At 72.5% G+C, this 56,102-nt stretch carries 49 protein-coding genes, 1 tRNA gene and 3 pseudogenes (1 of these 53 cut by a window edge); 28 read left to right on the forward strand and 25 right to left on the reverse strand.

Annotated features, from left to right (window positions below; genetic code table 11):
• Positions 1 to 214, forward strand: partial view of a hypothetical protein gene (locus tag ACIRYZ_RS08445; RefSeq protein ID WP_402941454.1) — the 3' portion only. Its footprint begins 557 nt before the window's first position; 214 of the gene's 771 nt are visible here — the last part of the coding sequence; the start codon falls outside the window, past its left edge; the stop codon is at positions 212 to 214.
• Between the two features lie 58 nt (positions 215 to 272).
• On the opposite strand, the gene ACIRYZ_RS08450 is transcribed toward ACIRYZ_RS08445, so the two are convergent.
• Positions 273 to 467: a DUF397 domain-containing protein gene (locus tag ACIRYZ_RS08450; protein ID WP_402941292.1), complete on the reverse strand. Its 195-nt coding sequence runs from the start codon at positions 465 to 467 to the stop codon at positions 273 to 275.
• A complete protein-coding gene (locus tag ACIRYZ_RS08455) occupies positions 460 to 1,140 on the reverse strand; it encodes a DUF5753 domain-containing protein (protein WP_402941456.1) in 681 nt (226 codons plus the stop codon). The genes ACIRYZ_RS08450 and ACIRYZ_RS08455 overlap by 8 nt, the downstream gene beginning before the upstream one ends.
• On the opposite strand from ACIRYZ_RS08455, the gene ACIRYZ_RS08460 reads away from it, so the two are divergent.
• The 6 genes and pseudogenes from ACIRYZ_RS08460 to ACIRYZ_RS08485 form a co-directional block, all read left to right on the forward strand.
• On the forward strand, positions 1,067 to 1,318 hold the full coding sequence (locus ACIRYZ_RS08460; RefSeq protein ID WP_402941477.1) for a hypothetical protein: 252 nt from the start codon (positions 1,067 to 1,069) through the stop codon (positions 1,316 to 1,318). The two genes, ACIRYZ_RS08455 and ACIRYZ_RS08460, sit on opposite strands and share 74 nt — an antisense overlap.
• Positions 1,315 to 1,488, forward strand: a complete 174-nt coding sequence (locus ACIRYZ_RS08465) for a hypothetical protein (RefSeq protein ID WP_402941295.1) — start codon at positions 1,315 to 1,317, stop codon at positions 1,486 to 1,488. Before ACIRYZ_RS08460 ends, ACIRYZ_RS08465 begins: the two co-directional genes overlap by 4 nt.
• Before the next feature lie 164 nt (positions 1,489 to 1,652).
• A complete protein-coding gene (locus ACIRYZ_RS08470; RefSeq protein ID WP_402941298.1) occupies positions 1,653 to 2,306 on the forward strand; it encodes a LysE family translocator in 654 nt (217 codons plus the stop codon).
• 160 nt (positions 2,307 to 2,466) lie between these two features.
• Positions 2,467 to 2,796, forward strand: coding sequence for a DHCW motif cupin fold protein (locus tag ACIRYZ_RS08475; RefSeq protein ID WP_402941301.1), 330 nt, complete (start codon positions 2,467 to 2,469; stop codon positions 2,794 to 2,796).
• Positions 2,797 to 2,873: 77 nt separating this feature from the next.
• The gene (locus ACIRYZ_RS08480) at positions 2,874 to 3,488 is read left to right on the forward strand and encodes a hypothetical protein (RefSeq protein ID WP_402941304.1); all 615 of its coding nucleotides are present in this window, start codon (positions 2,874 to 2,876) and stop codon (positions 3,486 to 3,488) included.
• Positions 3,489 to 3,578: 90 nt separating this feature from the next.
• Positions 3,579 to 4,001: pseudogene (locus ACIRYZ_RS08485) on the forward strand (class I SAM-dependent methyltransferase); the annotation flags it as partial.
• A gap of 118 nt (positions 4,002 to 4,119) precedes the next feature.
• Here the strand turns inward: ACIRYZ_RS08485 and ACIRYZ_RS08490 are convergent.
• The 6 genes from ACIRYZ_RS08490 to ACIRYZ_RS08515 form a co-directional block, all read right to left on the reverse strand.
• Positions 4,120 to 4,653, reverse strand: coding sequence for a CbrC family protein (locus ACIRYZ_RS08490; RefSeq protein WP_402941307.1), 534 nt, complete (start codon positions 4,651 to 4,653; stop codon positions 4,120 to 4,122).
• A 214-nt stretch (positions 4,654 to 4,867) separates the two neighbouring features.
• Positions 4,868 to 5,473 (reverse strand): SGNH/GDSL hydrolase family protein, encoded by a 606-nt coding sequence (locus tag ACIRYZ_RS08495; protein WP_402941310.1) that lies wholly within the window; start codon positions 5,471 to 5,473, stop codon positions 4,868 to 4,870.
• A 280-nt stretch (positions 5,474 to 5,753) separates the two neighbouring features.
• A complete protein-coding gene (locus ACIRYZ_RS08500) occupies positions 5,754 to 6,656 on the reverse strand; it encodes a hypothetical protein (protein WP_402941313.1) in 903 nt (300 codons plus the stop codon).
• Positions 6,657 to 6,663: 7 nt separating this feature from the next.
• Entirely contained in the window at positions 6,664 to 7,032 is a 369-nt protein-coding gene (locus ACIRYZ_RS08505; RefSeq protein WP_402941316.1) for a peptidase inhibitor family I36 protein, read from the reverse strand.
• Between the two features lie 264 nt (positions 7,033 to 7,296).
• On the reverse strand, positions 7,297 to 7,818 hold the full coding sequence (locus ACIRYZ_RS08510) for a carboxymuconolactone decarboxylase family protein (protein WP_402941318.1): 522 nt from the start codon (positions 7,816 to 7,818) through the stop codon (positions 7,297 to 7,299).
• A 94-nt stretch (positions 7,819 to 7,912) separates the two neighbouring features.
• Positions 7,913 to 9,154: a cytochrome P450 gene (locus tag ACIRYZ_RS08515; RefSeq protein WP_402941459.1), complete on the reverse strand. Its 1,242-nt coding sequence runs from the start codon at positions 9,152 to 9,154 to the stop codon at positions 7,913 to 7,915.
• 663 nt (positions 9,155 to 9,817) lie between these two features.
• On the opposite strand from ACIRYZ_RS08515, the gene ACIRYZ_RS08520 reads away from it, so the two are divergent.
• From ACIRYZ_RS08520 to ACIRYZ_RS08550, 7 genes are all read left to right on the forward strand, one after another.
• Positions 9,818 to 19,060, forward strand: a complete 9,243-nt coding sequence (locus ACIRYZ_RS08520; protein WP_402941321.1) for an amino acid adenylation domain-containing protein — start codon at positions 9,818 to 9,820, stop codon at positions 19,058 to 19,060.
• Positions 19,047 to 20,741: a phytoene desaturase family protein gene (locus ACIRYZ_RS08525; RefSeq protein WP_402941323.1), complete on the forward strand. Its 1,695-nt coding sequence runs from the start codon at positions 19,047 to 19,049 to the stop codon at positions 20,739 to 20,741. Before ACIRYZ_RS08520 ends, ACIRYZ_RS08525 begins: the two co-directional genes overlap by 14 nt.
• Before the next feature lie 26 nt (positions 20,742 to 20,767).
• Positions 20,768 to 22,432: a phytoene desaturase family protein gene (locus ACIRYZ_RS08530; RefSeq protein WP_402941462.1), complete on the forward strand. Its 1,665-nt coding sequence runs from the start codon at positions 20,768 to 20,770 to the stop codon at positions 22,430 to 22,432.
• Positions 22,429 to 23,484 carry a zinc-binding dehydrogenase gene (locus ACIRYZ_RS08535; RefSeq protein WP_402941326.1) on the forward strand — a complete coding sequence of 352 codons (1,056 nt, stop codon included), beginning with the start codon at positions 22,429 to 22,431 and terminating at the stop codon, positions 23,482 to 23,484. The genes ACIRYZ_RS08530 and ACIRYZ_RS08535 overlap by 4 nt, the downstream gene beginning before the upstream one ends.
• Before the next feature lie 102 nt (positions 23,485 to 23,586).
• Positions 23,587 to 24,045 (forward strand): GntR family transcriptional regulator, encoded by a 459-nt coding sequence (locus ACIRYZ_RS08540; protein ID WP_402941328.1) that lies wholly within the window; start codon positions 23,587 to 23,589, stop codon positions 24,043 to 24,045.
• On the forward strand, positions 24,042 to 24,893 hold the full coding sequence (locus ACIRYZ_RS08545) for an ABC transporter ATP-binding protein (protein WP_402941330.1): 852 nt from the start codon (positions 24,042 to 24,044) through the stop codon (positions 24,891 to 24,893). Before ACIRYZ_RS08540 ends, ACIRYZ_RS08545 begins: the two co-directional genes overlap by 4 nt.
• 73 nt (positions 24,894 to 24,966) lie before the next feature.
• Positions 24,967 to 26,013, forward strand: a complete 1,047-nt coding sequence (locus tag ACIRYZ_RS08550; protein ID WP_402941333.1) for a hypothetical protein — start codon at positions 24,967 to 24,969, stop codon at positions 26,011 to 26,013.
• 76 nt (positions 26,014 to 26,089) lie between these two features.
• Here the strand turns inward: ACIRYZ_RS08550 and ACIRYZ_RS08555 are convergent, their stop codons facing one another.
• Positions 26,090 to 26,557 (reverse strand): winged helix-turn-helix transcriptional regulator, encoded by a 468-nt coding sequence (locus ACIRYZ_RS08555; protein WP_402941465.1) that lies wholly within the window; start codon positions 26,555 to 26,557, stop codon positions 26,090 to 26,092.
• 262 nt (positions 26,558 to 26,819) lie between these two features.
• The gene (locus tag ACIRYZ_RS08560) at positions 26,820 to 28,037 is read right to left on the reverse strand and encodes a pyridoxal-phosphate dependent enzyme (protein ID WP_402941335.1); all 1,218 of its coding nucleotides are present in this window, start codon (positions 28,035 to 28,037) and stop codon (positions 26,820 to 26,822) included.
• Between the two features lie 108 nt (positions 28,038 to 28,145).
• Between ACIRYZ_RS08560 and ACIRYZ_RS08565 the strand changes: the two genes are divergently transcribed.
• Positions 28,146 to 28,445 (forward strand): hypothetical protein, encoded by a 300-nt coding sequence (locus ACIRYZ_RS08565; RefSeq protein ID WP_402941337.1) that lies wholly within the window; start codon positions 28,146 to 28,148, stop codon positions 28,443 to 28,445.
• Positions 28,446 to 28,494: 49 nt separating this feature from the next.
• On the opposite strand, the gene ACIRYZ_RS08570 is transcribed toward ACIRYZ_RS08565, so the two are convergent.
• Entirely contained in the window at positions 28,495 to 31,299 is a 2,805-nt protein-coding gene (locus ACIRYZ_RS08570; protein ID WP_402941340.1) for a penicillin acylase family protein, read from the reverse strand.
• 207 nt (positions 31,300 to 31,506) lie between these two features.
• Between ACIRYZ_RS08570 and ACIRYZ_RS08575 the strand changes: the two genes are divergently transcribed.
• Positions 31,507 to 31,662 (forward strand): hypothetical protein, encoded by a 156-nt coding sequence (locus ACIRYZ_RS08575; RefSeq protein ID WP_402941343.1) that lies wholly within the window; start codon positions 31,507 to 31,509, stop codon positions 31,660 to 31,662.
• Between the two features lie 22 nt (positions 31,663 to 31,684).
• A complete protein-coding gene (locus ACIRYZ_RS08580) occupies positions 31,685 to 32,410 on the forward strand; it encodes a hypothetical protein (protein WP_402941345.1) in 726 nt (241 codons plus the stop codon).
• A gap of 37 nt (positions 32,411 to 32,447) precedes the next feature.
• Here ACIRYZ_RS08580 and ACIRYZ_RS08585 read toward each other — a convergent pair whose 3' ends face one another.
• A complete protein-coding gene (locus ACIRYZ_RS08585) occupies positions 32,448 to 32,603 on the reverse strand; it encodes a hypothetical protein (RefSeq protein ID WP_402941348.1) in 156 nt (51 codons plus the stop codon).
• Positions 32,604 to 32,682: 79 nt separating this feature from the next.
• Positions 32,683 to 33,696 (reverse strand): zinc-binding dehydrogenase, encoded by a 1,014-nt coding sequence (locus ACIRYZ_RS08590; protein ID WP_402941350.1) that lies wholly within the window; start codon positions 33,694 to 33,696, stop codon positions 32,683 to 32,685.
• 100 nt (positions 33,697 to 33,796) lie between these two features.
• Here ACIRYZ_RS08590 and ACIRYZ_RS08595 point away from each other — a divergent pair, with 100 nt between their 5' ends.
• The gene (locus ACIRYZ_RS08595) at positions 33,797 to 34,501 is read left to right on the forward strand and encodes a TetR/AcrR family transcriptional regulator (RefSeq protein WP_402941353.1); all 705 of its coding nucleotides are present in this window, start codon (positions 33,797 to 33,799) and stop codon (positions 34,499 to 34,501) included.
• 181 nt (positions 34,502 to 34,682) lie between these two features.
• Here the strand turns inward: ACIRYZ_RS08595 and ACIRYZ_RS08600 are convergent, their stop codons facing one another.
• Positions 34,683 to 35,594 (reverse strand): LysR substrate-binding domain-containing protein, encoded by a 912-nt coding sequence (locus ACIRYZ_RS08600; protein WP_402941356.1) that lies wholly within the window; start codon positions 35,592 to 35,594, stop codon positions 34,683 to 34,685.
• A 72-nt stretch (positions 35,595 to 35,666) separates the two neighbouring features.
• Between ACIRYZ_RS08600 and ACIRYZ_RS08605 the strand changes: the two genes are divergently transcribed.
• Entirely contained in the window at positions 35,667 to 36,053 is a 387-nt protein-coding gene (locus ACIRYZ_RS08605) for a RidA family protein (protein WP_380610317.1), read from the forward strand.
• Positions 36,054 to 36,129: 76 nt separating this feature from the next.
• Here ACIRYZ_RS08605 and ACIRYZ_RS08610 read toward each other — a convergent pair.
• Positions 36,130 to 36,438: pseudogene (locus tag ACIRYZ_RS08610) on the reverse strand (DUF4180 domain-containing protein); the annotation flags it as partial.
• A gap of 60 nt (positions 36,439 to 36,498) precedes the next feature.
• Positions 36,499 to 37,179 (reverse strand): macro domain-containing protein, encoded by a 681-nt coding sequence (locus tag ACIRYZ_RS08615; protein ID WP_393037351.1) that lies wholly within the window; start codon positions 37,177 to 37,179, stop codon positions 36,499 to 36,501.
• Between the two features lie 331 nt (positions 37,180 to 37,510).
• Here ACIRYZ_RS08615 and ACIRYZ_RS08620 point away from each other — a divergent pair, with 331 nt between their 5' ends.
• The gene (locus ACIRYZ_RS08620; protein WP_402941363.1) at positions 37,511 to 39,142 is read left to right on the forward strand and encodes an ADP-ribosyltransferase domain-containing protein; all 1,632 of its coding nucleotides are present in this window, start codon (positions 37,511 to 37,513) and stop codon (positions 39,140 to 39,142) included.
• Between the two features lie 330 nt (positions 39,143 to 39,472).
• Here the strand turns inward: ACIRYZ_RS08620 and ACIRYZ_RS08625 are convergent, their stop codons facing one another.
• From ACIRYZ_RS08625 to ACIRYZ_RS08635, 3 genes are all read right to left on the reverse strand, one after another.
• Positions 39,473 to 41,170, reverse strand: a complete 1,698-nt coding sequence (locus tag ACIRYZ_RS08625) for an urease subunit alpha (RefSeq protein ID WP_402941468.1) — start codon at positions 41,168 to 41,170, stop codon at positions 39,473 to 39,475.
• An 8-nt stretch (positions 41,171 to 41,178) separates the two neighbouring features.
• The gene (gene ureA / locus ACIRYZ_RS08630; protein ID WP_402941366.1) at positions 41,179 to 41,892 is read right to left on the reverse strand and encodes an urease subunit gamma; all 714 of its coding nucleotides are present in this window, start codon (positions 41,890 to 41,892) and stop codon (positions 41,179 to 41,181) included.
• Positions 41,893 to 41,963: 71 nt separating this feature from the next.
• Positions 41,964 to 43,154, reverse strand: coding sequence for an agmatine/peptidylarginine deiminase (locus tag ACIRYZ_RS08635; protein ID WP_402941369.1), 1,191 nt, complete (start codon positions 43,152 to 43,154; stop codon positions 41,964 to 41,966).
• Positions 43,155 to 43,264: 110 nt separating this feature from the next.
• Here ACIRYZ_RS08635 and ACIRYZ_RS08640 point away from each other — a divergent pair, with 110 nt between their 5' ends.
• The 7 genes and pseudogenes from ACIRYZ_RS08640 to ACIRYZ_RS08670 all read left to right on the forward strand — a co-directional run.
• Entirely contained in the window at positions 43,265 to 43,996 is a 732-nt protein-coding gene (locus ACIRYZ_RS08640) for an ABC transporter substrate-binding protein (protein ID WP_402941371.1), read from the forward strand.
• A complete protein-coding gene (locus ACIRYZ_RS08645) occupies positions 43,993 to 44,970 on the forward strand; it encodes an ABC transporter permease (protein WP_402941373.1) in 978 nt (325 codons plus the stop codon). The genes ACIRYZ_RS08640 and ACIRYZ_RS08645 overlap by 4 nt, the downstream gene beginning before the upstream one ends.
• Positions 44,967 to 45,821, forward strand: coding sequence for an ABC transporter permease (locus tag ACIRYZ_RS08650; RefSeq protein ID WP_402941376.1), 855 nt, complete (start codon positions 44,967 to 44,969; stop codon positions 45,819 to 45,821). Before ACIRYZ_RS08645 ends, ACIRYZ_RS08650 begins: the two co-directional genes overlap by 4 nt.
• A 43-nt stretch (positions 45,822 to 45,864) precedes the next feature.
• Entirely contained in the window at positions 45,865 to 46,821 is a 957-nt protein-coding gene (locus tag ACIRYZ_RS08655; RefSeq protein WP_402941379.1) for an ABC transporter ATP-binding protein, read from the forward strand.
• Positions 46,814 to 47,611 carry an ABC transporter ATP-binding protein gene (locus tag ACIRYZ_RS08660; protein ID WP_402941382.1) on the forward strand — a complete coding sequence of 266 codons (798 nt, stop codon included), beginning with the start codon at positions 46,814 to 46,816 and terminating at the stop codon, positions 47,609 to 47,611. The genes ACIRYZ_RS08655 and ACIRYZ_RS08660 overlap by 8 nt, the downstream gene beginning before the upstream one ends.
• Before the next feature lie 368 nt (positions 47,612 to 47,979).
• Positions 47,980 to 49,167 carry an agmatine deiminase family protein gene (locus ACIRYZ_RS08665; protein WP_402941384.1) on the forward strand — a complete coding sequence of 396 codons (1,188 nt, stop codon included), beginning with the start codon at positions 47,980 to 47,982 and terminating at the stop codon, positions 49,165 to 49,167.
• A gap of 68 nt (positions 49,168 to 49,235) precedes the next feature.
• A pseudogene (locus ACIRYZ_RS08670) lies at positions 49,236 to 49,340 on the forward strand (DUF4436 domain-containing protein); the annotation flags it as partial.
• On the opposite strand, the gene ACIRYZ_RS08675 reads toward ACIRYZ_RS08670, so the two are convergent.
• The 6 genes from ACIRYZ_RS08675 to ACIRYZ_RS08700 form a co-directional block, all read right to left on the reverse strand.
• Positions 49,292 to 49,699, reverse strand: coding sequence for an agmatine deiminase family protein (locus ACIRYZ_RS08675; protein WP_402941471.1), 408 nt, complete (start codon positions 49,697 to 49,699; stop codon positions 49,292 to 49,294). The pseudogene ACIRYZ_RS08670 and the gene ACIRYZ_RS08675 sit on opposite strands and share 49 nt — an antisense overlap.
• 258 nt (positions 49,700 to 49,957) lie before the next feature.
• The gene (locus ACIRYZ_RS08680; protein WP_402941387.1) at positions 49,958 to 50,995 is read right to left on the reverse strand and encodes an agmatine/peptidylarginine deiminase; all 1,038 of its coding nucleotides are present in this window, start codon (positions 50,993 to 50,995) and stop codon (positions 49,958 to 49,960) included.
• Positions 50,996 to 51,235: 240 nt separating this feature from the next.
• Positions 51,236 to 51,814 (reverse strand): TetR/AcrR family transcriptional regulator, encoded by a 579-nt coding sequence (locus ACIRYZ_RS08685; RefSeq protein WP_402941390.1) that lies wholly within the window; start codon positions 51,812 to 51,814, stop codon positions 51,236 to 51,238.
• Positions 51,815 to 52,173: 359 nt separating this feature from the next.
• Positions 52,174 to 53,568, reverse strand: coding sequence for an MFS transporter (locus tag ACIRYZ_RS08690; protein ID WP_402941393.1), 1,395 nt, complete (start codon positions 53,566 to 53,568; stop codon positions 52,174 to 52,176).
• A 6-nt stretch (positions 53,569 to 53,574) separates the two neighbouring features.
• The gene (locus ACIRYZ_RS08695; protein ID WP_402941396.1) at positions 53,575 to 54,387 is read right to left on the reverse strand and encodes a glycerophosphodiester phosphodiesterase; all 813 of its coding nucleotides are present in this window, start codon (positions 54,385 to 54,387) and stop codon (positions 53,575 to 53,577) included.
• Positions 54,388 to 54,574: 187 nt separating this feature from the next.
• The gene (locus tag ACIRYZ_RS08700; protein WP_402941401.1) at positions 54,575 to 55,732 is read right to left on the reverse strand and encodes an alkaline phosphatase family protein; all 1,158 of its coding nucleotides are present in this window, start codon (positions 55,730 to 55,732) and stop codon (positions 54,575 to 54,577) included.
• A 183-nt stretch (positions 55,733 to 55,915) separates the two neighbouring features.
• Between ACIRYZ_RS08700 and ACIRYZ_RS08705 the strand changes: the two genes are divergently transcribed.
• Positions 55,916 to 55,989, forward strand: a tRNA-Met gene (locus tag ACIRYZ_RS08705).
• The last annotated feature ends 113 nt before the right edge of the window (positions 55,990 to 56,102 follow it).

Consider the following 56,102-nt stretch of genomic DNA (forward strand, 5'->3'; position numbering starts at 1 on the left):
GTGGTTGGGCGTGACCTTTCGAACGTCAAAGACCTTCGTTCGGTTTCGCGACGGGCATGCATACCTCCCGCAGGGTGCGCGCCTCGTGTCGGCCGACGATGAGCAGAGGCGCGAGTTCTACCAACTACGGCGCCGTGAGAACAATGAGACGGACTTCGTCTACCCCCTGCTGACGTACACCATCAGCGAGAGCGATCTGATGCCGCCCGTCTGACCTTGACGGATCGCGCCTTGCATCGGCCCTTCGCTCCGTGGAGCGAAGGGCCGATGGGTCAGTTGGCGTGGTGGTCGAACTCACCGGCCTTGGCGGTTTGGAGGAGCCTGGCGAAGTTGGAGGCGGTGGTACGGACGACTATGTCGGCGTCGTCGGACTCACGGACTTCCACCAGCCCGTCGACCGTGCGGACTTCGACGCAGTTGTCCGTTGCGCCGGAGTAGCTGGACTTCTGCCATTCGGAGCTAGCCATGCTTGTGTTCCATCTCTTCCTTGGCGGACCTGATCAACTCTCGTGAATCCTGCTCGGAGAGGGCTGTGGTGTCCATCTGTGAAATCAAGGCGCGGAACCTCGCGAGATGGGCTGGCGCATCGAAGAGATGGATGCCGTGGCCAGTGTCCATCTGCGCGGTGTCCAGCTCGGTGATCGACCCCTCCGCGTAGGTGAAGTTCTCGCTGGGGCTCGGGACGACACCAGCACTGAACGGCACCACTCGAATGGAGATGCTCGGATGTTCCGAGTCTACGCTGAGTGCCTTGAGCTGGTCAGTGAGCACCTTCGGTCCGCCGAACTGCATGTGCAGGGCTGCCTGATGGATGAACGCCGTGTAGGGCGCGGCCCCGGAGCGGACCACTCGCTGCCGCTGCATGCGGAAGGCCGTTCTGAGGTCGATCTCATGGTGAGGCAGCGGCGGGTAGGTCTGTGCGAACAGGGCTGATGCGTAGGCGCCGGTCTGGAGCAGGCCTGGAATGAAGGAAGTTGAGTACGTCGTCAGCCGCCGTGCACCACTCTCAAGCTCCGCAACCTCAAGGAAGTCCGCAGCCAGGCTGTCCCTGTACTCCTCCCACCTCGTGAGCCCCCGCCGCACACCCGTCGCGCCCACCGACCCCCGGCTGCGCGACCACACCGAGCCGCAGGTCGCCACTCTCCTGCGCGAACTGCACGAGCGCGGACGTCCCTTCGGCCTGCGCTGGGGCTCCGCCACCGTCACCGAGACGACCCTCGACGGCCGCATCCTGGTCGACTTCGGCAACGCGCCCGTGAGCACTCTGCTCAACCTCCTCGACCTCCTCCGTGTCCTCGAAGGGAGTGCGCTGGGATGAGACCGAGTACCGCCACCTTCCTGATCGGCGCCGCCTTCGCCGTGCTCCTCGCGCTCGCGTTCGCCACCGTCGCCCTGGGCGTGATCACGGCGCTCCGGCTGCCCAAGGCCGACGACCGCACCGACCCCGAGCGCCAGGACCAGAACCCGAAGCGAGGCATACCCGCCTGACCGCGCCGCCGCGCGGCGGCGCGGCCGAGCCGAGTGCCCCGACTCGGCTCGGCGGCAGGGAACCGTGCCCGTCCTGCCGCACGAGCAGCGGCATCACTCCTGCTGATGCGCGGTGAAGCAGACCGCATTGGACGTGATCGCGGCCGCGACTTCAGGATGGCCGCATGACCGTTTCCTCTGCTATCGCCTCTTTCGCCGTCGTGGCAGGCATGCTGACCATCATGCCGGGGCTGGACACTGCTCTGGTGCTACGCTCCGCCATCACCCTGGGCAGGCGCCGGGCCTTCGCGACGGCGCTGGGGATCCTCTGCGGGGTGCTCGTGTGGGGCGTGGCCGCCGCGGTCGGTGCCTCGGCGGTGCTCACGGCATCCCACCTGCTGTACGACGCGCTGCGCGTGGCCGGTGCCGGGTACCTGGCGTGGCTGGGGATCGGCATGATCCGTCGGACGCTCAAGGAGCGCGGCCGGCCCGCGTCGGGGGATGCGGCGGACGGAGCGGGAGCCGCGACCGCGGAGGCGACGTGGGTACGGTCCTGGGCGCGCGGGCTGGGCACCAGCCTGCTGAACCCGAAGAACGGCGTCTTCTACATGGCGATGCTGCCCCAGTTCATCCCCAGCGGCGCCCCGCATCTGCTGATGGGGGTCGTCCTGGCGACCGTGCATGACCTGGAGGGGCTGGTCTGGTTCAGCGCGCTGATATTCGGCACCCAGCTCGTCCGCCGGTGGCTGAACCGCGGCTCGGTGCAGCGGGTCATCGACGCGATCACCGGTACGGTACTCGTCGGCTTCGGCATCAAGCTGGCACTCGGGGACAGCTGACCACCGAGACCGACCGGTCGTGGACGGCACGGGCTCACCTGGACGCCCGCCCGCCGCGCCCGAGCACTCGGGCGCGGCGGAAGGAATGCCTTGCCGTCAACTCGCCGGGCAGCAACACAACTTGGATGTCGGGCCGTGTCGAGCGAGGTAGTGTGACCATATGAATCTCAGTGGCTTCCCCTTCACCGCCACCGACTGGAGCCAGGTCTGCGAGGAGCGCAAACCGGGTGAGAGCGGGGAGGTGACCAGCCGCGTGCAGCACTTCGGCGAGGTCCGGGTCCGCAGGGTGGACTACAGTCCCGGGTACGTCGCAGATCACTGGTGCCGCAAGGGGCACGTCCTGTACGTCCTGGAGGGCGAGCTCGTCACCACGCTCGACGACGGCCGCGTCGTGGTCACCGGCCGGGGCGGCAGCTACCAGGTGGCCGACGATGCCGAGGCGCACCGCTCCAGCGCGCCGAACGGGGCCAGCCTGCTGATCGTCGACTGACGAACGGGCAGCCTTCTCAAACAGCCGTGCGGGCATCCGCAGCTCCGCGTGGGCGTGGCAGCGGTACCGTCGACCGCATGACTGAACTCAGCGACTGGACGTACGTGGTGACCGACATCGAGGTCGACGGTCCGTGGGCGGGCCCGAACTCGATGCGGTCCTTTGCATCCGTTGCCGCGACGATGGACGGGCGGACGTTCGGCGAGTTCGAGGCCGTCCTCGAACCGCTCCCCGGGTCGGCGCCGAACCCGCGCACGAAGGAATGGTTCGATTCCGAGCCGGGCACGTGGGAGGCCGCGACCGCGAACCCGGAGCCCGTCGTCGACGTGATGAGCAGGTACGTGGAGTGGATCCGGTCGCTGCCCGGCCAACGGGCATTCGCAGCGGCGCCATTGTCGTTCGACGGCACATGGATCGACTACTACCTGCGCCGGTTCACCCCGTACGGGCTGCACCAGGGCCCGTACGAGCGGGATCGCCTCTTCCACGGACCGGCGCTGTGTCTGCGCTCGTACACGGCGGCACTGACCGGGCGGCCGGCCGCTGACCTTCCGGCGCCGAAGCTGCCCCCGCACTGGCTCGGCGATGTGGAACACACCCACAAGGCGATCGACGACGCGCGCGGCTTCGCCAACCTGCTGCATTTCCTCACCCGGAACGCCGGGACACCCGTGATCACGTTCGACGCGTGAGCAGGCATGCTGCACGACTGGTTCCAAGGGCTGGGGCGATCGGAAAGTCGGTGGAGGCGCCCGGAAGACGTCGATAGCGTCCAGGTTTTGATGACTGACTCCTGGGACACTATCGCCGACTGGTACGCGGAACTCCTGCGGGCCGGCTCCGCTCTGAACGACTTCAATCGTGACGCTCTACTGGAGCACCTCCCCGGCGAGCTGAGCGGCAATCGTGTCCTCGACCTCGGGTGTGGCGAGGGGATCATCACCCGTGCGGCAGCTGCCCGCGGGGCCTCGGCCACGGGCATCGACCCGTCCCCACGCCTGATCGAACACGCGCGGGCCGCCGGGACAACCGGGCCCGGCACGGTGGGCTACACCGTCGACGACGGGTGTGTACTCGACACGGTCGCCGACGACTCGGCTGACTGGGTGACGGCGGGGCTCTCCCTGAACCACGTGCCCGACCTCGATGCCGCGTTCTCAGCTGTACGGCGCGTGCTGATGCCCCAGGGCTCGCTGGTCTTCAGCATCCCTCACCCCACGAACTCGGGGGAGATGGCAGTCAGCGGCTCCTTGCGGTGGTCGCTGATCCTGCCGGTCGCGCGGACGGCTTTGAAGGGAACGCGCGTGCCGGGCCGGGTCGTCGCTATGACGCGTCGGCGTAGGCGAGGTGGGTGCCGCAGCCGGTGCAGCGGAAGAGCATCGCGCTTGCGCTCTGCCCGAGATGGGTCAGGAAGCCCTCGAGCTGGGATGCGTCGTGCCAGCCGCCCATGCGAAGGTCGGCCCGGAGCTGGTCGAGCGCCTCGGGACGGGCGGCGAGTTCGGCGTATCCGACCTCGCCGATGAAGGCGGCGGCGTCGTTGCAGTGGACAAGCCAGTGCGGGTCCTGCCAGGCGCGGAAGCCCGGGGTGCGGCGGGTGACCTGCTCAAGGGTCTCCCTGCTGACGCCGTCGAGTCCGTAGGAGTCGGAGAAGTCACCTTCGAATCGTTCGGCGGCGCTGCCGTCGGCGATGCACCAAGGGCAGAATCGCCCGCTGACGTCCTGGGCCGTGTAGAAGGTCGCGGTGTAGATCCAGCCCGTGGCGCGCTCGCAGCAGGCACAGGTCTCGGTGCTCTCGCGGATCGATCCGCTGGCGACGGGTTCGGGGTGGTAACGGAAGTAGGGCAGGTCAGCGCTCACCGGTGCGCCTGCCCCGCAAGGAGAGGGCCGCTTCGACGCGGGTGGTTCGTGTGTCGGTGGGCATGTCTGTGAGCCTCATGGGTCGCAGTCTGTCCGCAAGCACGCCCGTGATCAAGCAGTGAGAGTCGAGCTCCGCTGATCGGGAGTGGGGCAGAGTCGTTGGTGCCGGTGGCCGCCCGCTCACGTCTGAACGCCGGCCACCGGCACCCGTCCGTCAAAGCTCGGTGAGTTCGCCCAGGCCCAGGGTGCGCAGGGTGTGGTTGGCCATGCGGAGGTGGCCGGCGGCGTTGGGGTGGGCGGGGTCGTCGAGCCACAGGAGGGCCTCGCCGTCGGGGAACTCGGCGAGCCAGTGGGCCTCGTGGTCGACGAGCAGGGCGCCGGTGTCCGCGGCGAGTTCGCGGACGGCCTGGCAGTAGGCGGGCAGTTCGGCGCGGGCGGCGCGGCCGCCGTGGCTTACCACCAGGGGCGTGTGCAGGACGATCTGCGCGCCGGCGGACCGGTCGATGATCTCGCGCATGGCGTCGCGGAACTCCTTGACCCCGTCCAGCCCGGCCCGGGCGTCGTTGGTGCCGAGCGAGAGCGACAGCACGTCCGGTGCGAACCGCCCGATGACGAAGTCGTACGCCCCGAGGACGTCCGTGGCCTTCCAGGCGGACACGCCGCTGTTGACCACGATGTCCGTCAGCCGGTCCAGCTGCCAGCAGACGCGCTCCTGTACGTGCTCGACCCAGCCGCGGGCGCCGTGGGTGTGGTAGACGGCCTGGGTGATGCTGTCCCCGGCCATCACCCAGGTCATCGGGTTGTCCGAGAGTGCGACCATGCGCTGATTCCCCCTTGATCGTTTCGACCGCTGTTGATCGTTCGTCCTGTGTTGCAGCTGCCTGCGGCAACGCTCGGGAAGTGGATCCTATTCACACGTGATCGGGGGGAAGCGGCGCCCGGGAGGCCCGCGGCGATCGGCAACTGGTCGTCGGCAGTGGGGATCGCACCGAAGATCGCACCGGCCCGCCGGGCAGGGGCTCGGCGGGCCGGTGCGAGGTGCGAGGTGCGTGGGGCCGTGGGGGGCGAGGGGGCGAGGTGCGTGGGGGCGGGGGCGGCCCTCAGGGTGTTCCGGTCGGCCGGTCCACCCGGGCGAGGGCCTGTTGCCGGAGGGAGCGGAGCTGGTCGAGCAGTGGTCCGTCACCGCCGAGGACGGTCTTCTCGACGTCGCTCTGCGCCCGGCTGACGGCGGTGGCGAGCCCGGCCTGCTCCTGGCACCGGGCCGAGGTCTTGGCCAACGAGAGTTCGCCGCCGATCAGTTCGTGAGTCTTCGCCGGGTCGCCGCCGTCCTGCTGCACCCGCTGATCGATCACGGCGATCGGGTCGGCCAGGTGGCCGGCGCTCTGGTGGGCGGCGGACATGCAGTCGCGCCAGCGGCCCTCGGCGGCGGTGAACCGGCCGTCGGCCTGGACGGCGGTGACGACCTTGCCGCTGAGCACCTGGAAGGTGTTGTACAGGCGGAGGTAGTCGGGGCCGTAGAGCGTGGTGTCGGCCTGGATGAGGCAGGAGTCGCTGTTGTAGAAGAACTGCTGGTGGTCGGGCAGGTCGACGGTGACCCGGTGCGCGTCCGTCCCCAGCAGGGCGGACTTCCAGGCCTGGTCGGCGGCGTGGTCCTGGTTGGGGTCGGCGGTCTGCTTCAGGTTCAGGGCCGTGCTGATGACGCCGAAGCCGTCGTCGGCGGCCTGGTCGCCGCTGAGCAGCCCGTACGGGTTGGCGTCGACGCGGTGGTCGCCGGTGCTGAGGCTCTGGGGGCGGTACTCGAAGCCGCGCTCGCGCATGCAGGAGGTGACGAGTCCCTCCTCGGTGTTGTGCAGGGCGACGCGCTGCGGCTCGTCGTAGTGGGTGACGCCGCCGAAGGGGCGTGGCTGGGCCCCGGGCGGGGTGGTGCCGCCGGACGAGGAGCATCCGGCGGCACCGAGGCCCAGGAGGACCGCCGCGAGGGCGAGGGTGATCCTGGTCTTCATCGCTGGATCAGACCGTGCACCAGCGGTTGGAGAGGATCTGCGGCAGGTTGCTCTCGATCGTGGTCCAGCCCGTGCCGCGGTAGAGGATCCAGCCCTGGCCCGCGGCGTTCTTCTGGGCGTAGACGACGACGTTGCAGCTGTTGCCGTTGTTGAACGCCGAGCCGCCGAGGCTGTCGTTGAAGTTGGCGTACATGCTCAGGTCGTTGTTGTCCTGGTAGACGGTCTGGACGTTGCCGCTGTAGTTCGATCCCCAGTACACGCACAGGCCGCCCGCGTTGCAGCCGGCCGGCGCGGCCTCGGCGGCCGGGGCGACGACGCCCACGCCGACGACGGCGCTCGCGGCGACGGCGAGCGCGGCGATGGTCTTCTTGAACATGGTGGCTCCTCGAATCGAGTGAAGGTGCCTTGTGCCGACCGGTCCTGACGCTCCGTCGACACGTGCCAGCCTGCGTCAGGACCGGGGGCGATCGCCATCGGTGCGGACCGGCTGGGGACGGTGGGACGCCGTCCCACGCCCCGACCCGCGGCGTCCCCGGGCGTCCCGGACGAACTGCGGGACGGGGCGGCGCCGTTGGGGTATGGAACGCCGACCGGCCCGCCGGGCGAAGGGCTCGGCGGGCCGGGGTGGGGTGGTGGTGGGTCAGGCCCAGGGGTCGGTGAAGGACCGGCCGGGGACGGGCTTGGCAATGAGTGCGATGGCGGTGAAGAAGTTCACCTGGCCGATGGCGAGGGTGAGCGTGGCGAGCGCCTTCTCGTCGTAGTGGGAGGCGACTTCGGCGTACAGCTCGTCGCTGACGCGCTCGCCGTGCGGGTTGGGCTGGAGAGTGGCCTCGGCCAGGGCGAGGGCGGCGCGCTCGGGGGCGGTGAAGTACGGGGAGTCCTGCCAGGCGGCGACCGAGGCGATGCGCTCCTCGGACTCGCCGGCCTTGCGCAGGAACCCGGTGTGCAGGACGGTCAGGTAGGTGCTGCCCGCGATCTGGCCGGCCCGCAGCTGGACCAGGCTGATGGTGGCGCGCGGGATCGAGCGGTTGCCGACGGCCTTGAACAACGCGGCCGACACCTCGGCGAGTTCGGGGACGAGCTCGCCGGGGTCGGTGGCCAGGCGGGGGCGCAGCGGGATCTCGGCGGTGATCGAGCGGCCGGTGGTCGAATGGGCGGTCATCGTGGTGTTCCTCTCGGGAGCGTCGGGAGCAGTGGTGCTTCCACTGACCCGACGGATCCCGGGACGGATGTGTGACAGCTCGGGGAAACCCCGCTCAGCGCAGCACCGCCGGGGTCGGGCCGTCCGGGCGTACCGTGATGCTGTAGGCGGCCCCGGCCGGCCGGGAGCGGAACTCCAACACTCCCAGCGGAAGCAGCAGTTCCAGCAGCGCCGTGGTCTCCCGCACCGCGAACTGGGTGCCCAGGCAGGCGCGGGCGCCCAGGCCGAAGGGCAGGTAGGCGCCGAGCTGGCCGGGGCGGTCCGCGCCGGGGGTGAACCGGGTCGGGTCGAAGCGCTCCGGGGCGGGCCACAGCGCCGGGTCGCGGTGGGTGAGGTACGGGCAGACCAGCACGTCCGTACCGGCGGCGATCCGGTGCCCGGCGATCACGTCGTCCTCGACGGCGTGCCGGGGGAGCAGCCAGGCGGAGGGGTAGAGCCGGAGGGTCTCGCTGACCAGCGCCTGGGGGTCGGCGCCCCGGGCGCCCGGGTTGTCGTCGAGTAGCAGGAACAGCCAGGTGAGCGTGGTGGCGGTGGTCTCGTGGCCGGCCACCAGCAGGGTGACCAGCTCGTCGCGGATCAACCGGTCGGTGTACTCGGGGTGCTGGTCGGCCGCGTCGAGCAGGACGCGGAGCACGCCGGGCTCCTCGACATCCCGGACCGACCGCGCCGCGTCGATCGCCGCCTGGGCGACGGCGTCGATCCGGGCGAGGTCCTCGGCGACCGCGTCCCGGGCGTCCGCCGCATTGGTCGGCAGGGTCGGCATCGCGGCCACCACCCGTTCCACCGATCGCAGTTCGCCGTCCGTCCGGTCGTCCAGCGGCAGTCCGGTGAGCGCCCGCCAGACGGTGTCCAGGGCGAAGCCGCGCATCTCCTCGCCCACGTCGAAGGTCTCCCCGCTGCGCCGGTAGCCCTCCCAGCGCTCGGCGGTCCGGCGCGCCGCGGCGGCGATCCGCTGCTCGTGGCGGCGCATGCCCGTCCCGGTGAACTGCGACTGCAGCAGGCGCCGTTGACGCTTCCAGGCCTCGCCGGTGGCGGACAGCACGCCGTCGCCGACCAGCATCCGGGCCCGGTGCGAGCGCTTGACGTACCGGTCGGGGTGGCGGCCGAGCACGTGCTGGACGGCGGCCGGGTCGGTGACCAGGACGGTCGGGGTCGGGCCGAGCCGGAAGGCGGCGATGCCGCCGATGCCGCGCTGGGCGCGGGCCAGCAGGTCGACCAGCTGGGCCTCCTCGCCCCGCCACTGCTCGACGGCCTCGGGGGCCAGTTCAGGCACGGGGACGGTGTCCGTGGTCACCAGGGGTCTCCTCGACTCGGCCGACGTCAGACGAAAGGCGGGGCAAGCCCGAGGGCCGACTCTACGTCAGACGCGCCGTGGCGCGGCTGCGCCGCGGTCCGTCCCCCTCGACGGGCCCGCCCCGCCGGCCCGATCGAGGAAGAAGTGCCGAGTCCACCGCCACCGCACGCAGGGCGTGCGGCGGCGCCCGATCGACGACCTGACCGCGCTGCGATCCGGTATCTCGTGCGCCTGCTGACGAATGCGCCCTCTTCGCGCCGACCCGACGTCAACTTCGTGCACCAATGTTCGTCGGATCGGGTCATTTGTGGCGTTAACACGTCGAATGACTGCCCCGACCTGTGGCTCCCGCTAGAGTCTCTGACGTTTCCAGTCGTTAGTCCGCGAAGAACGAGGGGGAGCGTGCTGTCCGCCATCGCATGCCGGATAGCCCATCCGCTTCGGCTCTTGCGGGGAATCTCCTGATGTCCTTGCCGCGCGACCCGCGATGCAATTGACCCCGGGCCTGATCGGCTCATCGGCATATTCAGTGTTCGTGGTCGGAATGCCAATGCCGGCGCGGGGGAATTGTGTTCACGCCGCCATCGATGTCCACCGCCTGACCCCGGCCCGCGAAGCCGCCCCTCCCGCGCCCGCGCCGTCCCGCCATCGACCCCGGATTGGATCATGACCACCTCGCCCTTCGCCGTGCCGTGTGACCGGATCGCGATCACCGGGATCGGCTGTCGCCTGCCGGGACACGCCAACGACCACCGGGCCTACTGGCGCAACCTGATCGAGGGCCGGGACTGTCTCACCGACACCCCCGCCGACCGGTACGACACCGGCACCCTGGGCAGCCGGGACCGCGCCAAGCCGGGACGGCTGATCGGCGGCCGGGGCGGCTACATCGACGGCTTCGACACCTTCGACCCGGACTTCTTCGGCATCAGCCCGCGCGAGGCCGAGCACATGGACCCGCAGCAGCGCAAGCTCCTGGAGGTCAGCTGGGAGGCGTTGGAGGACGGCGGGCTGCGCCCCGGCGAGCTGGCCGGGCGGGACGTCGGCGTCTACATGGGCGCCTTCACCCTGGACTGGAAGATCCTGCAGTTCGCCGACCTCGACTTCGGCACCATCGCCGCGCACACCGCCACCGGCACGATGATGACGATGGTGTCCAACCGGATCTCGCACTGCTTCGACTTCCGCGGCCCCAGCGTCTCCATCGACACCGCCTGCAGCTCCTCGCTGGTCGCGGTCCACCTGGCCTGCCAGAGCCTGCTCCGCGGCGAGAGCGAACTCGCCCTGGCAGGCGGTGCGTTGCTGCACATGGCGCCGCAGTACACGATCGCCGAGACCAAGGGCGGCTTCCTCTCCGCGGACGGCCGCTCGCGGGCCTTCGACGCCTCCGCCGACGGCTACGTCCGGGCCGAGGGCGTCGGCGTGGTGGTGCTCAAGCGGCTCTCCGACGCGCTGCGCGACGGCGACCCGGTGCACGCCGTCATCCTCGGCAGCGGCGTCAACCAGGACGGCCGCACCAACGGCATCACCGTCCCCAGCGCGGACGCCCAGGTCGCCCTGATCGAGCGGGTCTGCGCCGAGGCCGGGGTGCTGCCCGGCAGTCTGCAGTACGTCGAGGCGCACGGCACCTCCACCCCGGTCGGCGACCCGATCGAGGCGGCCGCGCTCGGCCGGGTGCTGGGCATCGGCCGCCGCCCCGGGGACCGCTGCTACGTCGGCTCGGTGAAGACCAACATCGGGCACACCGAGGCCGCCGCCGGCGTCGCCGGGCTGATCAAGACCGCGCTGGCCCTCAAGCACCGCCGCATCCCGCCGCACCTCAACCTGGAGCGGCCCAACCCCGGCATCGACCTGGCCGCGCTGCCCTTCGAGATCCCCACCGCCCCCGTCGACTGGCCCGAACACCAGGGCCCGGCCCGCGCCGGCGTCAACTCCTTCGGCTTCGGCGGCACCAACGCGCACGTCCTGCTGGAGGAGCCGCCACTCCCCGCCCCGGCCCGGCCGGTGCCGCAGCCGGCCCGTGCGGTGCTGCCGCTGAGCACCCGGGACGCCGCCGGACTGCCCGAGCTGGCCGGCGCCGTCCGCACCGAGCTGGGCGCCGGGACGGCGCTCGCCGACCTCGGCCACACCCTGGCCCACCGCCGCCAGCACCTGCCCGAACGGCTCGCCGTGGTCTACTCCGGACGGCAGGACCTGGACGAGGCGCTGGCCGCCCACGAGCGCGGTGAGGCGCACCCGCGGGTGGTCCAGGGGCGTTCCCGGGAACGCCGACAGCGGCGGCTGGCCTGGGTGTTCACCGGCATGGGCCCGCAGTGGTGGGGGATGGGCCGGGGACTGTACGAGAGCGAGCCGGTCTACCGGGAGGCCGTGCGGGCCGTCGACCGGGAGATCCGCGAGCAGGCCGGCTGGTCGCTGCTGGAGGAGTCGGGCCGCGACGAGGCGGACTCCCGGATGGCCGAGACCTGGCTCGCCCAGCCCGCCAACTTCGCCGTCCAGGTGGGGCTTTCGGCGCTGTGGCGAAGCCACGGCCTGGTGCCGGACGCGGTGGTCGGGCACAGCACCGGCGAGGTCGCCGCCTTCCACGAGGCCGGGGTGTACGACCTGGCCGACGCCGTCCGGGTGGTGCTCGCGCGCAGCGGGCTGCAGCAGCGCCTGGCCGGGACGGGCTCGATGCTCGCGGTCGGCCTGCCGGAGGCCGAGGCGGAGCGGCGGATCCGTCCGTACCGCACCCGGGTCTCGCTCGGCGCCGTCAACAGCCCCTCCGCCGTGACCCTCGCCGGGGACACCGAGGCGCTGCGCCAACTGGCCGAGGAGCTCAGGCGGCAGGGCGTGTTCACCCGCTTCCTCGACGTCGAAGTCCCGTACCACAGCGTGCGGATGGACCCGATCCGGGACGAGCTGATCGCCGCGCTGGCCGGGATCAAGTCGCGCGAGGCGCAGCTGCCGCTCTACCTGACCGCCGACGAGGGGCTCGCCCGGGGGCCGGAGCTGGACGGTGAGTACTGGTGGCGCAACGTCCGCAACCCGGTGCGCTTCCGGGCCGCCGTCGAGCGGATGGCCGAGGACGGTCACCGGCTGTTCCTGGAGCTCGGCCCGCACCCGGTGCTCGGCCACGCGATCCGCGAGTGCTCCGAGCAGGCGCACACCCTGCCGTCGATCCGCCGGCACCAGGACGAGCCCGAGCGCTTCGCCCGCACCCTGGCCGAACTGCACACCCTGGGCGTCGAGTTGAGCTGGCACGCGGTGCAGCCGGCCGGGCGCCCGGTGCCGCTGCCGACCTACCCGTGGCGGCGCGACCGGTACTGGGTCGAGCCGAAGCCGGTGGAGCAGGTCCGGCTCGGGCGGGTCGACCACCCGCTGCTGGGCCGCCGCACCGCGAGCGCCCAGCCCTGCTGGAGCACCGCGCTGGACCCGGAGCGGCTGCCGTACCTGGCGGACCACCGGATCGAGGGACAGGTGGTCTTCCCGGCCGCCGGGTACCTGGAGATGGCCGCCCAGGCCGTCCGGGCGCTCACCGGAGGCACCGAGGTGGTGCTGGCCGAGGTCGAGCTGAACCGGGCGCTGTTCCTCTCCGAGCGCGAGCCGGTTCCCGTCCAGCTCGGCTACGCGCCCGAGGACGCCCGCTTCACCATCGCCTCCACCCCGGCCGGCGGCGAGCCCGCCGTGCACGCGAGCGGCCGGGTCCGCACCGGCCAGCGCCGCGCCCACCGGCCGGCACCGGACTTCGACGCACTGCGCGCCCGAGGCCGGCACGTCGACGGCCCGGACTGCTACCGGCGCCTCGCCGAGCGCGGCTACCACTACGGGCCCGCCTTCCAGGCCATCGCCGAGGCCTGGGTCGGGCCCGACGAGGCGCTCGCCCTGATCCGGCCCACCCCGCGGCTCGGCCCCGGGGCCGCCGACCACCACCTGCACCCGGTGCTGCTGGACGCCTGCTTCCAGACCCTGCTGACCACCCGGCTGCACGCACCCGAGGGCGGCAGCGTCCGGCTGCCGGTCTCTATCGAGGAGGTCCGGCTCGACCAGGCCGGCGACCGGCCGCTGTGGGCGCACGCCACCGTCACCCGGGACAGCGGCGAGGAACTCGTCGGCGACCTCGCCCTCTACGCCGAGGACAGCACCCCGCTCGGCCGGATCACCGGCTTCAAGGTCGCCGACGTCGCCCAGGCCTCCGCCTCGGTGGGCCTGGCCACCATCGACGGCTGGCTCACCGAACTCGCCTGGACGCCGGCCCCGGCGGCGCCGCTCGACCGGCCGACCGGTGACCTGCTGCTGTTCGCCGACGGCGGCGGCCTCGCCGAGCGGCTGGCCGCCCTGGCCACCGAGCGCGGCGCCCGCTGCCACCTGGTCCGACCCGGCGGCTCGTACGCCGTCTCCGACGGGGAGGCGACGGTGCGGCCCGACTCCGCCGAGGACCTCCGGCGGCTGTTCGCCGACCTGGACCCGGCGTACCGGACCGTCGTCCACCTGTGGAACCTCGACCAGCCCGCCCTCCACGCCACCGACCCCGGACAGCTCGACGGGCTCGCCACCCTCGGCGCCTACTCGCTGATCACCCTCGCCCAGGCGCTGCCCGCCGCCCGCCCTGACGGTCGACTGCACATCGTCACCCGGGGCACCCAGGCCACCGGGCCCGGCGACCGGGTCGAACCGCTCGGCGCCCCCGTCTGGGGCATCGGGCGGGTGCTGTGGCAGCAGGAACTCGTCGCCCAGCGCGGCAGCCTGGTCGACCTCGACCCCGCGCTCGACGCCGGGGAGCAGGCCGGGGCGCTGCTCGCCGAACTCGGTGCCGGGGAGGAGCAGGAGATCGCCCTGCGGGACGGCGGCCGGCTCACCAGCCGGCTGCGCCCGGCCGAGGGCCTCACCCGGCCGCTGCCGCCGGTCCTGCGCCCCGACGGCAGCTATCTGGTCACCGGCGCCTTCGGCGCGCTCGGCCGACTGCTCTGCCGCACCCTGGTCAAACGCGGCGCCCGGCGGCTGATCCTGGTCGGTCGCACCGCCCTGCCGGAACGCGCCGAGTGGCAGGGCGTGGACCCGGCGAGCCCGGCCGGGGAGCGGATCGCCTTCCTGCGGGAACTGGAGGCGCTCGGCGCCGAACCGCTGCTCGCCCCGGTGGACGTCACCGACGAGGCCGCCCTCGCCGGCTGGCTCGCCGACTACCGGCAGCGCCAACTCCCGCCGATCCGCGGGGTGTTCCACCTCGCCGGGCAGGTCCGGGACACCCTGCTGGCGCAGCTGGACCGCGCGGCCTTCGACGCCGCGTACAGTCCCAAGGTGGTCGGCGGTCACCTGCTGCACCGGCTGCTGGAGGCCGAACCGCTCGACCACTTCGTGCTGTTCGCCTCGGTCGCCTCACTGCTCACCACCGCCGGACAGACCAACTATGCGGCCGGGAACGCCTTCCTGGACGCCCTGGCCCATCACCGCCGCGCCGCGGGCCTGCCCGCGCTCAGCCTGGACTGGGGCCCCTGGGCCACCGGCATGATCGAGGAACTGGGCCTGGTCGCCCACTACCGCGACGCGCGCGGCATGAGCTCGCTGCCGCCGGAGGTCGGAACCGCCGTGCTGGAGCGCGTCCTCGGACAGGACCGGGCCCAGCTGCTGGTCGCCACCGTGGTCGACTGGCCGACCTTCCTCGCCTGGTACCCGGCCCCGCCGCCGCTGGTCGCCGAACTCGCGGCGAGCGCCGCCGAGCAGGCCCCGGCCGAGACCGGCGGCTTCCTGGACGCCTACCGCACCGCCGACCGGCAGGCCCGGCGGGAGCTGGTCACCAGGCGCTTCACGGCCGCCGCGGCGGCCGTCCTGCGGATCGGCGCCGAGCGGATCTGCCCGGACACCAGGCTCGGCGCGCACGGCCTGGACTCGCTGCTCGCGATGGAGCTGCGGGCCCGGGTGCACGCCGAACTCGGCGTCGCCCTGCCGGTGGTGGCGCTGCTCAGCAACGGCACCGTCGGCGACCTGGCCGACCTGCTCACCGAGGGGCTGGCCGAACGGCTCGCCGCCGATGGCGGCCCGGAGCAGGCCGAGGTCGAGCTCCACACCGACGAGTCCCGCTACCCGCTCACCCACAACCAGCAGGCGCTGTGGTTCCTGCGCCAGCTGCACCCGGACGGCTTCGCGTACAACATCGGCGGCGCGGTCGAGGTGCGCGCCGAACTCGACCCGGAGCTGGTGTTCGCCGCCTTCGCCTTCCTGGTCGCCCGCCACCCCGGACTGCGCGCCGCCTTCACCGCCGATCAGGGCCGCCCGGTCCAGCGCATCCGCGCCGAAGTCAACGCCGACACCGGGCTGTTCGACGTCGAGGGCCGCCCCTGGGAGGAGATCCACGAGCTGATCGTCCACGAGTACCGGCGGCCGTACGACCTGGCCGAGGACCCGCTGGTGCGGCTGCGGCTGTTCCGGCGCGGACCGGACCGCTGGGTGCTGATGAAGGCCGTCCACCACATCGTCTCGGACGCGATCTCCACCTTCACCTTCATCGAGGAGTTGTTCGAGGTCTACGAGGCGCTGCGCCGGGGCCGCACCCCCGAACTGCGCCCGGTGGCCGCCCGCTACCTGGACTTCCTCAACCACCAGAACCGCTTCCTGGCGGGGCCGCAGGCGCGGCGGATGCTCGACTACTGGCGCGGCCACCTGCCGGCCGGGATGCCGGTGCTGGCACTGCCCACCGACAAGCCGCGCCCGGCGGTGCAGACCCACAACGGCGCCTCCGAGTTCTTCCGGCTGGACGCCGAACTGACAGCGCGGGTCCACGAGTTGGCCCGAGCGCACAACGCCACGCCGTTCATGGTGCTGCTCGGCGCCTACTACCTGCTGCTGCACCGCTGGTCCGGGCAGTCGGACATCGTGGTCGGCAGCCCGGTCACCGGCCGTACCCAGGAGGAGTTCGCCTCCGTCTACGGCTACTTCGTCAACCCGTTGCCGCTGCACGTGAGCCTGGCCGGGGAGCCGACGGTGGCCGAGCTGCTGGCCCGGGTGCGGGAGAGCGTGCTCGGCGGCCTGGACAACCAGGAGTACCCGTTCCCGCTGCTGGTCGAGCAGTTGGGGCTGCAGCACGACCCGAGCCGTTCCGCGGTGTTCCAGGCGATGTTCATCCTGCTCACCCACAAGGTCGCGGTGGAGCGCTTCGGACACCGCCTGGAGTACATCGAACTCCCCGAGGAGGAAGGGCAGTTCGACCTCACCCTGTCCGCCTACGAGGACCGGTCGGACGGCTGCTTCCACTGCGTGTTCAAGTACAACTCCGACCTCTTCGAACCCGCCACCGTCCAGCGGCTGGCCGCGCACTACCGCAACCTGCTGGAGGCCATGACCAGGGCCGCCGAAGGCGAGCCGGTCGGCCGGCTGCGGATGCTGGACCAGGCCGAACGCCGCCGGATCCTCGACGAGTTCAGCGGCGTCGAGCGGCGGATCGACGACGCGGTGACGGTGCCCGAGCTGATCGCCAAGGCCGCCGCCGAGCACCCGGAGGCGGTCGCGGTGGTGGCCCCCGGCCGGGGCGCCGTCCGGCGGGTCACCTACGGCGAGCTCGACCGGCGCGCCGAGCGCACCGCCGTACGGCTGCGTGAACTGGGCGTCGGCGAGGGCTCGGTGGTCGCGGTCTGCCTGGACAAGTCACCCGAGTTGATCACCACCCTGCTGGCGATCTGGCGGGCCGGCGCCGCCTACCTGCCGCTCGACCCCGGACACCCGGCCGACCGGCTGGCGTTCCAGGTGGCCGACGCCGGGGCGGCCCTGGCCGTGGTGGACGAGTGGCGCCCGCTCCCGGCCGAACTGCCCGCGCCGCTGATCACCCTGGAGGAGCTGGAGCGACCGGCCACCGCTGCCGGGCCGCTGCCCGCCGCGGACCCGGACCGGGCCGCGTACGTGATCCACACCTCCGGCTCCACCGGGCGCCCCAAGGGCGTGCGGGTCGACCACCGCAACCTGGCCGCGGTCACGGCCGGCTGGCGCGAGCAGTACCGGCTGGACACCGAGGCCCGGGTGCACCTGCAGATGGCCGGGACCGCCTTCGACGTGTTCTCCGGCGACCTCGCCCGGGCGCTCGGCACCGGCGGCACCCTCGTCCTGGTCGACCGCGAACTGCTCTTCGACACCGCCCGGCTGCACCGGGTGATGCGCCAGGAGGCCGTCGACTGCGGCGAGTTCGTCCCCGCGGTGGCCCGCGCCCTGCTCGCCCACTGCGAACGCGAGGGCCTGCGGCTGGACTTCCTGCGGCTGCTGATCGTCGGCTCCGACTCCTGGAAGGCCGCCGAGCACCGGCGGCTGCGCGCCCTGTGCGGGCCGGACACCAGGCTGGTCAACTCCTACGGCCTGACCGAGGCCACCGTCGACTCCAGCTACTACGAGGGTACCGCCGAGGAGCTGGAACCGGGCCGGATGGTCCCGATCGGCCGGCCCTTCCCGAACAGCGCGCTCTACATCCTCGACCGCTACGGCGAGCCCGTCCCGGTCGGGGTGCCCGGCGAGCTGTGGATCGGCGGCGCGGGCGTCGCCGCCGGCTACCCGAACGACCCGGAGCAGACCGAACGGCGCTTCACCACCCTGGAGTTCGACGGCACGCCGCTGCGGCTCTACCGCACCGGCGACCTCGGCCACTGGGACACCGCGGGCACCGCGCACCTGCTCGGCCGGATCGACAACCAGGTCAAGGTGCGCGGCCACCGGATCGAGCTCGGAGAGATCGAGGCCCACCTCACCACCCGGCCCGAACTCGCCCAGGCCTGCGTCGCCGTCCGGCAGGACTCCTCGGGCGAAGCCGTGCTGGCCGCCTACCTGGTGGCCGCCGAGGGCGTCGAGCTGGACCGCCGCGAACTGCGCCGCCACCTCGCCGAACACCTGCCCACCGTGATGATCCCCGCCTACCTCACCGAACTGCCCGCCCTGCCGCTCACCCCGAACGGCAAGGTAGACCTCGCCGCCCTGCCGGAGCCCAAGGCCGACATCGGCGCCGAGCAGCACGAACCGCCCGTCACCCTCTACGAGATCAGGGTCGCCGAGCACTGGCGGAACCTGCTCGGCCTGGACGAAGTCGGCCTCCAGCACGACTTCTTCGAGCTCGGTGGCAGCTCCATTCGGCTGATCGAGCTGATCCACCACCTCCAGACCGAGTTCAACATCAGCATCCCGGTCGGCCTGCTGTTCAAGGTCACCACCCTGCACGGCATGGCCCGCACCGTCGAGCAGATCATCACCGGGGAGGTGGCCGGCGGCGAACCCCACCTCTGGTTCAACTCCGGTGCTCCCGAAGCCCGTACGGTCTTCTGCTTTCCCCCGGCCGGCGGCCACGGCCTGGTCTACCGGCAGCTCGCCGCGCACCTGCCCGAGCACCGGATCGCCGCCTTCAACTACCTGACCGGCGACGACAAGACCGCCCGCTACGCCGACCTGGTCGAGGCGCTGCACGAGCCGGGCCCGTACGTCCTGCTCGGCTACTCACTCGGCGGCAACCTCGCCTTCGAGGTGGCCAAGGAACTGGAACGGCGCGGCCGCACCGTCGGCTCGGTGCTGCTGGTGGACGCCTACCGGAGCCTGGCGGCCTTCGACCTGGGCGAGGAGCACGTGGCGGTCTTCGAACGGGAGCTGCGCGAGCACCTGCACCGGCACACCGGCTCGCGGATCGTCGCCCAGGAGACCCTGGAACAGGCCCGGGACTACCTGGAGTTCTGCAGCCGCACCCCCAACACGGGCACCGTGAACGCCCGGCTCGACGTGGTCTGCGAGCGCGAGCGCCTCGCCGTGCACGAGCGCGGCGAGCCCGGCTCCTGGCACGGCGCCTCCACCACCGGCACCGCCGTGCACACCGGCCACGGCGACCACGCCGAGATGCTCGACGGCGAGTTCGCGGCCCGCAACGCCGAACTGGCGGGCGCCATCCTGGCCGGAGGCGCCGTTGATGGCCGCAGCTGACCGCGGGCCGGACTGGTCCGCCAGGCACCGGGCCGACGGCGGCCCGCCCCGGGTGATCGTGATCGGGGCCGGCCTGGCCGGCCTCGCCACCGGCTGCTACGCGCAGATGAGCGGCCTGGAGACCCGGATCTTCGAGAAGCACGTGCTGCCCGGCGGCTGCTGCACCGCCTGGTCCCGGCACGGCTACCTGTTCGACTACTGCATCGACTGGCTGATCGGCACCGCCGAGGGCACCGGCGCCCACCAGGTCTGGCGCGAACTCGGAGCCCTGGACGGCAAGTCGGTGACCCACTTCGACACCTTCAACCGGGTCGTCGACGAGCACGGCCGGGCCGTCACCTTCCACACCGACCCGGACCGGCTGGAGGCCCACCTACTGGCCCTCGCCCCTGGCGACGCCGCGCCGATCCGTGCCTTCTGCAAGGACCTGCGCCGCTTCGCCGCGATCGACCTGCCCTGGGACCTCACCCCGCCGCCGCTGCGCACCCCGGCCGAACGGCTGCGCACCCTGCGTGCCCTGCTGCCCGCCTTCCGGCTGTTCTGGCGCACCGCGACCACCCCGATGAGCGGCTTCGCCGAGCGCTTCCAGGACCCGCTGCTGCGGCGGGCCTTCCCCACCATGTTCCTGCAGGAGCCGGCCGGCTTCCCGCTGCTGCCGTACCTGTACACCCTGGCCGCCGCGCACACCGGCAACGCGGGCTTCCCGCAGGGCGGTTCGCTCGGACTGGCCCGCTCGGTGGAGGAGCGGTACACCTCGCTCGGCGGGGTGATCGGCTACCGATGCCGGGTGGACCGGGTCCTGGTCGAGGGCGGCCGCGCCGTCGGTGTCGAACTGCGGGACGGCTCAAGGCACTTCGCCGACCACGTGGTCGCCGCCTGCGACGGGCCGACGGTGCTCGACCGGCTACTGGCGGGCCGCTACTCCAGCCCGGCCACCGACCGGCTGTACGGCGAACTGCTGGACAAGCCCGGCAACCTCTACCCGGCCGTGGTCTCCGCCTTCGTCGGCGTCGACGGACCGCTGCCGGCGGGCGAGCCGCACAGCACCACCTACCTGCTCCCGCCCGAGCAGGCCGCCCGGCTGCCCGGCTCGCTCCAGCACAGCCTGGTGGTGCAGCTGCGCTCCGACTACGCCGAGGGCTTCGCACCGCCCGGCAAGTCGGTGCTGCACTGCACCTACTTCAGCGACTACCGATCCTGGAAGGAGCTGCGGGTGCGCGACCGCCGGGCCTACCGGGCGCGCAAGCAGGAAGTCGCGGCGTTCGTCCGGGAGTTCCTGGTCCGGACCCACCCCGGCCTCGGCGGGCGGATCGAACTCGTCGACGTGGCCTCGCCGGTGACCACCGAGCGCTTCACCGGCAACACCTACGGCAGCATCCTCGCCTGGCAGGCCTTCTCCGAGGCCGAGGACGCCGCCAACCGCCTGGTCAACCGGGACCGGATGCGGCTGCCGGGCCTCAGCGGCTTCTCCATGGCCGGGCAGTGGACCTCGCTCGGCGGACTGATCCGGGCCGCCACCAGCGGCCGGTACGCCGCCCAGTACCTCTGCCGGGAACTCGGCCGACCGTTCCGGGCCTGGCCCAGCGACAACAGGGAACCCTGGCACGCGGGCAAATGGGGCCGCCTGCCGCAACTCGACCGGGCCACCGTGGGCCGGATGACCGTCGGAGGGCCGGAATGACGGGGACGAGCAGCGGCCGGCAGAGCATGGTGATCATCGGCGGCGGGCTCGGCGGCCTGTCCACCGGCTGCTACGCACAGATGAACGGCTACCGGACGCGGATCCTGGAGATGCACGAGCTGCCCGGCGGCTGCTGCACCGCCTGGGACCGCGGCGAGTTCACCTTCGACTGCTGCGTCAGCTGGCTGCTGGGCAGCGGGCCGGGTAACGAGATGCACCGGATCTGGCTCGAACTCGGCGCCCTGCAGGGCAAGCGGATGCGTAATTTCGACGTCTTCAACGTGGTGCGCGCCCGGGACGGGCGGGCCGTCTACTTCTACTCCGACCCGGACCGGCTGGAGGCCCACCTGCTGGACCTCGCCCCGGAGGACGCCCGGCAGATCCGGCAGTTCTGCGCCGGACTGCGCAAGTTCCGCGTGGCGCTGACCCGTTACCCCTTCCTCAAACCGGTCGGGCTGATGGGTCGCTGGGAGCGCTGGCGGATGCTGGCCTCCTTCCTGCCGTACGTCAACGTCATCCGCCGCTCGATCACGGTGCTGATGAGCGACTACTCGGCGCGGTTCCGCAGCCCGCTGCTGCGCGAGGCGTTCAACTTCGTGCTGTACGAGAAGCACCCCAACTTCCCGGTGCTGCCGACCTACTTCCAACTCGCCTCGCACGCCGGGCAGTCGGCCGGGGTGCCGGAGGGCGGCTCGCTCGGCCTGGCCCGCTCGGTCGAGCAGCGCTACCGGCGGCTCGGCGGGGAGATCACCTACAACGCCAAGGTGACCGAGATCCTGGTCGAGCGGGACGCGGCGGTCGGGGTGCGGCTCAGCGACGGCCGGGAGGTGCGGGCCGACATCGTGGTGGCGGCCTGCGACGGGCGGACCACCGTGATGGACCTGCTCAAGGGCCGCTACCTGAACGACACCTACCGCCGGCTGTACACCGAGACGCTCACCGAGCCGGGCATGGTCTTCCCCGGCTACCTGACCGTCTTCCTCGGCCTGCGCCGGCCCTTCCCGGCGGGCGACCCGTGCACCACCTACCTGCTGGAGGAGGAGTTCGCGGCGCGGCTCACCGGCATCCGGCACCCCAGCATCAACATCCAGTTCCGCAGCCGCCACTACCCGGAGCTGTCGCCCGAGTCGACCACCGTCGTCTACGCCAGCTACTTCTGCGACATCGCCCCCTGGCGGCGGTTGAGCACCGGCCCCGAGCAGGGGCCCCGGCTGCGGCGCGGCGAGGAACTGCACACCCTGCCGGTCGGCCGGGGCCGGGAGTACCAGCGGGAGAAGCGCCGGGTGCGCGACGCCGTCATCGAGTTCCTGGACGGGCACCACCCGGGGCTGAGGGACGCGGTGGCCGTCAAGGACGTCTCCACCCCGCTCACCCAGGTCCGCTACACCGGCAACTACGACGGCACGGTGCTCGGTTGGCAGCCGTTCGTGGAGAGCGGCGAGACCCTGGAGGAGGAGATCAAGCGTAACGGCCCGGGGCTGCCGGGTCTGGCCGACTTCTACCTCTCCGGGGTCTGGGCGACCACCGGTGGCCTGATCCGCGCGGCCGCCGCCGGCCGGCACGTCGTCCAGTTCATCTGCCGCGACGACCGCAGGCCGTTCACTGCCGAGGTGGACGACAGCGCGCCGCCGCCCACCCTGATCACCGAGCCGGTCGGACCCGACGACCGGCAGTTTGGAGTCACGTCATGAGGATCGAGAAGTGGGTCGTCCGGGAGCACCTGGACGGCGTGCCGGACGTGGAGCGGATGTACCGGAAGGTCGTGGAGGAGGTGGACGTCCGGCTCGCCGAGGACGAGATGCTGCTGCGCACCCGGTGGGTGTCGGTGGACCCGTACCTGCAGGGCATCGCGCTGGACACCCCGATCGGCGACCACATGGGCGCCGACTCGATCATGGAGGTGCTGGTGGCCGGGCCGGCCGCGCGGTTCGCGGTCGGCGACCTGGTCCAGGGCTTCGGCGGCTGGCGCAGCCACGTGATCAGCAACGGCGCACCCGTGCCCTGGCAGACCGGAACCTTCCCGATGGTGTTCCCGGCCTACCGCCGGCTGGACCGCGCGGACTACGACGAGCAACTGCCGGTCACCACCGCGCTCGGCCTCCTGGGTGGGCCCGGGATGACGGCCTGGGGCACGGTGGAGAAGTTCCTGGACGTGCGACCCGGCATGACCGTGGTGGTCAGCGGGGCCAGCGGCGCCGTCGGCTCGGTGGTCGGGCAGCTCGCCAAGCACCGCGGTGCGCGGGTCATCGGCACCACGGCGACCCCGGCGAAGGGGGACTGGCTGCGGGAGCTGGGCTTCGACGAGGTGCTGCACTACCGCGACGGCGACGATCCGGAGCGGGTGGCCAAGGAGCTGGCCGGGTTCGCCCCGGGCGGGGTCGACCGCTACTTCGACAGCCTGGGCGGCACGCTCACCGACGTGGTCTTCGGGATGCTCGCGGTGGACAGCCGGGTGGCGGTCTGCTGGCAGTGGGGGAGCCAGGTCGGCGGCGAGTGGGCCGGGCCCCGGCTGCTGCCGATGATCATGTTCCCCCGCACCACGATCCGCGGCGTCTTCTCGCTGGAGTGGTTCACCGAGGAGAACTGGGCCGCGCTGCGGCGGGACCTCGGGGCGCTGGTCCGCAGTGGGGACCTGCGCTACCGGCAGACCGTCCACCAGGGGTTCGACGGCATTCGGGCGGCGTACCGCAGCCTCTACGTGGACCGCTCGGCGAGCAGGGGGAAGGTGCTGGTCGAGCTCTGACGCACCGTCGGTTCTGAAAGAGTTTCAGTGTAGTGATTGACTAGTGTTCTACTAGACCATAACAATTCAGGGGCAGGCCTCAACGATGCGAGGAGATGCCCCGTGATCGAATTCCATGTGGACCGGGCGGACAGCCTCCCGGCCTTCGCGCAGCTCGTACGCCAGGTGCGGGAGGCGCTCAGGCTGGGAGTGCTCAAGCCCGGGGACCGGCTGCCGGCCGTGCGGGACGTCGTCGTCTCGTGCACGGTCAACGCCAACACCGTGCTCAAGGCGTACAAGGAGCTGGAGCACGTCGGCCTGGTCGAGGCCCGTCAGGGGTCCGGCACCTTCGTCACCGGCTCGCTCGGCGCCGTCGACCCGCACGACATGGCCCGGCTGCGCAGCGGCCTCACCCGCTGGGTCGTCGAGGCCCGCCGGGCCGGGCTGGAGGACGAGGACGTCAAGGCCCTGGTCACCGCGGTGCTGGCCGAGGAGCCGGCCGCAGCCGAGCGTGCTGCAGCCGAGCGGGCCACCGCCGAGCGGGCCGCCGACGGGGCCGGCTGGCACGGGGCGCAGGCGTGACCGCCGTCGAAGCTGCCCTGACGGTGCGCGGGCTGACCAAGAGGTACCGGGGCGTCACCGCCCTGGACGACTGCACCTTCACCCTTCCGGCCGGCGGGGTGGCCGCCCTGGTCGGCGCGAACGGCGCCGGGAAGTCGACCCTGATGAGCATCGTCAGCGGCATGCTGGAGGCCACTGCCGGGGACTACCGGGTCGGCGGCCGGGTCGTGCTGCTCGCCCAGGACAAGCCGCTCTACCGCGACTTCCGCGTCGCCGACATGCTGGACTTCGGCCGGCACACCAACCGGGTGTGGGACCGGCCGCGTGCGCTCGCCTGGCTGGAGCGGTTCGACATCCCGCTCGACCGGCGCTGCGGCAAGCTCTCCGGCGGGCAGCAGGCCCAGGTGGCGCTGGCCGTCGCGCTCGGCGCCTGCCCCTCGCTGCTCCTGCTGGACGAGCCGCTCGCCAACCTCGACCCGGTCGCCCGCAAGGCCGTCACCGGCGAACTGCTCGGCGAGGTGGCCGAGACCGGGATGACCGTCCTGCTCTCCACCCACGTGGTGGCCGAACTCGCGGGCGTGGGTGACCACTTGCTCCTGCTCGCGCACGGGCGCAACATCCTCGACGGCGACGCCGAGGACCTGCTCGCCCAGCACCTGCGGCTGACCGGCCCACGGGCCGACCGGCCGCCGGTCGAGGGCGAGGTCGTACACGAGAGCCACACCGGCCGGCAGTCCACCTTCACGGTGCGCACCCTGCTCGGCGCGGCGACCCCGCTGGAGGCCCCCGGCTGGACCGGGCACCCCGTCACCCTGGAGGACATCGTGCTCGCGTACCTCAAGACCTCCCTCGGGGAGGCTGTCCGGTGAGTGAACGGAGTGAGCTCACCATCGTGAGGTGCGCGTGGGCGAATGCCCCTGCTGAGCGAAGCGAGGCGGGCGCATGAGCGCCCCGACCACCACCCCGCCGCCCGCCGCCGCCCGCGACAACCTGTGGCGCGGCATCCTCTGGCTCACCTGGCGCCAGCACCGCACGGTGCTGATCGGCGCCACCGCCGTGACCGCCGCCCTGCTCGTCTGGATGGCCGTCAACGCCTCCGACCTGCAGAGCGCGATCGACCTGTGTCACGGGCCGGACTGCGCCAAGGCCGTCGCCGACGAGCGGCTCGCCCGGATCAGGGACGGCGCCGACATCGCCGGCTACCAGCTGAGCCTGGTGGTCTTCCTGCCCGCGATGCTCGGCATGTTCATCGGGGCGCCGCTGCTGGCCCGGGAGTACGAGCAGCGCACGCTGATGCTCGCCTGGTCGCAGGACATCACCCCGCTGCGCTGGCTGTTCGGCAAGCTCGCCGTGCTCGGCACCGTCATCGGCGGGCTGGCCGCCGCGCTCGCCGGTGAGTGCCAGCACGTCACCCAGCTGGTTCACCTCGCCGACCGGCGCAGCCTGTTCGAGGGGACGCTGTTCCAGGCCGGCGGCTGGATGCCGCTCACGCTCGGCCTCGGCTGGGGGATGTTCGGCGTCGCGGTGGGCGCCGCGCTGCGCCGGGTGCTGCCCTCGCTGGTCGTGGTGCTCAGCGCCTTCGGCGGGCGCACCACGCTGATGGAGCAGCTGCGCCCGCACCTGATGGACCCGGTGACGCGGACCGTCCCGTTGGGGCCGGACCGGGGCGCGGGCGGCGACCCGTTCGCCGCGGTGCCCAACGAACTGGTGCTGGACGGCGGCAAGGCGCCGTTCGTGGACGCGGCCGGGCAGGTCCACCCGTACAGCGAGGTGATGTCGCACGCCTGCGGCAGCATCCCGGACGGGCGGGGGGACGCCTTCTTCTCCTGCCTCAAGCAGCAGGGTTATGTCGGGATGCAGCAGAGCCTGCAGCCGGAGGGCCGGCTGGGGACCTTCCACCTGATCGAGAACGGGATCAACCTGACGCTGTTCGTGGTGTCGCTGGCGGTCACCTGGTGGCTGGTGCGCCGGGGGCGGGCCGCGGCGTAGCGGGGCCGGGTCCGGTGTCGGCTGATCGGGTGCTACCGCTGGGTCGTCAGTGTTCGGTTCGGGCGGCGCGGGTGGCTCAGGTGGCTCGGGCGGCGAGGAGCGGGCCGAGGACCTGGGTGCCGGGGCCGGTTCGGCCGCCGGGGCCGGGCAGTTCGGTGGTGTTGGCGGCGGTGAGCGGCCTGCCGCAGTGGCCGCAGGCCGTCACGGGCGTGGTGTCCCGCCCGCAGTCCAGATGGCGGATCCGGGCCGGCGGGCCGGCCTCGCCCGCGTACCAGCGGTCGCCCCAGGCCATCAGCGCCATCAGCACGGCGTGCAGTTCGGCGCCCTTCTCGGTGGCCCGGTACCCCTCGCGCGGCGGGTGCTCCTGGTAGCGCTCGCGCACCAGCACGCCCTCTTCGACCAGCCGGGCCAGCCGGGCGGCCAGGATCTTGCGGGAGATGCCCAGGCCCTGGGCCAGGTCGTCGAAGCGGTGGATGCCGGTCAGCACGTCCCGCATGATCAGCGCCGTCCAGGCGTCGCCGAACAGGTCGGTGGCGCGGGCGATGGAGCAGGCGACGTCGGTCCGCCCGGCTGCGCACCCCGGACGAGGTCACCGCCGCGCTGGCCCGGCACGGCCTGCGCAACCAGGACATTTGCGAGTTCAAGCCGCGAAGCCCGCTCAACCTGGTCCGGGCGATCCTGGCGCGCCGAAGCGGCCGGATCGCCGATGAGGAGATCCCGCCGCTGGTCGACTTCGTCCTGTCCCCGGCTGTCCGGCCGCAAGTGACCTACCTGGGGTACGCGGTGAAGCGCTGGCCGGTGGACCGCTAGCCGGTGATGCCCGCGGCGCGCAGGCGGCGTTCGACGTCCGCCCACTCGGGGGTGACCGGAGTGGGCGGGCGGCTGCCCATGGCCTTGTCCTTGAAGCCGCTGGAGGTGGAGACGCAGACCACCGGGCCCTCGCCCAGGGCCTCGTCGCCGAGGCTGCGCAGGCCGGCCAGGCCGGCCGCCGAGGACAGTTCCGCCCACAGGCCCGCGCGGGCCAGCTCGCGCTGGGCGTCGGCGAGTTGGCCGTCGTCCACGGTCAGTGCCCGGCCGCCGCTCTCGCGCACCGCGACCACGCCCCGGTAGCCGCTGACCGGGGAGGCGATCGAGTAGGCGTCGCTCGGGCCGACCGTCACGCGGGTGGCCGGGGCGCCCCGGTCGATCGCTCGCCGCAGCGGGCCGGAGGCCGCGGACTCGCAGGAGAAGACGCGCGGCACCCGGTCGGCCAGGCCGAGGCGGCGCAGCTCGGTGAAGCCCTTCCAGACACCGAACAGCAGCTCGCCGTACCCGGTCGGCACGAACACCGCACTCGGCACGCCCACGTCCTGGAAGATCTCGTACGCCACGGTCTTGTAGCCCTCGGGGCCGTAGGCGTGGCCGGTGTGGGTGGTGGTCAGGTTGCTGACCGGGTGCAGGCCGAACCGCTCGACCACCTGCCGCAGCAGCGGCCAGCGGGCCTCCCACGGCACCGGCAGCACCACCGCGCCGTAGGCGTTGAGGAACGCGTCCACGGCCGGCGGCACGTCGGGGCCGGTGAAGACGACGCAGGGCAGTCCGGCGCGGGCGGCGTAGGCGGCGGCCGAGGCGCCGTGGTTGCCGGAGGAGGCGACCGCGATGCCGGGCGCGCCGACACCCACGGCGGCGCCGGCGGTGCAGCGGTTCAGCCGGTCCTTGTGGCTCCAGGTGGGGTTGCGGGACTCGTCCTTGATGTGGATGCCCGGCTGGATCTCCACCAGCGGGGTGGCGCCCTCGCCGAGGCCCGGCGCGAGCAGCGGGGGCAGCAGCGGCGCCCACCGCTCCAGTCCGCCGCGGGCCTTGGCGGGAGCGAACAGGCCGGCCGGGTCGGCCTTGTCGTAGGCGTAGTCGACCTCGACGGGGTAGGAGACGTCCTCCGAGCCGGTCCGCGGGCAACCCGCGGTGAGCGGGGGCCAGAGCGGGTAGTGGAGGTCGGGGTCGCCGAGCGAGCGCTGGCCGGTCGCGAGGGAGTTGTCTGCTGCCATGTAAGCACCATAGCTGTGTTTCAGGTGCTACAGGGTGGGGTTTTTGATTCCCCTGCGGGCGGGCACACTCACCGGGAAGTCGGAGACCGGACAGGAGCTGGGGGCGGCATGGACAGCGGCATGCGGGCGATGGTCGACGCGGTGGGCGAGGCGCGGCGGCAGTTGCGGGAGAACGCGCTGCCGAAGGCGCGGGACACCGGCCGGGAGAAGGTTCCGGAGGCGGAGGAGGTGGCGCTGTTGGGGGCGCTCGCCGCCCTGATGGAGAGCGCGGGGGACTTGGCCTACGCCGTCGCCGATCGGATCTCCCCGGACAATTCCGAAGCATATGTGCAGGCGTCCAGGCGCTTGGGTCGCGAGGCCCGCAACCTGCGGGACGAGGAGCGGAAGGCCAACAGGCGGGCGAAGTGACGCCGCCGGCGCCCTCTGCGTGGGCGCCGGCGGACGTGGGTCAACCGCCTCAGCGGTGGCCGGCGAACTGCACCACCTGCTGGTACGTCGGCCGGTTCTGCCAGGTGGTCTTGTCGTCCGTCACCCCGCCCAGCGGCCGCTGGATGATGGTGTCGGCGCACCACTGGTCGCCGGCCGAGCAGTCGCCGTCGCCCGGGTAGACCTGGGCGGGGGTCTGGGCGGCCGCCTGGCTCAGGGTGTTCAGCAGCACGTTCCGGCAGGCAGTCAGGTCGCCCCCGCCGCAGAACGGGCGGGCCAGCGGTCCGGCGACCGGGTCGCCGAGGACGGACCGCAGGTCCTTGTCCAGGTAGCTCCACCAGCCGTACTGGAAGGCCGAACCCTTGTGCGGGATGGACTCGTTGGCGCTCACCGGGCCGCCGGCGGCGGCGCCGGTCTGCCCGCCGGAGGGCGATTCGTTGATCTGCAGTGCGCCGGTCAGGGCGGCGAACAGCTGGTCGCCGAGCCCCGGCCGCATGACGCCGTCGGCGACCAGCGGCCACCAGGCGTCCATCACCCGGATCGCGGTGGCGTCCGCGTAGGTGTGGCTGCCGGCCGACGTCTCCTTCCGCTGGCCGCCGTCGGCGAGCCAGGCCTCCAGCTGTTGCAGCGCGGTGAGGGTCGCCGGGTCGGTGACCGGCCCGCTGCGCAGGACCTGGATCAGGTCGGGGAGGACGTCCTCGGCCCGCAGGTCGGTGAGCGCGGCGCTCTCCATGGCCTGGGTGAGCGAGACCCGGCTGACCTTGCCGCCGTCCTTGAGCAGCGCCTTGACCCGGTCGTCCAGCAGGTTGGCGCGGTGCACCGAGCCGTTGCCGAAGCCGGCGGTGGTGTAGCCGTCGGCCTGCTTGTTGTTCCAGGAGACGTAGTAGTCCTGGTTGACGGACTGCGGGTGCTCGGCGGGCGGGGTGTACCGGGCGGTGTTGGTGGCCGGGTCGAAGTCGGCCCACTCGTAAGCCGGTTGGGCGAGGACGGGCAGGCCGGCGTCGACGCCGGCGGCGCGCACCGGGTTGCTGCCGGAGTTGTAGTACGCGATGTCGCGGGAGTCGGCGTAGAACCAGTTGAAGGTGTAGTTGATGTCCTGCGCCGCCTGCTGGAAGCTCGGCGCGTCGTGGACCGCGCCGGGGTCGTTCAACTCCTGGAAGCCGATGATGGAATCGGCCTCGTGCCGGTAGGTGGAGCGCAGCGAGGTGAACGCGACGGGCATGCCGCCGACGGTGCCGCGGGCGGTCACCAGGCCGTAGTCGGAGCGGTACATCACCAGGGTGTACGAGCCGGCCGGGGTGGAGTCGGCGGTGGTCGGGTTCCACGCGTCCTTGCGTTCCAGCCGGTCGAAGGGCAGGCACTGGCCGTGCCAGAGGTAGGAGTTGGCGGCGGTGGTGACCGGCGAGCCGTCGGTGGTGCAGAGCGGGACGGCGTAGGTGTCGGTGATGTCCTGCCCGGCCGAGGTGGCGCTCCAGGCGTAGTCCTGGCCGCGGCCGAGCTGCACGTAGAAGCTCAGGCCCGCGAAGGCCGCGCCGCGCGCGCTGATCCCGGGCCCCTGGATCTCCTCCAGCATCAGCAACTGCGGGGCGAAGTAACCGGTTTGCGGGCCGAACACGGCGACCGGGTGGCCGTCGTCGGTGTGCGCGCCGGAGACCAGCAGGGCGTTGGACATGCCGTGCTTGGCGGTGAGCAGGTTGCCGGGCAGGACGCCGTTCGCGGTGGTCGTGGCCGACCCCGCCGAGCCGGTGGCGTCGTAGATCATCCGCTCGGGCACCACCGAGCCGGGGTCGGGCAGCGCCTGGCCCTGCGGCTGGTCGGGCACGGTGGCGTACGGGAAGCTCTGCCCGTCGTGCAGGGTCTGCACCGCCTCGGGGTCGTCGGCCTCGCGCAGCGACTTCCAGAGCGCGTCCCCGGCGTCCTTGCCGTAGCGGGCCTCGGCGGCCGACTTGACCTGGGCGGAGGCGAGTTCGTTGCCGCCGCCCGCGCCGAACAGCGCGCCGACCACGGAGGCCAGGGCGACCAGGTCGGTCAGCTTGAACGGTTCGATCGAACCGGCGTTGGTGATCGGGTCGATGTGCCCGGTGAGGTCGTACTCGCCGGGGAAGGTGCGGCCGTTGTACGCCTGCGTGGCGTACTGGTTGACGCCGTCGAGGTAGGCGTTCGCGTCGGCGAGCGCCTGGGCGGCCCGGCCGCCGCGGGCGGCGAGCGCGTCGATCTGCTGCTGCAACTCGGCCTCGGTGTACGGCGCGGCCTGCCAGAAGCTCTGCTCCAGCTGGCGGTTGGCGGCGGCGCCGCCCGCGAAGCCGGACAGCTCGCCACGGCCGACGTGCCGGAACAGGTCCATCACCCAGAGCCGGTCCTGCGCGGCGGCGTAGCCCGCGCCGAACTCGGTGCCGTAACGGGTGGTGCCGGTGATGTGGGGTATACCGGCGGCCTTGTCGCGCACGATGGTGACGTCCGGGCGCGGGGAGGTGGTGCTGGCCACCTGGTCGGCGGGGACGCCGAAGGAGGCGTCGTTGAAGAAACCGCGCAGTCCGGCCTCGGTGAGCCCGGGGTACCCGGAGGCGAGCGCCGCGTACGGGCCGAGCTGGTCGTCGGTGTGGGCGGGGCGGCTGCCGAACATCCGGTTGAGCAGGATCTCGGCGAGCGTCGCGTTGCCGTTCTCGCCGGGCGGGAGGATGTCGGTGCAGTGGCCGCCGCAGTAGTCGGCGGCGGCCGTCGTGGTGTCGGTGGGGACGGCGGTGGCGGTGGTGGGGGTGGTCAGGGCAGCGGTGACGAGCAGGGCCGACGCGAGGGCGGCGGCCGGGAATCGGAGGCGGTGGGGGCGTGGGCGCAAGGCGAGCTCCTCCGTCGAAGCCACGGGGAGTCGACGGTAGGGGCGCTACTGGACGGTTGGCTAGTGGCGTGCATGCCATTTCGCGATTGCCGCGCCGGAGTTGACGGTCGGACGGATGGGGGCCGGGCTGACTGTCGGTGGCGTCGGCTATGGTCACTCGCGTCGGCGGAAGATCGTTTGTCGGTCGGCGGAGGAGGAGGGTGGGAGATGGCGGGGTCGTGGTCGGTGTTCGGCCCGTGCGAGTTGCTGGACGGCGCGGCTGAGGAGGTGCTGCGCGCCCTGGAGCCGGAGGCCTTCGCGAGCCGTCGCCACTTCTGGCCGATACGGGTGGACGACGGGCACATGGGCAGCTTGCCGGAGTAGTGGTGGCCGCTGGGGTGAGGAAATGAGCGGGAGTGTGTCGGGTCGGTCGCCGCTGGGGGTGGTGTGGCGGCGGAAGAAGTTGCTGGTCCTGCCGGGGGTCACGGTGGCCGTGGTGGGCGGGGCGGCCGGGCTGGTGGTGTGGGCCGAGGTGCTGCTCGGGGGGAGCCTGGTGCTGGGGGTGGCCGGGCTGGTGGTGCTGTCGTTCCTTGCCGTCTTCGGTCATGCGGCGCTGCTCATCGCGGCCGCCGACGCTCTGCGGGGGCGGCCGGTGGGGGTCGGGTCCAGCTACGGGCGGGCCGCCGGGCGGGTGCCGGGTATTGCCGCGTGGGCGCCGATCGGTGCGGCGCAGTTGCTCGGGGCGGTGTCGGTGGTCGGTGCGGCGTGGTCGTTGGGGAGCTACCTGGTGGTGCCGGCGATGGTGCTCGACGGGGTCGGGGTCCGTGATGCGATGCGGGGTTCGCGAGAGACGTACCGGCGTGACCGTGCGGGGTTCATGCAGGGGACGAGTGTGCTGGCGACGCCCTTCCTGCTGACGTTCCTGCCCTCCGTGGTGGTGTTCTTCGTCGGGCTCACGGCGACCGACCGGAGGCTCGGGGCGATGCTGGTGGGCTGTGCGGGGCTGTTCCTGGGAGCCGGAGCGACGGTGACGGCGAGTCTGTTCGGGGTGTTCCGGGCGCGGCTGTACCTGGAGTCGAAGGGGGCGGTGGTCGCGGCGGAGCCGGTGTCGGACGTGTCGCCGGTGGAGTAGCGCGGGCGGTCAGCGGTCAGCGGTCAGCGGTCAGCGGTCAGCGGGCTGCCGCGAGGCGGGCGCGGATGGTGCCGGCGTGGCCGATGCGGCCGGTGCGGACGGTGACCAGGAGGTCGGTGCCGTCGGTGAGGCCGTCCGCGGGCGGGTCGAGCCGGCTGCCCTCGTGCCAAGGGATGTCTCGGGGCGGGTGCACCGGGCCGTCCCTTCCGCCGGCTGCCGCACGTTTCCGGGAGGACGTCCGATCACCCGCCCCGCGACCGGGGGCGGGGCGGTCAGGGCTTGAGCACCAGCCGGATCGGGTTGCCTTCCTTGCGCTCCAGGGACTCCACCGCGCGGGCGGCCTCGGCCAGCGGGAAGGTGCCGCTCACCGAGTGGGAGAACTCCAGGCGGCCGCCGCGGACCAGGTCGACCAGGTCGATGACGTCCTGGCCCTCGGAGCCGTAGTGGCCGAGGATCTGCTGGCGCAGGTAGCTGACCAGGGTGCCGTTGGTGACGGTCAGCGGCTTGTCGGTGAGGCCGACGAGGACCAGCCGGCCGCGTTCGCCGAGGGCGGCCATGGCCTGCTCGCGCACCGGGGCGACGCCGGCGAAGTCGAAGGCGGCGGAGAGTGGGCGGCCGCCGGTGGCCGCCCGCAGGTGCTCGGTGAACCGGGGGTCGGCCGGGTCGAGGGCGGCGTCGGCGCCGAAGGCGAGGGCACGCTCGCGGGCGGCGGGGAGCGGGTCGACGGCGACGATCGGGAAGGCGCCGATGGCCCGCAGCAGCTGCACGCCGTGGGCGCCGAGCCCGCCGACGCCCCAGACGCCGACCGCCTCGGCCGGGCGGACGGCGCCGGTGGTGGTGATCGCGGCCCAGGGGGTGGAGACCGCGTCGGGGATGAAGCAGGCCTGCTCGAAGGGGAGGTCGTCGGGGATCGGCACCAGGGTGGTCGCGGTGGCGAGCGCGTACTCGGCCCAGCCGCCGTCGTAGTCCACGCCCCGGGTGTACACCACGCCGTCGCGGGTCTCGCCGGCCTGCAGCAGGATCCGGTCGCCGGCGGCGGCGCCGGTCACGCCCGCGCCGAGGGTGTGGACGGTGCCCGCCACCTCGTGGCCGAGGGTGACCTTGTCGCCCTTGAGGTGGAGCGGCCTGAGCATGCCCTCGATCAGGTGGACGTCGGAGAGGCAGACGCCGGCGGCCTCGACCTTGATCAGCACTTCGCCGGGGCCGGGCGACGGGACGGGCACCTCCTCGACGGCGAAAGCGCCCTTGGCGACGTCGAGTCGGCCGGCGAGCATCGTGGCGGTCATCGGGACTTCCCTTCTGTCGGGAGCGACGGGGCCGGGAAGTGCCTCGCCGCACCAAACTTGCTTGTTGTCCAACAAGCAAATTCAACCCTAGCGTGGTGCTATGTCCACGCACGATGAAACGGCCGCCCCGATGAAGGCGCCGCAGGACGCCGTCCGGCAGGAGTCCCCGGCGCAGGAGTCGCCACGGCAGGAGTCCCCGCCGCGCCGCACCCAGGCCGAGCGGCGGGCCCGCGCCGAGGCGGCGCTGCTCGCCGCCGCCGCCCGGCTGATCGCCGAGCACGGCAGCACCGGGGTCACGCTCGCCAGGGTCGGGGAGGAGGCGGGCTTCAGCCGCGGCCTGGCCACCCACTACTTCGGCTCCAAGGCCGCCCTGCTGGCCCGGCTCCAGGAGGAGGCACTGGCCGAGGCGATGGCGGCGGCCGCGCCGGAGCGCAGCGGTGCCGGCGCGGTGGCGGAGCTGTGCGCCTTCGCGCGCGGCTGCCTGGAGGGGGTGCGCAACCCGACCGACCTGGGCCGGGCCTTCGTGGTCCTGGGCGCCGAGGCGCTCGCCGGCTCCTCCGAACTGACCGCTGCGGTGGCGGAGTTGGACGAGCGTACCCGAGGCTGGGCGGCGGAGGTGGTGGGGCAGGGGCTGGCCGAGGGCGAGGTGCGCGCCGGGGTGGACCCGCGGGCGTTCGCGCTGGCCCTGGTGGGCCTGACTAAGGGGCTGGTGGTGCAGGCGGCGGCCGCGCCGGAGGCCTTCGACGTGCCGGTGGCGGTGGGGGAGGCCGAGCGCTGGATCCAGCTGGCGCTCACCGGGGTCTGAGGGCGGGCCCTGGCGGCGCCGCCCGACCGCGGGCCCGGGCCGCGCGGCCTACCCGGCCTCCCCGCGGGCGAGGGCGGCCACCGCGTCCGGGGTGGCCGGGGTGGCCGGGGTGGAGGCGGCGAACTCGCCCGGGCCGTCGGCCATCCGGAGCGCAACCTCCGACAGTGGGTGGATCCGGTGGCTAACCGGCAGCGGGGTCGGTCCGGCTGACGGCTGCCAACAGGTGGGCCACCAGGGGGTTCCGGTCGTTCCGGCGCCAGGCGACGGCCACCCGGGTGCGGTCGGTGACGGGCTCGATTCGGCGGAATGCGACACCCTTGAGCCGGATGCGGCGGATGCTCGCCGGGGCGAGCGAGACGCCGAGGCCGGCCTCCACCAGCGCGCACACGGTCTGCCACTCCACCGCGTGCTGCCCGATCCGCGGGGTGAAGCCCGCCGCCGTGCACAGGCCGGCGATCCGGTCGTACAGCTGCGGGCCGACCGCGCGGGGGAGCAGCACGAACGGCGAGTCCGCCAACTGCGCGAGCCGGACGCTCCGTTGGACGGCGAGCGGGTGGGTGGACGGGAGTACGGCGACGAAGCTCTCGCTGAGCACGGTGCGGAAGCAGAGCCCCGGCTCGGCCTCGGGCGGTTCGCGCAGCAGGCCGAGGTCGATGTCCCGGTCGTGCAGGGCGGCGAGCTGCGGCGCGGTGGTCATCTCGCGGATGTCCAGGTGTACGCCCGGGTGCCGCTCCCGGAAGGTGTGCAGCAGGCCGGGCAGGACGGTGAGCGCGAGCGAGGCGGAGAAGCCGATCCGCAGCCGGCCCGTCTCGCCGCTGCCGACGGCGCGGGCGGCGGCCAGGCCGTCCGCGAGCTCGGTCAGCACCCGGCGCGCGGTGGGCAGCAGCTCCCGGCCGGCCGCCGTCAGCGTGATGCCGCCGGGTTCGCGGTGGAACAGCGGATGCCCGACCTTCTCCTCCAGGCGGCGGATCTGCTGGCTCAGCGGCGGTTGGGCGATGCCCAACCGGGCGGCCGCGTGACCGAAGTGGAGTTCCTCGGCGAGGACGGTGAAGGCGTACAGCTGCGGGAGGGGGAGTTCGGGGCGCTGCTCCATACGCCCAGGGATATCACGTCATGCCTGACGGTGTATTGGACGTATCGGTGCGGGCCGCCTAGCGTTCCGCGCATGACAGAGCGACGTGCGATCCTCAGCGGTTCGATCTTCGAGGAGCAGATCGGTTATGCCCGTGCCGTGGTGGACGGTGACTGGGTGCACGTATCCGGCACGACCGGGTTCGACTACGCCACCATGACGATCTCCGAGGACGTGGTGGAGCAGGCCGAGCAGTGCCTGCGCAACATCGGGGCCGCGCTGGCCGAGGCGGGGTGCGGCTTCGGTGACGTGGTGCGGGTGCGCTACCTGCTGCCCGAGCGCGCGGACTTCGAGCCCTGCTGGCCGGTGCTGCGCCGCTGCTTCGGCGACGTCCGGCCGGCCGCCACCATGATGGTGTGCGGCCTGGCCGACCCTCGGATGAGGATCGAGATCGAGGTGTACGCGCGGCGGGCCGCCTGACCGCAGGCCCCCGGTTTCGGCGACGGGCCCGGATCCGACGGCAGCCGTCGGATCCGGGCCCGCGGTCGGCGTGCCGTCAGGCGCGGCCCGCCAGGCGGGCGGCGAGGGCCTCGGTGTCCGGGAGGAACCAGATGTGGTCGGCCGCGTTGGACTCGTGGACCAGCGAGCGCAGCGCCGAACTGGCCTCCAGGTGGCGGGAGATGTCCCCGATGACGGCCAGCCGGACATGGTAGTTGACGAACTTCTGCATGACCTCGCCGGCGAACCCGGTGCTCAGGACGAAGAACTTGTCGTCCAGGCGGTCGGTGGCCACGGCGACGATCTCGGCGCCGACGTAGGTAGCGCCGATGAGATCCAGTGCGTCCTGCACGGTGGTGATCGCGGGCCCGGCGCCCGGAACCGATTTACCGGCCCGCCGCGGGTCGCGTACCGGGGGCCGCCGCGGCTACCGCCCGGACCGGCTGCGGCCCGTGGGCGCGGAGATGCGCACCCGCTGGGTGGCGGGAGCCTTCTCGATGTCCTCCAGCTGCGCGAGGATGGTGGCGCGCAGCTCCTCGTCGCTCTCGAAGCTGTGGTCGTTGAACAGCGTGTAGCCCGTCCACATCAGGTTGGCGCACACCCGGGCCGGGACCCGGCCGGTCCGGGCGCCCATGCCGACCAGCGCCACCGACCGGATGCTGCCCGGCGCCAGCCGGTTCTGCCGGTGCACGGCCTGGAAGGCGGCGGCGCAGGCGAGCGCCACGTTCAGTGTCTCGCTCACGTTCTGCGAGGAGGTCTGCATCGTGGGCGCCGAGATCAGGAACTTCGGGTTGACCGCCCCGGACGGTACGCAGACCGCACTGCCCACCGGCAGCGTGCCCGCGTAGCGGTCGCGTATCGCCCGCTGCACCCGCAGCTGGATGCCCGCCCCCAGGTGCCGCTTGATCGCCGCGTCCGTTCCGCCGTCCATCCGGCCACGGGAGTTGGTCGGGCTGACCCAGGCGTCGACCTCCTCGGCGAGGATCGAGCCGTGCCGGATCTCGATGCCGGGGGTGTCGGCGAAGGCCGCCCGCCACGACTCGACCACCGTCGTGTTGAGGTCGGCCAGCACCACCCTCAGCGGGGACTGCGTGCGGTCCGTCGTCATGCTGGAACTCCTGTCGTTCGTCGAGCTGTTTCCCGCGGTCGACCAGGACGCTAGCTCGCACCACTGACATTGATGCTGATACTCAGGTTCCGGTGGTCGTGGCTCTACCACTGACTGACGCCCTGCTGGGCTGTCTTCGGGTTGTTCTGTCCGGCTGCCGGGACCTGTTCTCATGGCTCCGGCCGGGCGGAACATGACCTGATAGCAATCCGTCCGCCGCCGACCGGCCGCCCGGGACTGTCGGTCCCGGCTGCTAGGAATGTGCTGTCCGCCGGGAAGCTGACGGGCAGTCACCTCCCGTTCCGTGATCCGATCCAGCCGGAGTACCGCCATGAGCTCTGCCGACACCCCCACCGCTGCCCAGCCCGAGCCGAACGACCCGAACGACCCACTGGCCCTCGCGGAGCTGTTCCGTGGCGGCGGCGAGCCGTGGCTCCCGCTGCTGAAGCCGGTCATCGAGGCGCAGCCCGGCGCGGCCTCGTTCATCGGTCCGGGCCGCAGCCCGGAGGTCGTGCCCGTCCGCGAGCTGACCTTCCAGGCGCTCAAGCCGCACGCACCGCACAAGTGGAAGGTCGTGGTCTTCGGCCAGAACCCCTACCCGCGGCCGGAGAGCGCCACCGGCATCGCCATGTTCGACAACACCTTCCACGACTGGAAGGACAGCCAGTTCGGCCGGGTGATCAGTATCCGCTGCCTCATCAAGGCCGCGGCGATGTGGAAGTACGGCATCCCCAAGAAGACGCCGATCGCCGACATACGGGCACTGCTGAAGGAGCGGGAGACCGTCCAGCCGCCGGAGTGGTTCCAGGCGATGCTGACCCAGGGCGTGCTGCTGCTGAACGCGGCCCTGACCGCCAGCGCCGACGGCGCGATGGGGCCGGACCAGCACACCGGGTTCTGGCGGCCGGTGGCCGAGCGGATCATCGAGGAGATTCTCCGGGCCAAGCAGCAGGCCGACGAGGAGGACCGGGGCGTCGTCTTCGCCTGGTGGGGCGCGCACGCGCGCAGCCTGAAGAACGTGGTGCTGCGGCTGCAGAAGAAGTACCCCGAGGTCGAGGTCCGCCACATCGACCACGCCAACCCGGCCGCCCAGGGCGACATCTTCTGCGACGGCGACCACTTCGCCACGGTGAACGCCGCGCTCGCCTCGCTCGGCTGCGAGGAGGTCGACTGGCTCCCCAGCGCGGGCTGGAACACCGGTGCGGCACAGGGCGGGGGTGCGGACGGCGGGGTCGCGGAGCGGATGGGCGCGTTCATCGCCTCGACCATGGAGCTGCACCAGCTCTACCTGGACCGACTCGCGAGCGTCAAGGACGAGGGCCTCGAACTCCCGGCGATCAGCGGGGTGTTCGAGACACCGCTGATGGACTTCCGAGGGGCCGTGGCCCCGGTGGCCGAGCTGCTCCGGGGCCTGGAGCGGCACGTCGCGCTGTCGCACGACTTCGGCAAGCGGCGTGCCGACGAGGGGGAGTCCGGCCTGTCCGCCGACGCGATCGCGGCGCTCTACCTCTACACCTGCGAGTCCGCGTTCTACCGGGAGATCAACGCGGTGCTGCGCTCGCCGGACCGCGGCCGGCTGGTGCCGTACCTGCCGTACCTGCGGCTGCTGTTCGCGGCGGTCTCGCAGCTTCCGGTGCGCACGGAGCCGCTCTGGCGCGGGGTCTCGCTGGACCTGCGCAAGCAGTACCCGCTCGGGCGGACGGTGACGTGGTGGGGCGTGTCCTCCTGCACCTCCAAGCTCGGTGTGGCCCAGTCCTTCCTGGGCAGCCGGGGCAAGCGGACGCTGTTCGAGGTGCGCCCGCTGCGGGCCGCGGGCATCCAGCGGTTCTCGGCCTTCACGGGGGAGGAGGAGTTCATCCTGCTGCCGGGCACCCAGCTGAAGGTCACGGACGTGCAGGCCCAGCGCGGCGGGCTGTGCACCGTGACGCTGACCGAGGTCGAGGAGGCGCCCCTGGTGTCCTGAGCCGACCACGGCCAACTAATATCTGACTCGGTTAGGAGATTCACTTGGTTAAGTTGTGATGGATCCTCCGAACAGCAGCCGAGCCGACCACGGGGGAAGCGATGACGTCCGAGACCTTGGGCCTCGACGGCGAGTTGGCGCGTGAGCGGGCCCATGTCGAGGCCTGCCGAGCGGCGACGGCCCGGCAGGTGGCGGACGCCGACCACCAGGTCGTCGCCGGCGAGGACGTGTCGGGCGACGGCGCGAGCGCGGAGGAGCTGGGCCGCTATCTGCGGACCCGCGCCGAGCGGATGCAGGAGCTGCCGGACAGCCCGTCCTTGTGGCTTGACGTCAGAGGAAGTAGAGCCGGCTCAGGGCGACCTCCTCGGCGGGCTCGGAGCGCAGCGGGGTGCCGTCGAGGGTGACCAGCCCGGTCCGCGCATCGACCAGGACCGCGCCCAGGCGGCTGTTGCGGACCATGTCAGCGGGACCGATGCCGCGGGTGTTCCGGACGGCGGCGCGGCGGCGGCGCGTCGTCATGCTGTCGTACGGGCGGTCGCCGCTGCCGGACTCGGCCGCGGCGCGGCTGGTGAAGGCCACCGAGAGGTCGGCCGGGGTCGCGCCGTGGGCGCCGAACAGCGGCCCCAGGACCAGGGGTTGGCAGGTCTCGGTGGCCGCGTTGGGGTCGCCGGTGACGCCGTACGCGGGGAACCCGGCCTTGAGGACCAGCTGCGGCTTGGCGCCGAAGGAGGCGGGGCGCCAGAGCACGATGTCGGCGAGCTTGCCGACCTCGATCGAGCCGACCTCGTGGCTGAGCCCGTGCGCGATGGCCGGGTTGACGGTCAGCTTGGCGATGTAGCGCAGCACCCGCTCGTTGTCGTCGTCCGGCCCGTCGCCCTCCATCGGGCCGAGTTCGGCCTTCATCTTGCCGGCCATGGCGAAGGTGCGGCGCACCGTCTCCCCGGCCCGGCCCATGCCCTGGGCGTCGGAGGAGGTGATGCCGATGGCCCCCAGGTCGTGGAGGACGTCCTCGGCGCCCATCGTCCCGGCCCGGATGCGGTCACGGGCCATCGCGGCGTCGCCGGGCAGATCGGTTTTGAGCCCGTGGACGGAGACGATCATGCCGTAGTGCTCGGCCACCGCGTCCCGGCCGAAGGGCAGGGTGGGGTTGGTGGAGGAGCCGATGACGTTCGGCACGCCCGCCATCTTCAGCACGTTGGGGACGTGCCCGCCGCCGCAGCCCTCGATGTGGAAGGCGTGGATGGTCCGGCCCTCCAGCACACGCAGGGTGTCCTCCACCGACAGGCACTCGTTCAACCCGTCCGTGTGCAGCGCCACTTGGACGTCGTGCACCTCGGCCACGGACAGCGCGGTGTCCAGCGCCCGGGTGTGGGCGCCCATGTCCTCGTGCACCTTGAACCCGCAGGCGCCGCCCTCGGCCAGGGCTTCCAACAGCGGAGCCGGGTGCGAGGACGAACCGCGGCCCAGGAAGCCGATGTTGACGGGCCAGGCGTCGAAGGCGTTGAACGCGTGGCGCAGCGCCCAGGGCGAGTTGACGCCCACGCCCCAGGCCGGGCCAACCTCCTGGCCGATGATGGTGGTGACGCCGGAGGCCAGCGAGGCCTCCATGATCCGCGGCGACATCAGGTGGACATGGGTGTCGATGGCGCCCGCCGTGGCGATCAGCCCCTCGCCGGAGACGATCGTCGTCCCGGTGCCGACCACCACCTCCACCCCGTCGAGCGTGTCGGGGTTGCCGGCCCGCCCGATCGAGGTGATCCGGCCCTCCCGGATGCCGATCGAGGTCTTGCGGATGCCCTGGACCGCGTCGATCACCAGCACGTTGCTGATCACCACGTCGCAGGTGTCCCGGACGGCGGCGGCCTTGAGGTGCAGGCCGTCCCGGGCGGTCTTGCCGAAGCCCACCAGGAACTCGTCCCCCGGCCGCTGGGAGTCCGACTCGACCCGGACGACCAGCCCGCTGTCGCCGAGCCGGACCCGGTCCCCGGCGCGCGGGCCGTGCACGGCCGCGTACTCGGACGCCTCGATGCTGCTGCTCACCGCTCGGTCTCCTTTGCGTCGTCGTCACCGCTCACCCCGAGGTAGCCCTGCGCGGCGGCCCGCCGCAGCGCCTCCCGCCGGACCCGGGGCGAGTCCAGCGGGCCGTCCACCAGCCCCGCGAAGCCGATCGCGACCCGCTCGCCGCCGATCGGCACCAGGCCGACCTCGACGACGGCGCCCGGGTCGAAGCGCACCGAGGACCCGGCCGGGACGGCCAGGTGCATCCCGTACGCGGCGGCCCGGTCGAAGTCCAGGCGCGGGTTGGCCTCGAAGAAGTGGAAGTGCGAGGTGACCGAGACCGGCACCTCGGCGGTGTTGCGCACGGCCACCGTGCGCACCGGCCGTGGGGTGGGGTCGCCGTGGTCGGCGAGGAGGACGGCGCCGGGCGCCGCCTCGCCGAGACCGCCGCCGCCGAACGGGTCGGCGATCACGGCGAGGCGGGTGCCGTCCTCGAACACCGCCTCGACCTGGATCTCGGTGACCAGGTCCGGCACGCCGGGCAGTACGTCGTCGGGGGAGAGGACGGCCCGCCCGCGCGCCACGGCCTCCGTCAGCCGCAGGCCGTCGCGGGCGGCCTCGCAGACGGTGTCCGAGATCAGCGCGGTGGCCTCGGGGATGTTGAGTCGCAGGCCGCGGGCGCGGCGGGCGCGGGCGAGTTCGGCTGCGGTGAAGATCAGTAGCCGGTCGCGTTCGGTGGGGGTCAGCTGCACGGGGTCGGTTCTCCCTCGGGGCGGCGGGACGGCGTCAGACGGCTGGGCGGCGGGACCGCTGGGCGGGCAGGTCAGCCGGCGGGCTGGTCGTGGGTGGAGCAGTGGATGCCACCGCCACCGGACGCGATGGTGTCGATCTGCAGCGGGACGATCTCGCGGTCCGGGAACTGGTCCTTGAACACTTCCTGGGCGTGCCCGTCGGCCCGGGAGTCGCCGAACAGCGGCAGGTAGACGCCCTTGTTGCCGATGTAGAAGTTCATGTACGAGGAGACGAAGGCGTCACCGCGCCCGGTGATCTTGTCCGGGTCGGGCTGGCTGATCTCAACGACCTTCAGCTTCTTGCCGGTCGCGTCGGTCGCTTCCGCCAGCACGGCCCGGGCCTGGTCGGCCGAGCGGGACCAGACGTCCGCCGGGGTGCCGGGGAAGGCCCGGTCCAGGAAGACGACGCCGGGCGCGGCGAAGCGGGCCAGGCAGTCGACGTGGGCGTCGGTGATGTCCTTGCCCTTGACGCCCGCCAGCCAGATCACCTTGGTGACGCCCAGGGCCTGCTTGAGCTCGGCCTCGACGTGGTCGCGGTCACGGCCCGGGTTGCGGTTGTCGTTGACCACCGAGCTCTCGGTGACCAGCAGGGTGCCCTGGCCGTCGCTCTCGAAGGAGCCGCCCTCGGCGACCAGCTGGGTCGCGACCCGCTCGATCCCGTACTTGTCCAGCACCGCCCGGGCGACCCGGGCGTCATTGCCGTGCTCCTGCTTGCCGCCCCAGCCGCTGAAGTTGAAGTCGACGCCCTTGATCTTTCCGCCGTCCTCGATGAACACCGGGACGGTGTCGCGGGCCCACAGGTCGTCCACCGGGACGGACAGCAGCTCGACGTCCTTGCCGCAGGCGTCGTGGGCCGAGTCCTCCTGGCCGGGACGGACCAGCAGGACCAGCGGCTCGCGCCGGCCGATGGCCCGGGCCACGGCGGCGATGTCCTTCCGGACGGCGCCGAGCTGCTCGCCCCAGACGTTCTCGGAGGCGGGCCAGGCCATGAAGGTCCGCTCGTGCTTCTCCCACTCGCCGCCGAGCCGGCGTCCGCGCGCCGGTGCGGGCGCCGAGGGGTTCGCCGGCGTCGGCCCGGACGGCGGCTCGGCGGCGCCGGAGGACGGGGCGGCCGGCTCGGCCGGGTCATCGTCGGCGGCGCAGGCGGTCACGCCGAGGGCGAGCACACCGGCACCGGCGAGGGAGCGCAGCACCGTGCGGCGGGCGAGGGAGGACTGGGACACGGTGATCTCCGGTGGGGCCGAGGGTGGATCGAGGTGCGGTGGCTGCGCGCGGGCGGCGGTCGGCGGCGGATCGGCGGACGCGAGTGGTCGGGGGCCGTGAGTCGACGCGAGTGGTCGGCAGCGCCGGGACTCATCCGGGTCCGCAAGGCGTTGTCGCTGGCGCTCGACCGCTCCGGCTTCGTCAAGACCGGCCTGGCCGGCGCCGGCACCGTCACCGGCTCGCTCACCACCAAGGCCGCCTGGGGCGGGGCCCCGAGGACGTCCGCAAGAGCGCCTTCGAGAACCTCACCCCCACCGCCCAGGACCTCGACCAGGCCAAGGCCCTGATCAAGGAGGCCGGCGCGAGCGGCAAGACCGTCACCGTCGCCACCAGCACCATCGGCCAGGACGTCTCGCTGCTCGCCACCGCCGTCCAGTCCGCCGGCGCGCAGATCGGCCTGAACGTCCAGCTCAAGACCATCGCGCCGAACGCCTTCACCGCGCTGTTCACCGACCCCAAGGCCCGGGAGGGCCTGGACCTCTTCCCCGAGACCTACTACGACTCGGTGACCGACCCGCTCGACCTGCTGGCCAACTTCAAGACCGGCGCGTACCAGAACTTCGGCGGCTACAGCGACCAGGCCTACGACGGGCTGGTCGACCAGGCCACTGCCGAGTACGACCCGGCCAAGCGCGCCGCGATCGAGGCCAAGCTCCAGCAGACCGCCTCCCAGCAGCTGCTCTGGATCCCGGTCGCCGAGTGGCCCACCGCTCTGTTCCTCAGCAAGCGGATCACCGGCGCCCCGACCACCATCTCGTACATGTACTACCCGTGGGCCGCCGACGTGGGGGCCGCCCGGTGAACTCCCCCGGAGCGATGGGCTTCCTGAGGTTCGCGGCCCGACGCCTGCTGGAGATGGCGGTCACCCTGCTCGGCGCGTCCTTCGTGGTGTTCGGCGCGATGTACCTCGCGCCGGGCAACCCGGCGAGCTTCCTGCTGTCCGGCCGGTCGGCCTCCCCGGAGGCCCTCCAGGCGATCAACGAGCAGTACCACCTGGACGACCCGTTCCTGATCCGCTACCTCCGGTGGCTGGGCCAGGTCCTCCAGGGCGACTTCGGGCGTTCCATCACCTACCGCACCGACGTCTCCAAGCTGCTCGCCGACCGGCTCCCGGCGACCATGCTGCTGGTGGCCATGGCCCTGGTGGTCGTGGTCGTCGTCGGCCTGGTGCTCGGCCGGCTCGGCGCGGTGCGCGGCGGCGCGACCGACTCCACCATCCTGGTCACCACCACCTTCGCCCTCGGCACGCCCTCCTTCGTCGCGGCCGTCCTGCTGCAGGGCCTGTTCGCGGTGAAGCTGGGCTGGTTCCCGACCAGCGGCGCCGGGGACGGTCTCGGCGACATGCTCTGGCACCTCACCCTCCCGGCGATCGCCCTCGCGCTGTACCTGATCGGCATGCTCGCCCGGGTCACCCGCTCGGCGATGCTGGAGGCGCTGGAAGGCGAGCACGTCACCGTCGCGCGCAGCCGGGGCGTCCCGGAGCGCGAGGTGATCAGCCGCCACGTGTTCCGCAACGCGCTGGGCACCGTGCTGACCACCGGCGGCCTGATCGTCTCCACCCTGCTGGTCTGCACGATCCTGGTGGAGTCCGCCTTCAGCATCGGCGGGCTCGGCCAGCTGCTCGAACTGTCCACCACCACCAAGGACTTCCCGACCGTCCAGGCCATCTCGCTGATCATCGTGGCCCTGTTCATGACCGTGAACCTGATCGTCGACCTGCTCCACCCGCTGGTCGACCCCCGGGTCACCCTCGGCTCCAGGAGGTCCGACGCATGAGTGTCGCCCTCACCCGCCGCCCCGGCCTCGCCCGGATCAAGTCCGCCGGCGGCCCGCTCCACCTGATCTGCCTCGGCTTCGCCGCCCTGGTGGTGCTCGCCGCGCTGCTCGCGCCCTGGCTGGCGCCGTACGACCCGAACGGCGTCGACCTCGGCAACGCCCTCGCCGGGCCCTCGCCCGACCACCTGCTCGGCGTCGACGCCGCCGGGCGCGACACCCTCTCCCGGCTCCTGCTCGGCGCCCGCACCTCGCTGCTCGGCCCGCTCGGCGTGGTCGCCTTCTCCACGGTCGCCGGCACCGCGGTCGGCCTCGCCGCCGGCTGGCGGGGCGGCTGGCTCGACTCCGTCCTGTCCCGCAGCACCGAACTGGTCTTCGCCTTCCCCGGCATGCTGCTCGCCATCCTGATCGTCTCGGTGTACGGAGAGGGCCTGCTCGCCCCGGTCGTCGCCCTGGCGATCGCCTACCTGCCCTACGTCTCCCGCCTCACCCGCTCCCTGGTGCTGGCCGAACGGACCCGGCCCTACGTCTCCGCGTACCAGGTCCAGGGTCACTCGGCCCTGCAGATCTGCCTGCGGCACGTCCTGCCCAACATCGCGCCGATCGTCCTCGCCCAGTCCGCCGTCAACTTCGGCTACGTCCTGATGGACCTCGCAGGCCTGTCCTTCCTCGGAGTCGGCGTCCCCGCCCTCACCCCCGACTGGGGCCGGATGGTCTTCGACGGCCAGACCGCGATCCAGCACGGCTACCCGCTCTCCGCGATCCTGCCGTGCGCCCTCATCGTGCTGACCGTCGTCGCCTTCAACGTCGTCGGTGAACGCTGGGCCGACCAGGTCGCCCGGAGGTCCGCATGAACGGGAAGCACGTGAACGACCACCGCACCACGGGAAGGACCGCGTGAACGCCCTCGACATCCAGGGCCTCCGGCTCCGACTGCCCGGCACCGCCCGCCCCGTCCTCGACGGCGTCGACCTCACCGTCGGCGTCGGTGAGACCGTCGCCCTGGTCGGCGAGTCCGGCTCCGGCAAGACCCTCACCTCCCGCACCGCCCTCGGCCTGCTGCCGCCGGGCGCCGAGACCGAGGGCAAGGTCCTGGTCGACGGTCAGGACGTCCTGACCATGGAGCCCGACCGGCTGCGCGCCCTGCGCACCGGCCAGGCCGCGATGATCTTCCAGGATCCCCGGGCCGCCATCAACCCGCTGCGCCGGATCGGCGACTTCCTCACCGAGAGCGTGCGGCTCACCGGCACGATGAGCGCCGCGGACGCCGACCGGCGGGCCGTGGAACTCCTCGACGCCGTCGGTCTCGGACCGGAGCTGCTGCGCCGCTACCCCGGACAGCTCTCCGGCGGCATGCTGCAACGCGTCATGATCGCCGCCGCCCTGATGGGCGACCCGGTCCTGCTGCTCGCCGACGAGCCCACCACCGCGCTGGACGTCACCAGCCAGGCCGAGGTGGTCGCCCTGCTCGGCCGGCTGCGCGAACGCTTCGGCACCGGCCTGCTGTTCGTCACCCACGACCTCGGCCTCGCCGCCGCGATCAGCGACCGGGTCTACGTGATGTACGCCGGGCGGATCGCCGAACACGGCCCCGCCTCGGCGCTGTTCGAGCAGCCCCGCCACCCGTACACCGCCGCCCTGCTCGCGGCCACCCCCGCGCTGGACGCCCCGGCCGGCCGGCTCGCCGCCATCGACGGCCAACCGCCGGACCTGCAAAGGGAGTTGACCGGCTGCGCGTTCGCCGAACGCTGCCGCCACGCGACCGGGATCTGCCGCGAGCAGGTGCCCGCCCAGCAGGGCGAGCACCCGGCCGCCTGCCACCACCCGCTCGAAGGGAGCCGCACCGATGGCTGAGCCCGTCCTGCGGGTCAGCGGACTGCGCCGCACCTTCGGCAGTGTGCAGGCCGTGGACGACGTCTCCTTCACCCTCGACGCCAGCGGCTCGCTCGGCATCGTCGGCGAGTCCGGCTCCGGCAAGACCACCACCGCCCGGATCGTGGTCGGCCTCGAACAGGCCGACGCGGGCGAGGTCCTGGTCCACGGCCGGGCCCGGAGCGGCCGGGCGCGGGGGAGGGCCGAACGGCTGGCCCGCGCCCGGGAGGTCCAGATGGTCTTCCAGGACCCGTACCTCTCCCTGGACCCGCGCACCAGCGTCGAGGCCGTGCTCCGCGAGACCCTGCGGCTGCACTTCCCCGACACCGACCACCCGGCCCGGATCCGGGAACTCCTCGACCAGGTCGGCCTGGGCACCCGGGCCGCCGAGGCGCTGCCCCGGCAGCTCTCCGGCGGCCAGCGCCAGCGCGTCGCCATCGCCCGGGCGCTGGCCGTGCGACCGGCCGTCCTGGTCCTGGACGAGGCGGTCGCCGCCCTGGACGTCTCGGTCCAGGCGCAGGTGCTCAACCTGCTCGCCGACATCCGAGAGGAGACCGGCATCGGCTACCTCTTCATCACCCACGACCTCGGCGTGGTCCGCTGCGTCACCGACGAGGTGATCGTGATGCGCCACGGACGGATCGTCGAATCCGGCCCCACCGCCCACGTCCTGGACTCCCCGGAGCACGCCTACACCAGGCTGCTGCTGGAGTCCGTCCCCCGGCCCGGCTGGGATCCCGACCGGATCGCCGCCGCGCGCCGCGCACTGTAAGACGGCCCGGGCGGCCCGGCGCGTTCCGCCGTAGAAAGGACGACCGTGCAGGTCACCATCGACGAAACCGCCGCGACCGAGCCGGCCGTGCACCCGGCCCCCGACGCCGCCGCCACTGGCGGTTCACCGCCGTCCTGGCGGTGGTCATCACCCTCTGCGGAGCGGGGATCGGGCTGTACCTCAACGAACGCAACACTCCGAACACCGGCTGCGCCGCGAGCGGGAGGCCGCGGAGGCCGCCGACGCCTCCTGAGCGGACGGCGTCCGAGCGGATTCCCCCGAACGGCGGAGGCGTGCCGCACCGGACCCTGACCTTCCTGTCAGTAGCCTGCGGAGCCGAACCCCGACACCTACCGGAACGAGGCTCCATGGCTCACCCCCGGCCGTCCCGCCGCGCCCTGCTGCAGTCCGGGGCCGCGCTCGCCGCCCTGGCCCTGGCCGGCGGCTGTTCCTCCGACGGCGGCGCGGAGGAGCAGCCGTCCGGCCCGAACGGGACGGCGTCGGGAAGTCAGGCCGCCAAGGCCCGGGCGATGCCCGCCGAGTCGAGCCCGCACACCCGCACCTTCATGGCCTGGCCGGCCCTGGAAGAGGTGTGGGGCAACCAACTCCCCGGCGTCCGGCAGGACATCGCCGGCCTGGCCCAGGCCGTCGCGGGCTTCGAACCGGTCGTCCTGCTGGCCAGGCCCGACCAGGCCGACCAGGCACGCCAGGCCTGCGGTTCCTCGGTCGAGGTGCTGGAGCTGATGGTCGACGACCTGTGGGCCCGGGACACCGGCCCGACCTTCGTCACCGGCTCCCATGACCTCGCCGGGATCGACTTCAACTTCAACGGCTGGGGCGGCAAGCAGACCCACGTCAACGACAGTCAGGTCGCCCGCAACCTCCTCGACCACTACGGCATCACCCGCCTCCAGGCCCCGATCACCGGCGAGGGCGGCGGCATCGAGGTGGACGGCGAGGGCACCCTGATGGCCACCGAGAGCTCCTGGGTCAATGACAACCGCAACCCCGGCAAGAGCCGCGACCAGATCGAGGCGAGCTTCAAGGAGCTGCTCGGCGTCGAGAAGGTGATCTGGTTCAAGGGCGTCGCCGGGCAGGACATCACCGACTCCCACGTCGACGCCCTCGCCCGCTTCGCCGAGCCCGGCACCGTCGTGCTGCACCGTCCGGCCGCCGACACCCCGCCGGACGTCTGGACCGCTGCTTCCGCGCAGGCCCTTCAGGTGCTGCGGTCCGCGACCGACGCCAGGGGCCGGACGCTCAAGGTGGTCGACCTCCCCGAGCCGGACGTCGCCCTGATCCAGGGCGCGGGCAAGAACTTCCTCGCCACCTACATCAACTACTACGTCTGCAACGGCGGCGTCATCGTCCCGCGCTTCGGCGACAAGGCCACCGACGACCGCGCGGCCGGCATCATCGGCGACCTCCACCCCGGCCGCAAGGTCACCCAGCTGACCATCAACCACATCGCCGCGGGCGGCGGCGGCATCCACTGCGCCACCCAGCAGCAGCCCGTCGCGGCGGGCGCCTCGGCGAGCCCGTCCGGTACGGCATGAGCGTCCGGGGCGGCCCTCCTGGAGGGCCGGGTCACCAGGGCGCGCAGCACCGTCATCCTCGCCTGGTCATGATCGCCGCGATGTGGGCGCTCGGCCTGGCCGTACTGGCCGGTGCGGAGGTGCTCTACCGGGGCGGCCAGGGTTTGGTCCGGCCCTCGCTCGGCTGGATGGCCGCGACCCTGTTCGCCCTGGTCGGGGCGCGCAACGCAGCACCGGGCTCGCCGCCGGTCAGGTCCTGCGCAGGATAACCATGCTTGCCGCCCCAGCCGTTGAAGTTGAAGTCGATGCCCTTGACCTTGCCGCCCTCCTCGACGAACACCGGCAGGGTGTCCCGGGCCCACAGGTCGTCGACGGCGATCGGCACCACCTCGACGGCCGAGCCGCAGGCCTTCTGCGCGGCGTCCTGCTGCTCGGGGCGGGCCATCAGCACGACCGGCTCGCGCGCCGGGATCGCCTGGGCGAGGCCCGTGACGTCCCGGCGGACGTCCGGGAGCTGGTCGCCCCAGACGTTCTCGGAGGCGGGCCAGGACATCACCGTGCGCAGGTGCTTCTCCCACTCGGCGCCGAAGCGGCGGGCACCCGTGCCGCCCGGGGCGGTACCGCCGGGCTGGGGGGAGGCCGAGGCGGCGTCCCCGGCGTCGAGGTCGTCCAGGTTGTTGCAGGCGGTCAGGCCGAGGGCGAGGACGCACCCGCGCCGGCCAGGTTGTGCATCAGGCTACGGCGGGACATGGCGGTGGTCATACGGCTGCTCCGGCTGTGGTCGGGGGCGGCGGAAGGAGGGGCGGGACGGCTACGGCAGCGGCTCGTGCATGGTCGAGCAGTGGATGCCGCCGCCGCCGGTCATCAGCCGGTCGACGTCGAGCTGCACCACTTCCCGGCCGGGGAAGGCCGCGGCGAGGGTGTCCCGCGCGGCGGCGTCCTTGTAGGCGTCGCCGAACTGGGCGGTGATGACCCCGCCGTTGACGAGGTGGAAGTTGAGATAGGAGTCCACGAACTTGGAGCTGCGGGAGCGGACGGTGTCCGGGCCGTGCACCACGACGACGTGCAGTCGGCGGCCCCGGGCGTCGGTCGCGGCGGACAGGATGGCGAACTGCTCGCGGGCGTCCCGCGCCCAGGCGTCGTTCCGGTCGGCGGGCGGCAGCTGCACCATCACCACGCCGGGCCGGACGAAGCGGGAGGTGACGTCGACGTGGACGTCGGTGATGTCCTGGCCCCTGATCCCGGGCAGCCAGATCATCTTGTCCGCGCCGTAGGCCTCCAGGACGGCGTCCTCGATCTCGTCCCGGCTCATGCCGCGGTTGCGGTTCTTGTTGACCAGGCTGCTCTCGGTGGCCATCACGGTGCCGTCGCCGTCGGTCTCGATCGCGCCGCCCTCGCCGACGAAGTCCGCGTAGGAGTAGCGCAGGCCCCGGCGGGTGGCGAGGCGTTCGGCGACCCGGGCGTCGTCGTAGTGGACCTGCTTGTTGCCCCAGCCGTTGAAGTTGAGGACCACGGCCTCCAGGCCGCCGTAGCCGTCCCGGCGGAACACCGGCGCGGTGTCGCGCATCCACAGGTCGTCGGTGGGGATGGCGCTGATCACCTCCACCGCGGCGCCGCACCGCTCGCGGGCCTTGTCCGCGCTCCAGTCGTCGGGGGCGCACATGACCACCGGCTCGAACTGCGCGATGGTGCGGGCGATCAGGGCGATGTCCTCCTGGACGCCGCCCAGGCGCAGCCCCCAGACGCCCCGGCGGGAGGGCCAGGACATCCAGGTCCGCGCGTGCGGGACGCCGTCGGCGGGCACCCAGGGGTACGCCTCGGTGGATCGGTCATCGCGGTAGTGGCTCATGAGGGTCTCCGGATCGTGCGGCGGCGCCGGGAGGGCGCACGGGGCCGCCAGGTCCACTCTTTGCGGCGCAACGCACCGGCGCACCACGCGAACGGGCCGGCGGCAGCGCCCTGCCTGTGGTTCAGGCTCCGGGTTCAGGCTGGCATTGACTGAAAAATCAGTCAAACTCATCGGCGTGCCATGACTCCCCTGCCGGGGAGTCTGTACGGAGCGTGACCGTTCGCTCGGGGCGGGGCCCGATCAGGAGTCGAGCCGGTCCACCTCGGCGTCGATCGCGTCGACCATCAGCGTGCGGGCGTGCGCCAACGGCAGGCTGCCGCTGAGCCAGCGCGTGCTCAGCCCCTCCAGCAGCGTGGTCAGCCGCTCGGCGGCACCGGCCAGCGCGACCGCCGAGGACATCGGCCGTACGACGCCGAGCAGCTCGGCGATCTCCTGCACCCAGATCCGGGTGGCCCGCGCGAGATCCTCGCGCAGGGTCTCGTCGAACACCGCGCTCGCCCGCAGCTCGCCCCACGCGGTGCTGTTCTCCCGCACCTCGACCGTGTCCTGGAGCTCCAGCAGCAGCGTCTGCTCCAGCTCCTCGCGCGCGGTCAGCGGCGGTGCGTCCACCGGGCGGTCGGTCGTGTAGCGCTCCGCCCGGTCGTTGATGAACTCCAGCGTGTGCCGGAGGATCCCCGTGCGGTCCTTGAAGTGGTAGTAGATGAGCGCGGTGGACACACCCGCCTCCGCCGCGAGCTCCTCCACCCGCAGCCCGCGCACCCCTCGCCGGGCGATCACCCGGGCTGCTGCTTCCAAGATCGACGTTTTACGACTGGCCACGATCCACCACCTTACCCGGGCGCTCCGGCCAAGATCGGGCCGGTCGCCCGAAGGGCCCGCGGGCCCCGGCGGTGCCGGTGGCCCGGCCGGGGAAGATCGAATCCGATCAACTGTCAGATACCGTGCGGCGGCAGGCGACCCGGCCTTCCGCCGGGCGGTCCTCGTCCTCGCCGAGCGCCTGCTCACCCGCTGCGCCGAGGCCCCCGCGACCACCCCGGGCCTCCTCGACGGCGCCGCCGGCCTGCTGCTGGTCCTGCTGGCCGCGACGACGTCCCTACCGCCCTCATGGGACCGGGCCCTGCTGCTCTCCTGAGGCGTCAGGGGAGCGGCAGGGCCCGGTCAGGGGAGCAGCGGTCACGTCACAGCCGCTCGGGCACCGGGTTGCCCACGGCCTCGATGGCCCGGCGCAGCGGCACCTTCACCAGCACCGCGAAGCCGATCACGAAGAACACCAGCAGCGAGATGATCGCCGAGCGGTAGCTGCCGGTGACCTGGTACGCGAGGCCGAAGACCAGCGGGCCCATCCAGCTGGTGCCGCGGTCGCTGACCTTGTACAGGCTGAAGTACTCCGCCTCCCGGCCCGCCGGGATCAGGTGCGAGAACAGCGAGCGGGAGAGCGCCTGGCTGCCGCCGAGCACCAGGCCGATCATGCAGGCCAGGGCGTAGAACCAGGCCGGCTGGTGGGCGGGCATGAAGTAGCCGAGCGCCAGGGTGATCACCCAGCCGACCAGCGAGCCGAGGATGGTCCGCTTGGCGCCGTACCGCTGGGCGATCCGGCCGAGCAGCAGCGCGCCGCCGATCGCCACGACCTGGACCATCAGTACGGCGGTGACCAGCGAGGTCTGGTCCATGCCGAGCTCCTCGCTGCCGAACAGCGAGGCCTGCGAGACGACGGTCTGGATGCCGTCGTTGTAGCAGAGGAAGGCAGCGAGGTAGAGCAGCGTCAGCGGGTGCTTGCGCATGCCCTTCAGGGTCCGGCCGAGCTCCCGCAGGCTGCCCTCGGCGGGTTGGTCGGCCGCGGCGGCGGCCCGGCTGGGCGCGACGCCGGCCCGGGAGGGCAGCCGCAGCAGCGGGACGACGGTGAACAGCGCCCACCACAGTCCGGCCGAGGCCAGGCAGATCCGCACGGCGGTGCCGGAGGACAGTCCCAGTGAGTCGCAGTTCTGGAACAGCGCCAGGTTGGCGATCAGCAGCAGTCCGCCGCCCGCGTAGCCGTAGGCCCAGCCCTTGGAGGAGACCTTGTCGCGCTCGTCGGGGGAGGCCAGGCCCGGCAGGTAGGCGTAGGAGAGGGCGACCGACACCGCGTACGCGATGTTGGCGACCACCAGCAGCGCGCCGCCGAGCAGGTACTTGTCGCCGTCGAGGAAGAACATCCCCATCGTGGCGAGCGCGCCGACGTACGCGAAGCCGCACATCAGCTCCTTGTGCCGCCCGGTGCGGTCGGCGACCGTGCCGGTCAGCAGCATCACCGCGACGGAGATCAGCACGGAGAAGGAGACGGTGTACGGGAAGAACGATCCGGCGCGGATCGACAGGCCGAGCGGGTGCACGTCGCCGGAGGCGTCGGCGGCCTTCTTGGCCACCTCGGTCAGGTACGGCCCGAGGAACACCGTCAGGACGGTGGCGGAGAAGGCGGCGTTGGCCCAGTCGTTGATGTACCAGCCGAACTGCGTCCGGCGCAGGGCGCGGCCGTCGTCGCTGGCGCGCGGCGGGTCCTCCGCCACGTGGTCCTGCAGGTGGTCCGTGGTGCTCATGCGGCCCTATCTCCCCGTGCTGGAGCCGGTGCTGCCGTCCGTCCAGCAGCCGCGCTCGCTGAGGACGTCCCGGAGGACGTCGATGCGATCGGCCATGATGCCATCCACACCGAGGTCCAGGAGAGAGCGGATCCGTGTGGGATCGTCCACAGTCCAGACGTGTACCTGCAGGCCGAGCCGGTGCGCGGCCCGGACGAAGGCCCGGTCGACCACCGGCACGCCCCGGTGCCGCTCCGGCACCTGCGCGCAGATCCCGAGGTACGGCGACGCCCCGCGCTCCGGCCGCGGCGACCTCGGCAGCACCAGCTCGCCCAGCGAGCGCAGCCGCAGCCGCGCCACCTCGCGGGGCCCGAGCGAGGTGGCCAGCCGGGGCCCGACGGCGGCCCGGACGGCGGCCAGGCGGCTGTCGGAGAAGCCGCCGACGCAGACCCGGTCCCAGGCGTTCGTCCGGCGGATCGTCTCGACCAGCGGAGCGACGGCCGGCGCCGCCTTGACGTCGATGTTGAACCGGGCCGCCGGGAATGCCCCGAGCAGGTCCTCCAGCAGCGGCACCGGCTCCGTCCCGCCGATCCGGGCCCGCCTGACGCTCTCCCAGGGCAGCTCGGCCACCGCCCCGCTGCGGTCGGTGACCCGGTCGAGCCGGGAGTCGTGGAAGGCCACCAGCACGCCGTCGGCGGTCGCGTGCACATCCGTTTCGAGGTAGCGGTACCCGAGTGCCACGGCGGCCTCGAACGCGGCGAGCGAGTTCTCGGGATGCCCGAGCTCACCACCCCGGTGCGCGAAGGCGAGCGGCCCCGGATGGTCGAGGAAGGGGTGCATGTGGTGCTCCGAGCTGCGGGGAACGGGTGGCCGCGCTGCCCGTTCCGCGGCCGTCCCGGATCGCGCGCGTTACAGTATTACGCACCCTGTCAAGCAGTAACGATCACTGCCCCGCCTCCCCCGGGGAGCGGGGGAAGCGGGGCAGTGGCGCGGGGCACCCGGGGGTCGGGGACTCGGGGGCCGAGGCTCAGGGGTTGGTGATGAGCACGTCGTTCGGCCGGCCCAGCGAGCTGCCGTCGCGCAGGAGCACCTCGTCGGTGAGCATCGGCACGGTGACCGGCGAGGGCGGGAGCGGCGCCGGCTGGGGCGCGGGGCTCGGGGCCGGCGGCAGGGTGACCTGGCTGCCGAACGCGGGCGGCTTGGGCATGGTGTTGCCGGTGCCCGAGAGGTCGACCAGGTCCGCGAGGCCGCCGTCGTCGTCCACCCGCCGCACGCCCAGCGGCGGCAGGCCGAGCAGCTGGAGGGCGGTCTTGGGCAGGCTGACGTGGGAGCACCAGCGCGAGTCGATGCCGGGGCGGACCCGGCCGCCGAACATCAGCAGCGGCACCCGGGGGCCGAAGGCGAGCTGGACGCCGTCGGAGGTGTACTCCACCTTGGGGGTGTCGACGTGGTCGTCGAAGCCTCCCCAGTCGTCCCAGGTCAGCATGAACACCGTCTCGTCCCAGGAGCCGGCCTGCACCACCGCGTCGACGGCCTGCCAGACCGCGTCCATGCCGAGCTTCACGTCCGCCTTGGGGTGCTCGTCGTACGGGCCGTCGTGCCACACCATCGACAGGGCCGGCAGCGAGCCGTTCCCCGCGTCGTCGAGGAACTGCTGCGAGGGCTTGGCCGAACGCACGATGTTCGCCGACCCCTTGAGCTGCTGGTAGAACTCCACCGGGTACCCGGTGGCGCCGGTGTAGGCCTTCCAGCTCAGGCCGTTCTCCTGGACGTGCCCGGGCAGCGAGGGCAGGTCCCACACCGGCTGGCTGTTGTGCGGAGGGTTGCGCAGCGTGGGGGACTGGCCGCCGGTGATGAGCAGGTGGTTGGGCGTGGAGTTGGTGCCGAAGCCCGAGCAGTGGTTCTCCAGGAACGCGCCGGAGGCCGCCAGCCAGGCGTAGAACGGCAGATCGGTGGCGGTGTCGAACTGCACGTGGGCGGCGGTGCCCTGCTGGGTGAGCCAGCGGTAGTAGGCGTGCCGGTCGTGCGGCGGGTCGGCCACCGGGGGGTTGGGCGAGACGGGCCAGCCGGTGGCGACGTTGGCGCCGTAGGGCGCCATCGAGAGGAAGTAGTTGTCGGTGGTGTGGTTCTCCTGAACCATGATCACCACGTGCTTGATCAGGCCTGCCGGGGACGACGTGGACATGGGCACCTCTCCGGACAACGGGCGTACGTGGACGATCTATTGACGCATGCTCAGCCGTCGCCGACCCGGCGCGCCGGGCCGTCGCTCACCGCAACGGCCCAAGATGCTCCCGTGGCGCGGGGGCGCCGTCCGGGAAACCCGAGTTTGCGATCATCGGGTTTTCGCATATGGTGGTCACACCGACGCGGGGTGGAGCAGCTCGGTAGCTCGCTGGGCTCATAACCCAGAGGTCGCAGGTTCAAATCCTGTCCCCGCTACTACAGAGGCCGGGGCCGACGCGTGATCGCGTCGGCCCCGGCCTCGTTCCGCTCCGTGCGGCCGCCGCGAACCGCGGGTCGGATATCGCACGAGGCGCCGTCAATCCGCCACC

It is taken from the genome of Kitasatospora sp. NPDC101155 (assembly GCF_044768305.1).
GTDB lineage: Bacteria > Actinomycetota > Actinomycetes > Streptomycetales > Streptomycetaceae > Kitasatospora.

Bases quoted from the DNA above. Each gene is read 5' to 3' on its own strand.
- ACIRYZ_RS08450 (WP_402941292.1), bottom strand. From the start codon at position 467: ATGGCTAGCTCCGAATGGCAGAAGTCCAGCTACTCCGGCGCAACGGAC.
- ACIRYZ_RS08465 (WP_402941295.1), top strand. From the start codon at position 1,315: ATGAGACCGAGTACCGCCACCTTCCTGATCGGCGCCGCCTTCGCCGTG.
- ACIRYZ_RS08470 (WP_402941298.1), top strand. From the start codon at position 1,653: ATGACCGTTTCCTCTGCTATCGCCTCTTTCGCCGTCGTGGCAGGCATG.
- ACIRYZ_RS08475 (WP_402941301.1), top strand. From the start codon at position 2,467: ATGAATCTCAGTGGCTTCCCCTTCACCGCCACCGACTGGAGCCAGGTC.
- ACIRYZ_RS08480 (WP_402941304.1), top strand. From the start codon at position 2,874: ATGACTGAACTCAGCGACTGGACGTACGTGGTGACCGACATCGAGGTC.
- ACIRYZ_RS08495 (WP_402941310.1), bottom strand. From the start codon at position 5,473: ATGGTCGCACTCTCGGACAACCCGATGACCTGGGTGATGGCCGGGGAC.
- ACIRYZ_RS08500 (WP_402941313.1), bottom strand. From the start codon at position 6,656: ATGAAGACCAGGATCACCCTCGCCCTCGCGGCGGTCCTCCTGGGCCTC.
- ACIRYZ_RS08505 (WP_402941316.1), bottom strand. From the start codon at position 7,032: ATGTTCAAGAAGACCATCGCCGCGCTCGCCGTCGCCGCGAGCGCCGTC.
- ACIRYZ_RS08510 (WP_402941318.1), bottom strand. From the start codon at position 7,818: ATGACCGCCCATTCGACCACCGGCCGCTCGATCACCGCCGAGATCCCG.
- ACIRYZ_RS08520 (WP_402941321.1), top strand. From the start codon at position 9,818: ATGACCACCTCGCCCTTCGCCGTGCCGTGTGACCGGATCGCGATCACC.
- ACIRYZ_RS08525 (WP_402941323.1), top strand. From the start codon at position 19,047: ATGGCCGCAGCTGACCGCGGGCCGGACTGGTCCGCCAGGCACCGGGCC.
- ACIRYZ_RS08530 (WP_402941462.1), top strand. From the start codon at position 20,768: ATGGTGATCATCGGCGGCGGGCTCGGCGGCCTGTCCACCGGCTGCTAC.
- ACIRYZ_RS08535 (WP_402941326.1), top strand. From the start codon at position 22,429: ATGAGGATCGAGAAGTGGGTCGTCCGGGAGCACCTGGACGGCGTGCCG.
- ACIRYZ_RS08550 (WP_402941333.1), top strand. From the start codon at position 24,967: ATGAGCGCCCCGACCACCACCCCGCCGCCCGCCGCCGCCCGCGACAAC.
- ACIRYZ_RS08560 (WP_402941335.1), bottom strand. From the start codon at position 28,037: ATGGCAGCAGACAACTCCCTCGCGACCGGCCAGCGCTCGCTCGGCGAC.
- ACIRYZ_RS08565 (WP_402941337.1), top strand. From the start codon at position 28,146: ATGGACAGCGGCATGCGGGCGATGGTCGACGCGGTGGGCGAGGCGCGG.
- ACIRYZ_RS08575 (WP_402941343.1), top strand. From the start codon at position 31,507: ATGGCGGGGTCGTGGTCGGTGTTCGGCCCGTGCGAGTTGCTGGACGGC.
- ACIRYZ_RS08580 (WP_402941345.1), top strand. From the start codon at position 31,685: ATGAGCGGGAGTGTGTCGGGTCGGTCGCCGCTGGGGGTGGTGTGGCGG.
- ACIRYZ_RS08590 (WP_402941350.1), bottom strand. From the start codon at position 33,696: ATGACCGCCACGATGCTCGCCGGCCGACTCGACGTCGCCAAGGGCGCT.
- ACIRYZ_RS08595 (WP_402941353.1), top strand. From the start codon at position 33,797: ATGTCCACGCACGATGAAACGGCCGCCCCGATGAAGGCGCCGCAGGAC.
- ACIRYZ_RS08600 (WP_402941356.1), bottom strand. From the start codon at position 35,594: ATGGAGCAGCGCCCCGAACTCCCCCTCCCGCAGCTGTACGCCTTCACC.
- ACIRYZ_RS08605 (WP_380610317.1), top strand. From the start codon at position 35,667: ATGACAGAGCGACGTGCGATCCTCAGCGGTTCGATCTTCGAGGAGCAG.
- ACIRYZ_RS08615 (WP_393037351.1), bottom strand. From the start codon at position 37,179: ATGACGACGGACCGCACGCAGTCCCCGCTGAGGGTGGTGCTGGCCGAC.
- ACIRYZ_RS08620 (WP_402941363.1), top strand. From the start codon at position 37,511: ATGAGCTCTGCCGACACCCCCACCGCTGCCCAGCCCGAGCCGAACGAC.
- ACIRYZ_RS08650 (WP_402941376.1), top strand. From the start codon at position 44,967: ATGAGTGTCGCCCTCACCCGCCGCCCCGGCCTCGCCCGGATCAAGTCC.
- ACIRYZ_RS08660 (WP_402941382.1), top strand. From the start codon at position 46,814: ATGGCTGAGCCCGTCCTGCGGGTCAGCGGACTGCGCCGCACCTTCGGC.
- ACIRYZ_RS08665 (WP_402941384.1), top strand. From the start codon at position 47,980: ATGGCTCACCCCCGGCCGTCCCGCCGCGCCCTGCTGCAGTCCGGGGCC.
- ACIRYZ_RS08675 (WP_402941471.1), bottom strand. From the start codon at position 49,699: ATGTCCTGGCCCGCCTCCGAGAACGTCTGGGGCGACCAGCTCCCGGAC.
- ACIRYZ_RS08680 (WP_402941387.1), bottom strand. From the start codon at position 50,995: ATGAGCCACTACCGCGATGACCGATCCACCGAGGCGTACCCCTGGGTG.
- ACIRYZ_RS08690 (WP_402941393.1), bottom strand. From the start codon at position 53,568: ATGAGCACCACGGACCACCTGCAGGACCACGTGGCGGAGGACCCGCCG.
- ACIRYZ_RS08695 (WP_402941396.1), bottom strand. From the start codon at position 54,387: ATGCACCCCTTCCTCGACCATCCGGGGCCGCTCGCCTTCGCGCACCGG.
- ACIRYZ_RS08700 (WP_402941401.1), bottom strand. From the start codon at position 55,732: ATGTCCACGTCGTCCCCGGCAGGCCTGATCAAGCACGTGGTGATCATG.